This window comes from Oleidesulfovibrio sp., from assembly GCF_047973035.1.
In the GTDB taxonomy this organism is placed as follows: Bacteria; Desulfobacterota; Desulfovibrionia; order Desulfovibrionales; family Desulfovibrionaceae; genus Oleidesulfovibrio.
The window spans coordinates 57,672-115,342 of sequence record NZ_JBKEBF010000034.1 but is presented as its reverse complement, the minus strand read 5'-3'; the positions used below and the strand labels follow the sequence as shown (position 1 = coordinate 115,342).

Sequence of the window (57,671 nt, the reverse complement as noted above, 5' to 3'; positions counted from 1 at the left end):
GAAACCAGTGGCATTCCCGTGGTAGAAGACGATTACGCCGGCGACATCCGCTATGACGGACATTCTCAACCTGCCATAAAAAGCCTCTCTGCCGCCGGAACAACCATATATATAGGTACATTCTCAAAAATGCTCATGCCCGGGCTGCGCGTGGGGTATATTGTTGCCGAAGGGCCGGTGCGCGAACATCTTATCCGCTACAAACGCATGCTGGACCTTTCCACTTCCGGTATTGTGCAACGCACGCTGGAACGATTTGTCGATGTAGGCAGCTACCGGAATCACTTGAACCGCCTTTGCCGCACTTACCGGCTCCGGCGCGATACCCTGCTGACAGCAGCGGAGTTATACCTGCCGGACGATGTATTCATTACCCCGCCGGACGGAGGGCTTTTCGCATGGCTGCAGCTGCCGGACGATTTATCGGCCGAGAAAATAGACAAGGCCGCGCGTAAGCACGGAGTCTCCGTTGCAGATGGCAGGGCTTTTTTTCCAGATCCGGATGACGGTAACCATTACCTGCGTATCAACTTCTGCCAGCATTCCGCAGAAATACTTACAACGGCAATACAACGGCTCGGGGCTGCCATGCATTCATGCAGATAGCTGACAGACCATGTCTATTTCCGCTGGTGCAGTACATAATCACTCAAAATAAAGTAACTTCATGTGGCAGTGCCAAAAAAATCAAAAAAGATGGAATTGATGGTTGACAACGCCCCCCTCTGTCTATAGAACCACACCTCGTTACTGGGCTGTCGTTCAATTGGCAGGACGACGGGTTCTGGCTCCGTTAATCAAGGTTCGAGTCCTTGCAGCCCAGCCATTATTCTAGAGTGTCCCCATCGTCTAGCCTGGCCTAGGACACCTGCCTTTCACGCAGGCGACAGGGGTTCAAATCCCCTTGGGGACGCCACGGACGCTCAAGCCCGCATCTTGAAAAAGATGCGGGCTTTTTTGTTTCTGAACTATGCATCAAAGTACGCAGACCACCTCGTTTAGCCTCCGGCACGAACATTACACAGTCTTTTCTGGTACAAAAAGCGGTCGTCAACGCCTCTTCCAAAGCACTTTGTACACTTTTGCAAACACAGAACAGGCACATGACATAGAGATACCGGCGATTGCCCCTTCCTGTCATGTGTATATACGTCCATCAGCGCCGGCTCCCCTCTCCAAATACAGCAGCAGTGCATAATATCACCTCCAAGAGTACCCCATCACAACAAACCGAACAAACAAACAAAATATAATTTTGTACACCGCTGGGACTCCACAAAATTATTCTGCTGTTTTTCCATTTTTTCAACGCTCACCATCCATCGCCAAAAAACGCAACATGCTGTTTTTAAAACATTTTTATTTTCAATACCATTTTTGGCAATCTCAATAATATATTGTAATCTAAAGATAAAACTACACAAAATCCAAACTGTACCGTTACAGATTTGACAGATTTCACTCCTTCGTGGCACTTAACCAATGAACGCTGGATGTACCAAAAAGCAATTATCTCAGATTAATTTGCTCAAATTCGCTGTAACAGCGCATTTTAGACACGTTCACAATTTTGTTGTCTGTTTTTTAACGGAGGAGAAATCATCATGGGTAAAGGTTGGCTTAAATCTCTTGTTGCCGGCGTAGCCATCACTCTGCTGGCTGGCCCCGCATTTGCTGACACCATCAAGCTGGGTGTACCCGGCGCACACAGCGGTGATCTGGCTTCTTATGGCCTGCCCACCGTTAACGCTGCAAAAATTGTTGCAAAACTCTACAATGAAAAAGGTGGCATTCTGGGCATGCAGGTAGAAGTTCTGCCGCAGGACGACCAGTGCAAGCCTGAACTGGCAACAAACGCCGCAACAAAGCTTGTTTCTGACAAAGCTACCGTTGTTCTGGGCCATATCTGCTCCGGCGCAACCAAGGCTGCCCTGCCCATTTACAAGGAAGCCAACATCGTTGTCATGTCGCCTTCCGCAACCACTCCCGCTCTGACCCAGAGTAAAGAGTACCCCATTTTCTTCCGTACCATTGCCTCTGACGACCAGCAGGCGAAACTTGGTGTTTCCTACGCCATCGACAAGCTGGGCCTGAAGAAAATTGCAGTTCTGCACGACAAGGGTGACTACGGCAAAGGCTATGCCGAATTTGCAAAAACCTTCATCGAAGAAAGCGGCAAGGCTGAAGTTGTTCTGTTTGAAGGCGTTACCCCCGGTGCCATGGACTACTCCGCAGTTGTCCAGAAGCTTCGCCGGTCGAAGGCTGACGGCGTAATGTACGGCGGCTACCATCCTGAAGCTTCCAAGCTGGTTTCTCAGATGCGTAAAAAACGCATGGATATGCCTTTCATCGCTGCTGACGGTGTAAAAGATGACACCTTCATCAAAGTTGCCGGTGAAAACGCAGAAGGCGTTTACGCAACCAGCTCCAAAGACGTAAGCAAGCTGCCCATGTATCAGGAAGCCATTGCCCATCATAAGGCCGAGTTCGGCACCGATCCCGGCGCATTCTACAAAGAAGCCTACGCTGCCGCTACCGCGCTGCTGAATGCTGTTGAAAAAGCAGGCAGCACTGATTCCGACAAAATCAAGGAAGCGCTGCGCAACAACTATGCCGAGACCCCCATCGGCAGCATCAAGTTTGACAGCATCGGTGACGCCGAAGGCATCGGCTTCTCCATGTATCAGGTGCAGAACGGCCAGTACGTAGAACTGCAGTAATAACTGCACAACATAACGTAATCTGCAGGGGGCAGGCAGTCTATCAGCCTGTCCCCTATATTTTGCACACGATAAACCCTCACGGTTAACACCGGTTACTTCCCGTAGAAGAGCGCGGGATACCGTTAACGGAAGGCATTCATGGATTGGACTTATTTCTGGGAACTGTTTCTGGGCGGACTGACCCGTGGCAGCATCTACGCTCTGATCGCCATCGGCTACACCATGGTGTACGGCATCATCGAGCTTATCAACTTTGCGCACGGCGAAATTTACATGATCGGCGCTTTCACCGGTCTTATCACAGCCGGTGTGTTGGGAATTTACGGCTTTCCGCTGCTGGCGATTCTGGCCATTGCAGTTGTTGTAGCCATCATTTATTCGGCAGCGTACGGCCTGACTATCGAAAAAATAGCCTACAAGCCGTTACGTGGCTCCATGCGGCTGGCACCTCTCATCTCTGCCATCGGTATGTCGTTGTTTTTGCAGAACTACGTTATTCTTGCTCAGACTTCCGACTTTCTGCCGTTTCCGGCACTGGTACCTGACTTTGACTTCATGGAACCCATTGCGCACATCTTCGCATCTTCCGACCTGATGATCGTTGTTGCCAGCGCCCTTTCCATGGCCGGACTGACGCTGTTCATCCGGTACACCAAAATGGGCAAGGCCATGCGCGCCACTGCGCAGAACCGCAAGATGGCCATGTTGCTGGGCATTGATGCCGACAGGATTATTTCCATCACGTTTATCCTCGGCTCTTCTCTGGCGGCGCTCGGTGGTGTTCTGATTGCTTCGCATGTCGGGCAGGTCAGCTTTAACGTAGGCTTTATCGCCGGTATCAAGGCTTTTACAGCTGCAGTACTTGGCGGTATCGGTTCCATCCCCGGAGCCATGGCCGGCGGGCTGTTCCTTGGCCTGAGCGAAAGCTACGCAACAGGTTATATTTCCAGTGACTATGAAGACGTGTTCGCCTTTTTGCTGCTGGTGCTGTTCCTTATTTTCAGACCTTCCGGCATCATGGGTAAAGCTCCCGTTGAAAAGGTATAACCAGCCGAACACTTTCAGGATTGCATAGAATGGATAAAATAAAACAATCACTGATCATCAGCGTCTGGTTCATGTTTCTGACCTTTCCGCTGATGGTTGTCCGCGTGGATACCATCAATGATACGGTGGACTGGCGCTGGATGAATATGGTGTATGTGGGCATCGGCAGCTTTGTGCTGTCGTTTGTATGGCGCTGGGCAATGGCCCGTAAAGAGCTGCTCAAAGCCCAGAAAAACACCACGCCTTCCGCCGTGACCAAAATGTTTCAGCGGCTTGGACACGACAAGCGCTTTACTATTACAACCTACTCTGCTGTTCTGGGCTTCTGTGCGCTGCTGCCGTGGCTGGTTTCCACCTACCAGACCAACATTATGATTTCATTCCTGCTCTACGTTATTCTGGGCCTTGGCCTGAATATCGTCGTAGGGCTTTCCGGTCTGCTGTTTCTTGGCTACGCCGCATTTTACGCCATAGGTGCATACGCATATGCCCTGCTGAACCTGCACTTCGGGCTCGGCTTCTGGGCTGTGCTGCCTGTCGGCGGTATTCTGGCTGCCATGGCGGGTGTTGCGCTGGCTTTTCCTGTTCTTCGCCTGCGCGGCGACTACCTTGCCATCGTCACGCTTGGCTTTGGCGAAATAGTTCGTCTGGTGCTGGAAAACTGGAGCGATTTCACACACGGTCCCAGCGGTATTTCAAACATTCCCCGACCGTCATTTTTCGGTATGGAACTGGGAGTAACGGAAACCGGCGTCTACATTTACTACATCGTACTGGTAATGACCGTAGTCACCATAGCTGCGGTACAGCGCATCAAGGATTCACGAGTCGGGCGTGCTCTGCAGGCTCTGCGCGAAGATGAAATAGCCTGTCAGGCAATGGGCATTGACCGCGTGAACGTAAAACTGATGGCGTTCGGGGTGGGTACTGCATGGGCCGGTTTTGCCGGTGTTATCTTTGCTGCCAAGACCACGTTCATCAACCCCGCCAGCTTCACCTTCATGGAGTCGGCGATTATCCTGTCCATTGTTGTTCTGGGCGGAATGGGGTCGAACTTCGGTGTTATTCTGGGCGCTGCATTCCTTATTCTGTTGCCCGAATACCTGCGTGAATTTGCAGAATACCGCATGATCATGTTTGCATCCGCCATGGTTCTGATGATGGTATTCCGTCCGCAGGGGCTTATCACTCCCAAAAAACGCAAATACGAAATCAATGATCCGGAACTTGATGCCGGTAAGGGAGGGGACGCCTGATGCCGGTTCTTGACGTAAAAGCCCTTTCTAAAAACTTCGGCGGGCTGCGCGCTCTTAACGAAGTGGATATGACTATCGATGCGGGAGAAATCGTTGCACTTATCGGCCCTAACGGCGCCGGCAAGACCACGTTCTTCAACTGCATTACCAGTATCTATACCCCCACCGAGGGAACAGTTAACTTTACCCCGCTGGGTAAGGAGCGCACTCTGGTCAACGGCATGAAGCCGAACCTTGTAACCCAGCTGGGCATGGCGCGTACATTTCAGAACATCCGTCTGTTCAAAAACATGACCGTTCTGGAAAACGTTATGATCGCAAGGCACTGCCGCACAAAGGCCGGTATTCTGGGTGCACTGCTGAGGCCACCCAGCGTAGTGCAGGAAGAGCGTGAAATAGTGCAGCGAAGCTATGATCTGCTTAAATACATCGGCCTGCACAAATTATATGACGAGCAGGCAAGCAACCTTTCTTACGGTGCGCAGCGCAGACTTGAAATTGCCCGCGCTCTGGCCACAGAGCCCAGCCTGTTGCTGCTGGATGAACCTGCGGCCGGTATGAACCCGCAGGAAACTGCAGAACTGGTGGAACTGATTCTGCGCATCCGCAAAGAATTCAACGTGGCCATTCTGCTTATCGAGCATGACATGAGCCTTGTCATGAAGCTTTCCGAGCGCATCTACGTGATGGAATACGGCTGCCTCATTTCGCAGGGCACGCCTGAAGAAGTTCGTAAAGACCCTCGTGTCATCAAGGCTTACCTCGGAGAAGACGCTCATGCTTGAGTTGCGTAATATCGACACCCACTACGGCAATATTCAGGCACTGCGCGATGTTTCCCTTACCATTAACGAAGGGGAAATCGTTTCGCTTATCGGTGCAAATGGCGCAGGCAAATCCACCACGCTTATGTCTATCTGCGGCGGGGTTCTCGTAAGCAAGGGCGAAGTTACCTTTGAAGGCAAGCCCATACATACCATGAAGCCCAACCAGATAGTCCGGCTGGGCATCAATCAGGTTCCTGAAGGCCGTCTTATTTTCTCTGACATGACTGTCATGGAAAACCTCGACCTCGGCGCTTTTCTGCGTAACGACAAAGAAGGGATTAAGCGCGATCTGGACTATGTCTTTTCGCTGTTTCCCATCCTTGCCGAACGGCGTAAACAACAGGGCGGAACGCTTTCCGGCGGAGAGCAACAGATGCTTGCCATCTCTCGCGCACTGATGGGGCGTCCCAGACTGCTGCTGCTTGATGAGCCTTCGCTGGGACTTGCGCCCATTATCATCGCGCAGATTTTCCAGATTATCGAAAAAGTTAATCAGGACGGCGTAACCGTTTTTCTGGTGGAACAAAACGCTAATCAGGCACTGAAAATTGCACATCGCGCCTACGTTATGGAAACAGGCCGCATAACCATGAGCGACACCGGCGCCAACCTGCTGGCAAACGAGGACGTAAAAAAAGCGTACCTTGGCATGTAACAGCAGAGCCACGACACACATACACACAACTGGGAGGCGACCTTATGGTCGCCTTTCGGCTTCTGCAGCCGCACATCTTGCGTGAAAGACACTTTGTTGCCCCCGAAGCATACGCCCACAAGGTAGCCGAACAAAAACAACAGCCGCAGCACGGTAAGTGTTACCGACATTGCAGAGCGAACACAGGATTCACCGCAGTAAGCATGACAAAGACCTAAGGGTAAATCCGGCTGCTAACTGATGTTCAAACACCCGGTAGGTATGCCCAGAGCCTTGATGCCAGTTGCCACGCGTACTGCCCGACAACTGCTGCAAGCAAAAAGAGCACACCGTACGGCTGCGTTTCATCCCCCTTTGAACACAGCACAAAAAAATACCGCTCCCCGAAAGGGAAGCGGCATGATCTTTTCAGTATCATTCTCTGCTTACAGCATAATCATGGTCAGGCTACGCGTAAGCACAGAACAGCTGGTTGCGCTTATCCGCCAAAATAGCCGGGGCTGATAACGGACAATGCCTTGCTGTAATGCGTCCGTAACGAGTTGAGCATTCCGGCCATCTGTGCTTCGGGTCCGGTAAGACTCATAGGGCATTCGTTACGCATGGTTTCAACCAGCATTTCCATTTCACGAACGGTGGACTTGATGTGGTCCAGAGTATCAGCGAATTCCTGAGTGCTCTTATCCTTATCAACAGCCAGCACATCATATAGACGCGCCTTCCACGCATTCAGTTCCATTTCAAGGCCCTTGCAGTAATGATCAACAGCGGCTTGACGCTGATCGTCAGTCGCACAACCTTCAATTCCGGAACAACTCTGACAGGGACCGGGGTAATCCATATTTGCCATAGACATATCCTCCTGAGATGGAATGCGATTTACCTATGTAAGACAATAAATCAGATTTGCCCTGTGTACATGATTTTCCAGCAGAATCAGCATAACGTTTAGGGTATTAAAGCAGCAGCACAGAACTGGCGAGGGCTCCCGCTGTTATGCCGGATAAAAAATAACGCGGCATTGCGCGTGTACATCTAGCGCAAAAACAAACTCACCCGTCCGGCTCACCGTTTCCTTTTACCTCCGCAGGCGCATCCTCCGGCAGCAGGCAATCTGCCGACGCATTTTGCAGCAGACAATGAAATACCGTCTGCACATAGCGACCGGAGACAACATCAGGCAAAGGAAAACGCGGCAGTTCCCGCACGGGAAACTCACCCGCAAGAGCTACAAAAACGTGCTTGGAAAGTCTGCCCAGCGGGCCGGAAAGCACCTCTGCCCACAAGCGGAACGCCTCGTCTGCCGGCAGGTCGAACAAACGACATTTAAGGGGGCGGTACTCATACAGCATGCACTCGCCATCAAGCGATAAAGGACACAATAATGTTGCGGTTAAACAAGGGTCCTGCTGGTCAGGAAAGTCAGATGAGCCATAGTCCGCACGAAGACTGCTTTCCGCACGGGATGCAGCCACGGCCCGCTCGATGACTTCTTTGCGCTTGTCACTGGTCAGGGCTGTATTTATGCGCGTACCCAAGGTAAGCGCTTCAATCAGCGTCATGGCCACGGGCGAATTACAGCAGCGGGCATGGTCTTTGCCACAGCGGGGCAACTCACCCCTGTTCTGTACTGCCAGCTGTTCGACTTCCGCCTCCAGCAGCAGAAAATCTTCCATATACGGGGCAAGGTCTACTCCGCCGGTAAACTCCAGAGACGGAGACCTGACTGTCAGCGGGGCGTTGACAGACCCGTACCGCCTGACCAGACGCCACTGGTCGAAATTTGTAGGCTTTGCCCGAAGCCCCCGTAAAGTACGGGCTGCCAGTCTATGCCCCAGCCCCCGCCGCAGCAGGTAAGCATTAAGCACAGTTCCGGTGCGCCCGATGCCATGACGACAATGGATATACACACGCTTACCCAGATACAGGCACTCATCCACCCAGGCGAGAGCCTCTTCCAGCGCCTCCAGCGGGGGAGCCTCTTCGTCCACCACTGCCAGAAAAAAGGTATCAAAACCGTACTCGCGTTCCAGTTCTGCAAGCTTGGGCAGTTCGGCGCATAAATTCAGAATGCAGCTCACCTGCATCTCCCGCAGGGCACCCAGCTGCCTGCAGGACATAGGAGCCGCCCCCACGCCCAGCTTTGAGGTGACCCAGTAAACATGAAGGTCGGCATGCGGTTCCGGTGCTCCAGCCGGACGTTCCTGCTGCATAAAGTTCTGCAGCATAGTGCGTAAGCAGCCCAGCCCCTTACGAAGCAGCCCCGGAATGCCGCCTCCGGACTCCGACAAAGCTCCGCTGCTCATTCTGCCTCCAGCAGAGCTATAAAGTCTTCTACCAGCCCTTCTACCTGCACCGTGTCGAACAGCGACATATCCATCAGGCGGGTGCGTGCCAGTAAAAGCCCCAACATCGCCAACTGCTTCTGGATGGCGGTGTCATCATCATGCGGGTGGCGTGCATCCAAGAGGTCGCCGCGGATATCAATAAAAAAGCCGTTCCGCTGCAACACGCTGCTTATAAAATTCAGCCGCAGTGCGCGTTGTTCCGCTGTACCGCCGCCGCCTTTAAAGCGGAAATTAATATAGTTATTTTTGCCGCTCTGCTCGCACAGCGTGTCCACCACAGAAAGATGATACCCGAAGCGGGCCATAAAATGCAGGTAGGTATGCGAAACAACGGCATAGCTAGCCAGTTGTTGAGACTCCGCAGAAACACCGACTCCTGCGCTTACGCGGTCGAATGACTCCCAATCCATAGCGGGCAGACTGGTATTCCAGCGCACTTTGTCAGATGCAAGCCCGAACCACAGCGCCCACATGGGAACCGAACGCACATCATCAGGCGTAATCTCTTTTTTACCGGCTGCGCTGGGAAAAAGCCCGTCTTCCAGATTCAGCACATATAGCGAAACGGGCAAGGTGGACTTCAACTGTTTTGCTCCGGCAAGCCCTCTGCCGGACCGTCCCACAAGTGAAAACATTTCTGCCACGCCCTTTTCATGGGCAAAGCGGACAAAGTCATGCAACGACTTGCAGTAACGGGGAGCAAACGTTTCGGACTGGGCATCAAGCAGCGTAAGCCGCGAGATATGCTCCATGGCCTTTTTCATACGCTTGGTAACGCCGCTGACCCGCGAAACACTGACATGCGTTCCGGTCAGCCGCTCTTTACGCTCCAGTCCGCATACACCAGCGGGACAGCCGGAGTATGCAATACCGTGCGTGGCATCCACAGTAACATCCGTTCCTTCCGGCAGCAGGTCAAAGGCATTATCAACACCAACAATAACAGGCAGTCCGAACTCGCGCGCGACAGAGGCAAAGTGGCTGGCCCTGCTGCCCTGACGTGCGACAACAGCGCTCAGGCGGTCGATGACACGGGTCAGCGCGGGGCCGAGATTACGCGTAACCAGCACAGACCCTTCGGGCAGGTCATCCACTTCCGCACAATGCTCCACCTGACACACGGTGCCGCTGCCTATTCCCGGAGAAGCGCACTCGCCGCCCGTTAATACCGGAGACAGCCCCGCAAGCTTGGCGGCCCCCGCATCTTCATCTGCAGCGGCAGAGACCGGAACCGGCCTGCTCTGCACAATATGCAGCCTGTTGCGTGTATCCATGGCCCATTCCACATCCTGCGGAACACCAAAAAGTTTTTCCAGCTCAAGACACATGCCTGTAAGGCGCTTCATGGTAGATGCGGGAAGCCCTGCGGATTGCCGGACCTTTTCTGCACGGCGCATGGAGCCGCGCCTGAAGTATGCCGCTTCTGCCACGGCGGTGCCGCTGACCAGCGCCTCTCCGGCCCCCTGCACGGCAAATACGGATAGCACGCCGTCCGGTCCGCAGACATGCGAAGGCGGTGAAGGGTCGCGTGTGTAGACTACGCCGCTTGCCTGCGCATCGATCATGGGCATAATGATGGTTGCCATCGGGGTTTCCGGATCTGCCAGCCCGTGCATGATGCGATACGCCAGCGCACGGGGAGTATATTTACCCGCAATGACGCTCTTCCACGCATCAAGCACTCCCGATGCACGTACACCAAGCTCGGATGTGTACTGACCGGCAAAGGAAGCCTCTCCGTCTTCCGCCACGGCACTGCTGCGCACAGCCAGCAGCCTGCCTCCTCTGCCAAGTTCCAGCGCGGCAATCTCGATTTCGTCCGCCAGCCTGTCAGGCACTTCGGCGGTCATGATCATACCGCGCATCATGCCGGAAAGTTCTGCAATGTCGTCAGGCCTGTCCAGACGCAGGTTGCGCAGCTGTTCATCAAGCGGGCCGCGCAGGTCATTGGCTTCGATAAAATAATGATATGCTGAGGTCGAAACCACCACCCCTTCTGGCACAGAGATGTCGGTTTCGCGCAGAATACGGCCCAGGTTGCGGGCCTTGCCGCCGGAGCGGCCGCCATGAGTACCCGCCTCAGCCAGTGGAAAAACAAAAGGCGGAACAATTTCAGGGTCAGGCACGCTGACAGCCATGCGGGCGTAAAATTCTATTTTTGTCAGATACTCCGGCAGGTCCATATACCGGACGGGGCTCATCTGCTGCAACTGACCGATAAGCGCCCTTACCGTGCGGCCCAATTCTTCTGTAAGCCAGACCACCCTTGCCCAGTCTGCTTTTTCACGTCCATAATGAATTTCTTCCAGATCTGCGATCAGCTCAAGGCAGGCATCATCCAGCCGCAACAACTCCTTGAACGCGTTGTACTTGTTGCGCAACAGCGTACCGGGCGAAAACGCCTGATACGTCCAATGTCTGAATAATTCCTTTAATGCCATGTGGTGGTCCGCCGCTTACGGCACGGCTGATGTAATAGAGTATGTTGCAATCAGCTGCGCAGCACATCACTTACTTTGCTTTCCAGTTCGTCCTTATCTATGGGCTTTACGCAATATTCGTTTGCGCCCAGCTTCATCGACTCGCGCGCTGTTTCCAGAGTAGGGTAACCTGTCAGCATAATCACCCGCAACTCGGGCTGAATTTTCTTCAACTCTTCCAGCACTTCGACTCCGGTCATACGCCGCAGCTTGATATCAAGAATCGCAAGATCGACAGAATGCGAACGCGCATGGGCCAGCGCTTCCTCTTCTTCGGTAAAGGCCGTCACTTTATGGCCTTTACGCTCTAGAATACGTTTAATCAGCACTCCGGCATCAATAACATCATCAAGAACAAGAATACTTGCCATGTCATGCTCCGCTTATGAGATTCCACCTGTTCATCGTATGTTGTAACATCGGCATCAGCATAAACAGCCCGCTCAGCATACGCCTTCCATACCCGCCATCATTTCATCAGCCACAATTATGCACAACAGTATGGCTTAACAATACAGCGTAACAACGCCACATCATATAGTTTTGCCTGCGCAGAGTACACCTTCGAAGCAGCACGCCGCTAAAAGTCGCTTCATTTCCGCAGCATCAGGCTGCAACAAGCATTTTGCTATGTATTGCCGGCCTGCCCTTCCGCAGAACCGGACTGCGGCAGGGCGTCTTCGCCATCCTCGTCATCCAGCAACCAGTCCGGCGGTTCCAGAGGAAGCGATACCGTAAACATTGTTCCGGGGCCGTGCTCCCTGTCCCCCAGTTCTTCCGCAGGAATAATACCTTCCGGCAAGGGGCTGTTCACAGTGATGTCGCCGCCGTGGTCATGAATGATGCCGAAAGAGACAGAAAGGCCGAGTCCCGTGCCTTTGCCTACAGGCTTTGTGCTGAAAAACGGATCGAAAACGGATGCCATGTTTCCTTCACTGATACCGACTCCGGTATCTGCAAAAAGAGCACTTACCGTTAGATTATCAATATCGAGCATCGTGCGTACAACAACCACCCCGCCGCCTTCATTCGCCTGCATGGCGTTGGAAAGAAGGTTCATCCACACCTGCTTCAGCTTTGCCGGATCGCCATAGATAATCGGCAGTCGATCGTCCAGTATGGTGACAATACGTACGCTCTCCAGTGAAAAGGCATGACGGACAAGCTGCACCACTTCCATAATGGAATTGTTAAAGCACATCTCTTTCTTTTCACTTTGCGTGTGGCGCGAAAAGCCCAGCAGGTCCGCCACAATCTTCCGGCAGAACTTGGCCTGACGCTCGATTGTTTTCAAATCTTCGTGCGCCTGCGAACCTTCCGGCAGGTCTTCCTGCAATAGCTGCGCATAGCCAAGAATAATCCCGAGCGGTGTATTGATTTCGTGCGCTACACCACCCGCAAGATTACCGACGGATTCCATCTTTTGCGAATGAATAAGCTGGTCCTGATAGCTGCGGATTTCCGTAATATTACGGGCGGTTGATAATATGCCGGCAACATTGCCCGCTTCATCGGTAACAGGCACCTTGACCACGTGGAACCAGCCTTCTTTGCCGTCCGTCTTTCCTTTCAGGCGGGCCTCGCGGCTAATCCCCGAACGTGAAGACAGGATAAGCTCATGCTCCTGCATACGCTGCTGTGCAAGCTCCGGCGAAAAAATATCCATGTCCGTCTTTCCGGGAATGCTCTCTGCCGGATGTCCCACCCAATAGCCGAATGCCTTGTTTGCAGCCAGATACACTCCGTCTCTGCCCACCAGAGAAACAAGGTCGGGCGTGGACTCAATAATCGTCCGCAGTAACTTCTGCTGCCGCGAAAGGTCCTGTTCGGCGGCACTCAGCTCGGCCATGTGCTGCCGCAGCGAATGGGCCATTACGTCAAATGTTTCTGCTAGATCCTGCAACTCATCGCCTGCCAGCCTGCCGTGCACAGGGCAATCTCCGCATGAGGCAGCCATGTCATGCGCAAGTCCGTGCTCTCTGCATCGGGTATTCGCCACATGCCAGCAGCGCCGCGCGGTATCTCCGTGGGCTGGGCAATCTTCACAGCCACACTGCGTCAACTGCCAGCAGAAAGGCCCGCTATACGCCCCCACGGTGATGTCCATATTACCCCGTACAATCTGCTCGGCATATTCGCGCAGCATCCCAAGACGATGGGTAATCCTGCGCGCGAAATGAGTAGATGCAAGCACAGCCAGCAGCAGAGAGACTACGGTAAGGGTAGAAATAGTAGAGACAAGCCGCTGGACGACTTTTTGCGCTCTGGTACGTGAAAGGCCCATGCGCACGGTGCCGAGGTGTTCCTGCCCGATGCGCACAGCCACGGCAAAATCGTAAATGCGCTCCAACCCCGTATCCACCAGCCTGATACGCTTTGTAGCTCCGTGCGGCAGCAGATTAGCCGTACGCAGCTCAACCGGAAAGCCCTCTTCAAACGTATGCACCAGCACTTTGCTGTTTTCATCCAGCACAAAGGCGTAGCTTACGTCTTCGTCCACAGTGACCAGTTCATCCACCATGTTCTTCAGCCGCAACAGGTCAACGGATAGCATAGGGTCAGTTACGCGCAACGCCAGATTGCTGGCCAGCACCATACCGCGACGGCGGGATTCAGCCAGCAGTTCGGAAGTGGAAATCTGAATGGAGACCACAGCAAGCACAACGGAAACCGCCAGCACAATAAGCGTGATGCCGAGATTCAGCTTGTTGCGAAAACGCATACGCGAAAGCGGGCTCATTCACGCTCCTCCGAGTACAACCCCAGCTTGGCCATCAGTATACGGATAGGATCATAATCCTTATCTTCGGCAGGAATGATACCGCGGATACCGGCGTTTGCCAGAATCCGGCCCCCTTCAGGATCTTCCATGGACAGACGAAACATGGCCTGTTTTATCCGCGCCACAACCTGAGGGTCCAGCCCCTTGCGCGCGGCATACACCCAGCCCGGATAATCCCGCGTAGACACGACCACACGGATGCGCTCCGGCTCGATTTTGTCCCGCACCACTTCCAGTGTACCTTCACGGATGGAAGCAAAGTCATATTTTCCCGCATACACGGCCAACACGGCTTTTTCCTGCTTTCCTCCCGGACCGGGAGCAAAATCCACCGTGGCAAAGTCTCCGGTATCGAGGCCCATGTCGCGGAACATGCCCAGAGCAAACAGATAACCGCCAGCAGACAGCGGATCTACCGCTATCCACCGTTTCCCCTTACAGTCTTCCAGCCTTCTTATGCCGCTGTCGATACGGGCAATGATCTGCCCGCGGAAAAAAGGCAGACCGGAAGGTTCGATGACCCGGGCAAACGCAGTAGCACCTTTCTGGGCCAGCTTGACGTAGGTAAACGGGTTGGAAAACGAAATATCAATCTCGCCCCTTTCTACCATGCGGGTATGTTCTTCAAAGGTATCAGGAAAAACCTGACGCATGGTGATGCCGGAAACCCGTTCAAGATATTCCACAAGGGGGTTATGGCGGATATACGAAGTAGTGTGTGAATACTGCGGCAGATAGGCATAGGTCACAGCATCCGTATATTCCGGCACAATGACACGCTCGCGGCGGGACATATCCACATGCACAATCTCTTCTTCTTCGCTGCACCCGACAGCCGCAAAACAAAAAAACAGCATAACGGCAATAACCGCCAACTGCCGCATACGGAACCTGCTTACGCCTGCCTTCTTTTCTGCAGACCGTGAATCATAATAGGTCATATACACCCGCCCCGAGAGCCCCTTGCTCTGAATACCCGATGTCAGTTTCCGCCGGAATATCGTGTCGGAGGTTCAGGCACACAGGCCCGTACATTCGAGCATAACCATACCAACAATATGCACTGTCATCTGCTGCCACAGAAATATACGATTGGTGAGCGCGCTTCCCCGCACCTGCCGTGTAATGTCCGGCAACAGGTAACACCACCAGAAAGCAACGCTGGTGACTGTGTTGTCACAATATTTACAGCGGACAGCCTGCGTTGACACACAACGGCTCACTACCTGCCTGAAAGGTAGCCTGATCAGGCTTGCTTACTACCGTCCTGCCCGCTTTTGGCGGTCGAAGCATCACCTTGCGGATCAGCATGTTCCAGCCCGTCCGAGTTGCCACGAACATCAGCGTTACCGGCATCCTCGCCGCCAGAAGAAGAATCATCATCCGCAGCCAGTTCACTCCACGATGTTACGTCACCGATAGATGCTGCAGACTCTTTACGCAGTCTGGCAACACGCCTGAAAAACGGCATACGGTCACGTACCCGTGAAAAAAGAATACGCAAAGGAATGTAGGTGGCAAAAAACACAAAGGCGTAGCCCAGCGGCCAGCCGCCGAAGGGAACATGGTACAACTCAATCCCGCGGAAACGGCCATCAAGCCAGCCGAGCGCAAAAGGCACAGGCCACAGGCTGACAGCAAACAGCGCCGCCCCGCTGAAAAAAACCTTGCCGAAATACTCGTTCGCCCAGCGGTTGCTGGCCTTGTAGGTAGCCTTATCCTTGTGCCGGATGGCTTCCACCGAGAGGTTGTGCATCCGCACCATTTCACGCTGCTGATTATCGTAAAAGTCACGATTCCACAGATACACCAAGGCCCCGGAAAATTCGCCTGCCACTATGCACCACAGGCTCAGCACGGTTGTTCCCAGCCAGAACGCAGGTTCCGCCCACGGAAGCATTCTGTACGGAGTAATGCAAATGGTATCCAATAACAGCGTGAACGTGTTCCACAGCTCCATGCCATGTTCTCCTTTATACTCAACAATACCAGCCAGCGAGCTGTACGTCATCTCATTTGGCACGGACATGTGCAATTGCCCCGGCAACCTGTGACAACGGTCCTGTATATAAAAAGCACCGGCGACGAGAGGGGCGGGCTTCCGGGGCTGGAAACCGTCTCGCGCACCGGCGCTTAGCGTATGTACTACGAGGCGAGCAGTACAGGCTTCATAGCTATAATTCAAAAATGTTCTGCACACGGGCGGATTGCAGCGTGATCCGCCCGCGGCAGTTGGTAAGCGTACGAGTCGCGCTATCTGTTAGAAGGGGGGCAGCACTGCGTAACCGAGGAAGCCCTTGGTCACGTAGCGGATACCCACGTAGAATGCGAGCACGATAAAGATGCGCTTCAGCCATACATCGGGGATATACTTGGAGGTACGAGGGCCGATGAACGAACCGACCAGAATACCTACCAGTTCAACACCGATGAGCTGCCAGAATACCGGAGTACCACCGGCCAGCATGTAAGTGGCGATAGAGGTAACCATGCCGATGAGAACTGCCAGTGCGGAAGTGCCGGCAACCAGATACATGGGCAGACCTGCAACACTGGTAAGGAACGGCACCAGCAGGAAGCCGCCGCCCACGCCGAGGAACGAAGCCATACCAGCGATAAAGAAGCCACCGATGGCAGGAACCATGGGATTAAAGGAGAACTCTACACCGAAGAAGGTGAACACGACTTTGCGGGGAGAGAAGCTGACAACTTTAACGCCCTGTGCGGCGGTATCAACTTTCTTGCCTTCGCGCTCTGCCTTCATGGAAGCTTCAAAAGCTTTTGCGGCTTCTTTGGCAGCCTTTTTGCCGGCCTGCCCCTTGGGCGAAGTTTCATAAAGCAGGTAGCAACCAAGGAACAGAACAAACAGGCCGAAGTAACCGATGTAAGACTTCAGAGAAATTTTACCGGCAGTCAGCCAGGGAATAAGGGTGGAGCCCAGCACGGAACCAAGCCCCAGAGCAAGAGCAAGAGGCAGCACCAGACGGCCCATTTTCCAGTAGTTGAAAGAAGACATACCCGCGGAGGTACCAACCAGCCACTGGTTGGACACGCGGATGGAGTCGGTGATTACTTTGTTCAGCGCAGGAGAAGTTTCCTTAAAGCTGGAAGCATAGTTACCGAAGCCAAAAATGGTAATGTGACCGACACCGGCCATGATACCGCCGAAAGCGCCAACGGTGGAGAAAATCCAGCCTACCCAGCAGGCCCATGCAAAACCCAGCAGCAGGTTTACGTTGGGAGCACCGGGAATACCAAGGTAGCCTGTGGGAGCGTTAGGGTCGATCTGACCGGCACCGGTGCCGACAGGGGTTGCCGCAATGGCGTCAGTCAGGCGGTCTGCCAGTGCAGGTTGCACTGTTGCCAGAATCACCAGACCAAGCAGGCCGAGCATCATCAAATGTTTGTTCTTCATAATCTAATCCTCCTTTGCTGTGCAGCCTGCCAGCCCTGAGCAGAGCAGGCAGGCTAGCAAACCCGTTAGGTTAATCCTTTGCTTTTTTAAAAACGATAAGCGGACAGTTTTTGCATACATCCGCACCGGGGAAGCCGTCTCCGGGTTTGGTTATGGCAGAGCTGCCAAGTTTTTCTTTACGTTCCATCAGGCGGTCAAACACCAGCTGCATCTGTTCGCCGGGAATGATCACGTTAATTTCTCCGCGCTCTGTTTTACCGGCATTATAGCTGCCGGAACACGCAGGAAGCATGTTGAACTGCTTTTCAACCATGGAATACACGTTGCCGCCGCAGGCAGATGAATTCATAGTAATCTGCGGACGCAGAGGATGGGTATCAGTGGCAGCCATGTAGTCCACTGCAAGGTGGTATGCCTGCATGTTGTCACAGTAGAAATGGACTGTATCAGGCATGAACGTTGCGTCAGCAAGAGGAGCCACAGCAATGCCGATGAGTCCTTCGGGCAGACGGGACTTTGTCTCTACAAAGCGCTTTGCCTGATCAAGGTCTTTACAGTATTTGGCGTGGCTTTTTACTTCTGCCTCGTCCATTCCTTTCCACCCGAAGCTGAAAACAGCGTTGCTGCAGCCAAGGCCTTCACGTTCGGAGTAAACGGTTTGCCCTTTCATACGGGCAGCAATCTGCCACTGGCAAAACGTCATGGCCTTAAGCGGAGTATAATATTCCGCCTCTGCCTTGAATGCGTCTACCTCTGCCTGATCATAGAAAAATTTTACAGCGACAGGATAATGGTAAAGACGCAGTTCCTGCATCAGGGTGGCTTGCATTTCCTTAAAGTTCACAGCGGTCTCCTTTTACAGATGGAAGAACACCGGCACGAGGGCCTCTCCCGACTCATGCTTTTGCGGTGTTCAAGCGTCATTTCTCACTGTTGACGCTCCTACCAACGGGCACACCGCTGCTCAACTTTATTCGCAAATGAGAAAAAAAGGATTTTTTTTCACGAACAGAACATGATTTTTGACACAATACCTTGTCTTTTTTGTGATTATATTCACAATCAAGTCATATTAATATAATAAAATCAAAATATTAATGTCAAAAACATAGTTATTATTCATATGCTTTAGCATGCTACTTTTATGAAAATGTTCAAAAACTTCTCTTCCTTCTCTTTGCCAACCCCCTCCATAAAATCGGGTACAGTTATGGCACGCCCGAAGATACTGCGTAATGATATTTATCAGTACCGATAGGCCTATAAACAACTGCACCCACGCCTTTCATGCAGCGACTCTCGGAAAACACCAGCCCCCCTGTCAGCTTTCCTTACAAAAAGCTTTTTTTTAAGCCGTTATCATTCCTTTTTTGCCCGAAATACTTGCTCAGGAATTTGCGGAGTATTATTTCTATATACAAACACAGTAATTTCTCTGCCAACCAGATTATCTATATTTCACAGCACTAAAATATATTCGAGTGGTTGCAGAAAAGCGTATTAACAGCTTGTGACGATTCAACATTATGCAAATTTTCATTCTCCCGTCACACGCAAGCTAAGATGAGAAGGCGGCGCAACCCCAGCAGGGAGGCCGCAGGGAGGGACTCACCATGGCAACACCCAAAACAGCACAAAGCACAACGTCAGCGCAGGGAGCTATCACACTGGCCCGCCCGGGCGCAGGCCAGCAGCTTGTTATTGCTGCAGGATCGCAGTCTTTGCTCCTTGGCTTTGGTCTTGATGAAGCAACACTCCTTCAGGATGGAAATGATCTTATTTTCCAGTTTGACGATGGCAGCACCATAGTCCTGCAGGGATTTGTAGACAGCCTGTCAACAGGAGATGCCCCTTCGCTTACTCTGGAAGACGGAACCGTACTGGATGGTCAGGCATTTGCCACCATGCAGGGGTTGGAAATTGAAACTGCCGCAGGTCCCGGCACCACCAGCGGCGGCAGCGGCGAGTATTCTGACGACCCCGGCCTGTTATATGACGGTATAGACCCGCTGGATCCCATCGGGAATGTAGACTTCCTTAATCCCGTACCTGAAGGACCTCTGGATGAAGAAGGCTTAGACCCCGGCGACGGTGGCGCAACGCCTGTAACCGGCCCTGCCTCAACATTGATTGTAGGCAGTAACGGCAACGACAACACATCCGGTACAGATACTCATACCAGACAGGTTGATGACGGCGGGACACCAGTTACCCCCGGCAGCAGCACCATTACCGGTACCGGCGGTGACGACATCCTTATAGGTGATGCAGAAGGACGGCTGGAAAACGCCAACGTTCTTATCATGATAGACATGTCTACATCCATGCGGGATAACGGCGGTTATGATGCGGCTAAAGCGGCGCTCACAGACTTTATCACTAAATACAACGGGGATACCACACTCAATCTGGCAGCAGTAACCTTCGGGTATAACACACTGCAGCACCCTGTTTCTATTCAGCTGAATAATGGCGGTAACCCGCTGACCGCTGCAGAACTTTCTACACTCGTCGATGCGACTCTTGCAGCGCTTGCAATGGACCAGCAACCGTTAAGCCCGCAAGGCACAAACTACGATGCAGCCTTTACTACAGGTCATGAGTGGTTTGGCGATCAAGCTGCAGCAGGGTCTAACGTGGCTATTTTTGTTACAGATGGCTTGCCGACTGTGCACACCCCGGGATCGAATCCCTTAGATGCCTATGAAGCTAACGCCATGAGCAAAGGGGCCAGTAACAGCGGCAACCTGACGGATGTCAGCGATTATGAACACGCTCTGGCAAGCTATCAGGCGCTAGTAGATGACTTCGGCGTACAGGTGCATACGTTCGGCCTTGGTGACGGCAACCAGCCTATCAACCCATCGTGGGCTTTTGATGTCAAATATGGCACCCCGACTTCTGAGGAGCTGGCTGATCATTTTGACAATACCGGCGGTTCCGAATTCGTTCCTCCGCCGGACCTCTCTGAGGCCCTCAACAATCTGCATCCGCAGCTGGGTAACGACCTGATTCAAGGTGGCGACGGCAACGACCTGCTGTTTGGTGACGTGCTGAATACAGACGGAATCTCCTCTATCAGTGCCAACGCGGACATCGGTCCTCAGGCTCCCGGTCAGGGCTGGAGCATATTCGAAAAACTGGTCGCAGCCGGTGAAACGTGGGAAAATGTTATTGATTACATCAACACCCACCACGAACAACTTGCGTCCAACTCGTACAATGGCGGCAATGATACCCTGACAGGCGGTGCCGGTAACGACATCATTTACGGCCAAAGTGGTAATGATGCCCTAGATGGTGGGGCAGGCAACGACCTCATCAGCGGTGGAGCCGGTAACGATATTCTTGTCGGCGGAACCGGAGCGGATACCTTTGTATGGGCTGACGGAGATCAGGGAGAGGTTAGCGCACACGCAGAAGACCTTATTCAGGGCTACAGCGTTGCAGAAGGCGACAGCATCAACCTCAGTGACTTGCTGTCCGGTGTTTCCGCAGATGCAGACCTGAGCAACAATATCTCCATTTCCAGCAATACGTTAGAAACAGTAATCACAATCCACGCTGACGGTGCACCTGCAAGTATTGTACAGGAGATCACGTTGGATGGTGTCAGCATTGATACCTCGGCCACCCTTAATGACCAGCTCAATGAGTTGAACATTATCCTGTCCAACCCGTAGAGCCTGTTGCTATCGCTTCTACAAAAAAAGGTATAAAAAAAGGGCGGCCCACAAGCCGCCCTTTCTCATTTACAAACATTGAAGCATCACTGCGAACAACGGTTTTCGCTTTCAGTTAATTTGCAGCCAGCTCCTCGTATACCGCCTTCCACGCGGCAACATGGGCTGAATATCTGTAACGGTTTGCCACATCCAGCCCCGCTTCACGCATAGCATTCAGACGTTTTTCGTCCTGAAGCAGCCTGGTCAGTTCCTCTGCCCACATCTGCTGCTCAAGCGGCAGAACCACAGCGGCATCTTCTGTTACTTCTATAATGGGTACGGTATCTGCTACAACTAAAGGCACTCCACATGCCAGCGATTCGAGAGCAGCGTTAGGAAAGCCTTCCCATAACGAAGGCATAACAAAAATGCTCCGCCGCGATGAGAGAGCTTTCAATACGGCAGGAACGTCACTCCGCATTCCCATAAAGTGCACGTTTGCCCTCAAGTCCAAGGAGTCTGTCAACTGCTCAAGCTTTAAACGGTCACCACCGTCCCCCATCACTAAGAACTGCGCATCAGGAATGCTATCAACAACCTTCCTGAAGGCGTTCAAGAAAAAATCAATATTTTTAACACGCGTTAACCGGCAAGCTGCAACTAACACAGGTGCTGACTCAGACAACTCTATTTCATCAAGCTTTGCAGGTTCCGTTACGAAATGTTTTTCAGGGATACCGTTGTAGATGACTCTACTTGGCCTGCCGAACAAGTTGTGATCCAAGCGCACAACTTCAGCAACTGCTTTTGCGACAGACACAAACAACGTTGTCCGAACGGAAAGCAGCTTATTCATTATTCGACGTATAGTTTTTGTTTCACGCGTTACATTTCGCAAATTGGTAATAACAGGAAAATTCAATCCTAAAGCAGCAACACGCGCATGATAGTTTGCCGAAAAGTGCATACTCTGCACAACATCAGGTTTCAGCTGTTTAAAAAGCCGCCTTAGCTTTAACGCAGTATCCAGACGATGTGTTCCCGCAGGCTGACCTACTTTACCTACATTAAACACAGGAATACCAGCGTCCTTAAACAACGGCACAAGATCTCCCTTGCCCGTTACGTTAATAACAGCAACTTCGTAGCCATCCCGCATAAGGCACGTAGAAATATTCAACAACCAGTTTTCTATCCCGCCACGGTACAGGCCGCCTATTACGTATACAATTTTCATGGTCATTCCTTATAACATATCAATCGGACAACTATCTGCATTGCAGGCAACCATGCTTAGCACGGACACACCCGCGCGTTACCGCACACCGCATCAAAATAGGTAAGGGAGATTGTCAGCTACTTATCCGGCTTTCCAAACACGATGACGGCAAGCACCTGCCCGTAATCAACCACGTGAAATTAATCCAGCCAGAAGGCAATGCATACTTTTAGAACATCCGATGTACTAATCTTGCAGCAGATAATTAGCCGCGCACAGACTCTGCCAACGCCAGATACTGAGCAAACATGTCATGCTCGTCTATGGCAGTTTCTTCAATGCCTTCATGCGGTAATGACAACGCCTCTTCTATGGCTTTTGCAATAGCGGCATCATCAAGTTGCGGGCAAACAACGCCGGAAACACCGGCACGGATAATCTCTGCACTGCCAGCCTGCGCGGAAGCCACCACAGGGATTCCTGCAGCAACAGCCTCTGCAATAACCAGTCCGAAGGGGTCATATCGTGTAGGCAGGCAAAACGCATCAAGCGCATGAAAAAAAACAGGCATGTCACTGACACTGCCGGCAAAACGTATCCGACGGTCAACATTCAGCAAGCGGGCTTGTTGAAGATACGGTTCGGCATTATCCCCACCGGCAACTAACAGTACAACATCTTCCGGCAGCATGCGTAAGCTGCCTATGCAGTGGGCAAGCCCTTTGCGCATAAAAATATTACCGGCAAACCCCACTATGCGCTTGTCTGCCGCATCCGGCCAGAAGCGCTCCCGCGCTGATTTGCGCTGCTGCAATGTAGCAGGAGCAAAACGCTGTTTGTTCACACCGTTGTGGATCACTGCAACTTTGCTGCAATGTTCAGGATAACTTTCACATACTTCGTCACGGGTCATTTCAGACGGAACCAGAATACGTCTTAATGCCGGAGAGGAAAGTACGCGCCGCTCCTGTAACGGCACATAGGTGTTATACAAATTCCATGTTCTGCTTCGGGATTTGCGCCTCCTTACATCTTCAGGAAGTCCCTCAAGCGAACGTTGTAAAAACGTAGCATGCACACCTGTCTGCCGCACGATGGCAGCGCCACGCACGTATTCAAAAGAAAAAGGAAGTCCTTTGTGCTGCGCTATATACTGTTCCGCGCGATAGAAAAAGGAAGCGTATTTTAACAGCCTGGTAGGACGAAGCATACCCAGTGTAACAACATTCTCTGACAAAGGGCCTTGCGGATCTTTGTTCCGCCCGCACACCATGACAAAGGGCACATCATTCGCCTTCAGATACTGGCAAAAACGATACGCCACTCCTTCTCCGCCAGTGGAAGGGTCGCAGTATTTTACAATCACCTGAATGGGAAGCTTCATCGTCAGCTCCTGTAGTCAAATCACATAGCACAATCAGCCGGCTACAGAGTGGTACACTTTGGGGACGCAACGGGCAAGGCGGCAATACTGCAAAGCGCATAAATCCAGACAGACCTGCCATTTAACAGCTTAGCTTTGCGCCATATATCATAAAGTCACCCCTGCGAAACAAAGACGGCATTACTCAGCTGAAGGCTCAAAAAAAAGCCTGCGGATTTCCACAGGCCTCTTGTCTTGAATAAATATGTGCGCCCTACGCGGCCTTTTCGTCCGGCAGAGTAAGCGCCGCAAGTCGCGGATCAAGGGGAAACAGACAATGATCTTCCGTAAGCCGCGCTTCAACCTGCTTGCCCCGCAGTGAACGGGCAAGTGTTCCGAACAGAATACGAGGAGAAGTTTTACGCCTGCTTTGCTTGCGTACGGTCGCAAGATTGTGTTCCCCGATAGGGTCAATGGCAGTGACAACAGACCCGAACGGAGCCCAGAACACATCGACGATTGCCTTGAGCGAAACATTGAGCATCTCACCAAAGTAAATGGCATCAACGTTTGAAGGCAGCACTTTGTCCACCAGTTTGACAGAACGCCGCCACTGGCTGTTGCCGGCAAGAGCGACACTGCCCATAAAAATCTGCTTTTTCAGAAAAAAAGGAACACGCTGCGGTGTAACGGCAGCTTGCAGCACACTGTCTGCGTCTTTTGTACCCAGACGGTACAGTGCAGCTGCTGTCCCTCTGCTGGAAGGTAACAGGCTGTCTGCCAGCATCTCTACATACACGTGGCTCAACTTGCTGCCGCCCGTAACATGCATACAATTAGGCACATAATGGTTATGGGCAACCGTATCAGCAGCAAGGTGCGACATGTACCCATATGCGTACGCCTGCAGCCGCGGACTGTCCGCCTTTTTCAGCAGAGTATGCGCTGTTTCCCAGTTGTGACTGTGTCCCGGTGTAACCGCACAGCCTTTACCGATGAAAATATCGGCACTCAGCGCACCATAACGGAAGGCAGCCTCGTATGTGCTGATAGCTGCAGCCACAGTAGAAGGCAAAAGCGAAAGGTTGCCAAACAGCCAGTCAGAACAGGCCATATGCACACCCGGTCCCCACGCCAGTGCATCTTCAGGCAACAGCATGACAACCAGAAGACTGGCGCAGGCGGCAAGCAATGAACACAAACGGCTGACCGACATGCGTCGGCGCCCGGTATGCGAGAAAAAAGAAAATATCTGATGCATAAGGCTGTGTGTGGCAGCGAATATTTCGGGTCGTCACAATTAAGAAAAACTATTGATAAGCCCCGCTAAAGGTTTGATGTAATCCCTCCACCGCCTTTGTCAACAACGGATTTGAACCGAATTTCGCAACACCCTGCAAATGCGACATTTCATTTTCAGGTGTTATAAATATGGCGTAAACAACCAGCACATTGCGTCACGCATCCGAACCGGCAGCGACCTCCGGTCAAGTTCCTCTCTGGTAACTACATACGAACAACGGCGCGCCGCATCAAAGTGGCGTGTAAGCTGGCGTACGACTGAAGTATCAAAAATCTCCATATTAAGCTCAAAGTTAAGCCGCAGACTGCGCGGATCAATATTAGCCGAGCCTATCTGCGCATAACTTCCGTCGATCAGCAACATTTTGGTATGGGCAAATGGCGGGGGCTGATAATGAATGTGAATGCCGAAGCGCAAAAGCTGCCACAGCAGATTACGCGTAGCCCAGTGGACCGCAGGCAGGTTGTTTTTTTCCGGCAGAATCACATCTACGCGAACCCCGCGGAGTGCAGCAGCCTGCAACGCACTGACAAGGTCGCTTGAAGGAAGAAAGTACGGAGTCATAATCCGCACAGTTCTGCCGGCACTGCTGATAACACCCATCATCAGGGCGGACAGCCTGTCAATATCCTGTCCGGGACCGCCTTTTACCACACGGCACAACGTATCTCCGCACGGTTCTTCTGTGACTCTGCGAGGCAATGTGTATTCGCCGGTGGTAAAGCCCCAGTCATCCAGAAAGGCCTCCTGCAGCTGAGCAACCACCGGACCGGAAAAACCGAAGTGCATGTCTGCGGTTCTTCGCTTGTTTTGCAGATTTTGCACCATATGGCGACGGCCGATATTCATACCGCCGGTAAATCCTATCTGCCCGTCAGCAACCAGCACTTTACGGTGGTTACGCAGGTTTACGCTGAGCTGAGGCGGCAGAAGGCGCGGCGGCAGAAAGCGTGCGACACGCACTCCGCGTTTTTTAAGTAAACTACTTGCCCGCGGAAAAGCATACAGTTCTCCCACGCCGTCGATCAGCACCCGCACGTCCACACCCCGTGCAGCCGCGGCAGCAAGAGCATCAATAAACTGACGGCCAATTGCGCCGGTCTCAAATATATACGTTGTAAGAAACAACGAATCTTCCGCACTTTCTATGGCTTCCAGCATTCTCGGGTACGCTTGTTCGCCATTATGCAGTATCAGCACGTCATTGCCGCCAACCAGCGGCATACCGGATACAGCCAGCCCGGGCCGCTGCAGTTCTCTGTAAATGGGTGCGATCAGGTAGTCATCCATGGACCCCGGTGGCAGAAAAGGATGCGTGCCGCCATGCAACTTGCCACGGGTTGCAGCTTCGTCTGTTTTTTTTTCTTCATGAAGCTGCTCAGCCTTGCTGCGAACACGATTAATGCCAAAAACAAAATACAGAATCGGCCCCGCTATGGGAAAAGTCAGGCAAACAGCCACCCATCCTAATGCAGCACGAGGGTCACGCTTATTCAACAGGGCGTGACCTGCCGCAACCAGCGAAACACACAAGTTCAAAAAAACAAGCAAGCCGCTCAGTAGCATGATGTCCATCAATCAACTCCAGACGTTCTCAGCAGGCATCTCCGAAAAAATAATAAATTCACGCTCTCAAGTCCAAGATAAGGAAAAATCAGAAGCATCATACCGTGACCTTGGGGAAGTATGAGACTATCCCTACGTATCGGCTAGAAAAAAGAAAGTCCACAGTCGCAGAAATAAAAAACGGCCCCGTGGGGCCGTGAAAAAGTACAAAGCAATGCCAACTACCTCGAAATAAGCACCGGCACACCGGACATGGAAAGGACGCGGTGCGCAACACTGCCCAGCAGCATACCGGCAAGGTCACTCAGCCCACGTGACCCCATCACAATGACGTCGCACTTCTCGTTTTCTGATGCTTCAATCACGCAATCACTGGGTTTGCCGTGCATCAGGCATTCAGTAAACGCGATACCCTCGCGATTCAGCTCTTCGCGATAGACTTCCAGAATTTCGTCTGCGTTTTTCTTCAGTACGTCAGTAATTTCGTTACGTGCGTGACCGCCTATCAAAGTAGGCACTTCGCCATAGCAATGCATCAGAACAATACTGCCACCGCTGCAACGAGCCAGGCTTATGGCATGCCGCATGGCAAAGCGGGAATTACTGGAACCGTCCACAGCCAGAAGGATTTTTTTAAAGGCCATACTAACCTCCCTGCAATGACTGACATTACAGCTTTGTGATTCAGTACCGGCGTGCTGGCAATTAGACATATTACGATAACAGCCGGATATCAGTATTCATAAATCACATTCAACATAGCACAGCATGCAATCCGCTACAACACACCTTATGTACAATCATGCTGTCTGCATAAATACAAAAATCCCAGCCCCCCTGAGTTCAGCAACAGCATACTCAAAAAGCCTGCCCGAGGAACACAACGGACACCCTTTTCACCTAAAATCCGAAAGGTATCCCCGTGCCCTCCATCTGGACATTGCAGCTTTTCAGTTTTGCCACCCTTACCGCTGGCACCCAAGCCTTCCCGACCAGCCATCACATCTTTCGGCACACCATTTTTCAGTGTCTGTACAGACGTTGAGTTTTTCAGCCTGCTCTGCCTGTAGCAACTAAGCCGGTCAGCCAATTCTATGTAATACTGCCCACAAAAAAAGCCCGACCACAAAAGCGGCCGGGCCGAATTTTACCGTAGAGTTGACGTTATCTGCCCATGAAGGCGGCAAACGTTGTCAACCGCTGCGTTTTACGCTTTGCCCCAATGGCGCGAAGCGTATGCGGCACCGTTACGTCCCAGCACAAGGCATTCACGATTGGTCAGGCTGTCGATAAACTGCAAGCCTTTGCGGGCCTGCATAATGTATACGGCAGTAGCCAGAGTGTCAGCCTCCATCACCGTAGGAGCGGTCACAGAAACACTCAACACGCTATGGGGGCTGTTGCCTGTCTGCGGGCTGACAAGATGACTATACATACGCTGACGATCGTAAAAGACTTCATATCCGCCGGATGTGGCAATGGCTCCATCGTACATGGAGATGGTTGCAGGATAATTCCGCTTTTTAGCAGGGTCCTGAATCGCCACAACCCACGGTTTGCCTTCAGCCTTGCCACCGCTGGTACGGATGTCGCCACCGGCATTGATCATATGTCTGTTCACACCATGCGCACTGAGCACTGCGGATGCTTTATCCACAATGTAGCCCTTCGCAATGCCGTCCAACGTTACGCCCATGCCTTCACGCTGCAGGCGGATGCTGTCACGACCAAGGGCTACCCCCTTCGCGTCAACAAGGTTGATTGCCTGATGGAACTCATCTTCCGAAAGGCGCATTTCGCCTTTCAGGTTCTGCTTCTGACGGAACAAATCAACAACAGGCTTTACTGTAATGTTGAATGCATCATCCGTCAGACTGCCGAAGCGCAAAGCGCGGTTCATAACTTCTGCCAGCTCGGGATTGATACCCGAAACGCGACCGTCACGGTTCAGCACCGAGACAGGTGTCGAGCTGTCGTAACGGCTGAAGATCAGGCTGAGCCTGTCGATTTCTTCAAACGCACGGCCAAGGGCTTCTTCAGCCTTTGCGCGGGACGGGTGCACCGCGGTCAGTGTCACCAGAGTGCCCATCTGCAGGCGGGTCTGCGTAATGCTATGTTCTTTTCCGTCAAAACGTGCAGCCTCTGCCACTGCGGGCAGAACGCCTCCTGCTGCCACGGAAAGGCCAAGCAGACCGCATGTCTGGAGAAACTGTCTTCTGGATGCGGTATTATTTTCCATGGATTGACTCCAAGTATCTCACACGCCCGTAGGCGCGGTTTCGAACCTGTTGCCGCTGTTACGCGGAGGCCTCTTCCTGCACAGGCTCTGCCGCCTTTATTTCGGCCAGCTTTACCTTAGCTGTGGCGCAGGTGTGCCGCAGAATGTTACGCGGGCAAGCCTCTACGCAGGCTTCGCCGCATTCCGGACCGTATGCAAGACAGGCTTTCTGATCGATCATGATCTTGCCGCCTTCCTGCGTAATGGCGTTTGCAGGGCATTTTTTCACGCATTTTGCGCAGTTGATGCAGCCTGCTTCGCACACGTTCATGACGGCTTTCATCTTGTCCTGCGTAGAGCAGTACACCATCACACGGGCACGACGCGGTATAAGTTCCAGAATATCACGCGGGCAAAGACGGATACACGCGCCGCAGCTTGTGCATTTCTCTTCGTCAATCTGCACGAGACCATTTTCAATATACATGGCGTCAAAGGGGCATCCACGCACGCAGTCACCAAAGCCGATACACGAAAAACGACACGCATCCGGGCCGTCTTCCAGCATATGGGCCGCGGCACAGGAAGCAAAACCCTGATACCCGTAGCGCTCAGCCACTTTGCCTTCATCTTTTACACACCGACGGAAAGATACCGTCGGCTCGGCATCTCCGGCAGATTTGCCGGAAAGCTCACCAACCTTAACCGAAATTTCAGGTCCGCCTGCACAACACAAACCGGCACTTACGGAGGGGTCTGCCAGCACCGCCTGAGCGTATGCTTCGCAGCCCGCAAAACCGCAGCCGCCGCAGTTGGCGCCCGGCAGAGCATCCATAACGGCTTCGACTCTCGGATCTTCCTCTACATAAAATACCCGGGAAGCGGCTGCCAGCACGCATGCTGCGACAAACCCGAGTGCCAGCAGGGAAAGCACGGATGTTACGACCATATTGCTGTCCTTGTCTGTTATCCTTTCCGTTTCAGGCTACGCCACGGAAAGGGCTTGTCCTTGTTCCGGTACTTCCCTAGGAGATCATGCCCTGGAACGCCATGAACGCCAGAGACATGAGTCCTGCCATAACCAGACCTACCGGAACTCCGGCAAGTGCACGTGGTACGCGGGTAATCTCCATGCGCTCGCGCAGCCCTGCAAGCAGAACCAGCGCCAGCATAAAGCCAAGACCCGCTGCAAACGAATAGAAGACCGACGTGCCGAGGTCGAATTCCTTGCGCTGAACAAGGATTGCAACACCAAGCACGGCGCAGTTGGTTGTAATGAGCGGCAAAAAGATACCCAGCGAGCTGTAAAGCGGGGGTACCATTTTCTTCAAAAACATTTCAACCAGCTGCACAAGGGATGCAATAACCAGAATGAACATGATCGTCTGCAGGTAGTTGAGATCAAGCGGGTTGAGCACATACTTCTGCAGCAGCCATGTAATGGGGGTAGCCAGCATCATAACAAAGATAACTGCGCCGCCCATACCAAGGCTGACGCCCTTTTCCTTGGAGCAGCCCAGATAAGGGCACTGCCCAAGGTACTGGGCAAGAACGATGTTGTTAACAAATATCGCCGAGATCAGAAGCAGGAAATAATCCATTGTAAGCCTCCCTTACCTGTGACCTGCGGCGCAGCCGCGACAAGATTCGCAGCCGGGGGTCGGGTTCTCGGGTGCGGGTTCACCCTTGCGTCTGGCCTGAACGATGTTCAGCAGGTTCATGGCGCCAAGCACCAGCCCCAGCGAAAGGAACGCACCCGGCGCTTCAATCATGAATGTAAGCGGCTTGAAGCCTTCCCACATCACCTGATGGCCGAAGATGGTACCTGTTCCCAGCATTTCACGCAGAGAGCCGAGGAACGTAAGCGACAGGCAGAAACCTATGCCGATACCCAGACCGTCTGCAGCGGCCAGATGCACGGGGTTTTTCCCTGCAAATGCTTCTGCACGGCCCAGAATAATGCAGTTAACAACAATAAGCGGAACAAAGATGCCCAGCTGTTGATACAGCGGATAGGCATACGCCTGCATCAGCAGCTCGATGGATACAACCAGCGAAGCCGCGATGGCGATATAACACGCGATTCGCACCTTTTTAGGAATCAGATGACGAACCGAAGAGATAATTACGTTGGACAAAAAGAGCACGAAGATAACCGCCATGCCCATACCAAAGCCGTTGTTAGCCGACTTGGTAACCGCAAGCACCGGACACAGCCCCAGAAGCAGCCTGAATGGCGGTATCTCCCTCCACAGGCCTTTGCTGAACTCTTTCCACATGCTGGCCATTGTTTTCTCCTTAATCGCGCTGCGCAACATGTGCGGCAGCGCAAATTGCGTCGGGTTGATCTCGCCTAGTTAAAGCCGGTCACTATGTCGTTTTTCAACGACTTGTACACGGCAGAGGCTTTCTGCACCGCAACGATGCAACCAAGGCTTGAGAACGTGGCACCGGAAATCACATCAATCTCGCCGCCCTGGTTCTTGGGCCCCAGATCAAGGCCCTGCCCCACGAACTTCGAGGTGTAGGAATCTTCGGCAATGACAGTGCCAAGGCCGGGGGTTTCCTTCATTGTGGTAACGCCGATGCCGGTAAGAACATCGTTCTCTATGTCAAAGCCCACCATTACGCCGATATCGCCGCCGTAACCAGCCCCGAAATTTTCAAGGGCAACGGCAAACAGCTTGCCGCCCTTTTTGGCAGGAAACACGTTGATTTCCGCGCCGGTTTCAGGGTCGGTAAACTTCTTGCGGTCGGCAATGGGGTCATTGTCGTAGCCGGTCAGTACATCTTTGATGGCCGGTCCCTGAACATAGGTAAGAACCTGCAGTTCGATCTGGGGGGCCGTCATGTTTTTAAGAGAAGACAGGGCAAAGCCTGAGATAATGCATATTGTGGAAAGCACCACGATCATTTTGATGATTTCACGCATGGCTTACCTCGCTCCGAAGGGCTTGGGACGAATCATGTCCAGAAGCGGCATGGTCATGTTTGCCAGCAGAATGGCAAAAGGCACACCGTCGGGATACATGCCGTACACCCTGATGATAACCACCATGCCACCGGCCAGCAGGCCGAAGATGATCATGGAGACCTTACCCACCGGAGATGAAGAGGTGTCCGTGGCAAGGAAGAATGCGCCGAACACAACACTACCGGTAAGCAGGTGGAACAAAGGCGACGCGTACAGGGTGCTGTCGATGGCATAGAAGATGCCGGAAACAAGCAGCACACCGGCAAGGAAGCCTGCCGGAATCTGCCAGCGCACGGTGCGCCTTACCAGCAGGTAGATAGCGCCCAGAAGCAGTGCACCTACCTGAGAGGAACCGAGAGCGCCCAGCTGCTGACCGGCAAGCAAGCTGCCGTAATCGATATCTGCAATCTTCCAGACACCGAAGTACTTAAGCTGGGTAAGCGGGTTGACCAGCATGGTGTTGAGCATGGTGGCATCGATATCCATATCGATCTTCCACGAAACGGCCAGAATGGCCCAGCCCACAACCGGCGCGCATACGGGGTTTGCACCCAGCCCGCCGAACACCAGACGGCCAAGCAGAATAGTGAACGAGCTGCCCATGATAACCAGCCACCACGGGGCGGCTGCCGGCAGCAAAAACGCAAACAACAGGCCCTGCAACAAGGCGCTGTGATCGTCTACCGTCACTTCGCGTTCCATGGCTTTCAGGCTGAGAGCCTCTACAACCACGGCGGTAACGCATGAAAGTGCCATCACCCGCAGAGCATCAAGGCCGTATATGTATACAGCCATCAGCACCGCAGGTATCAAGGCGATCAGATAGTCGCGCATCATGCCGTGGATGGTGCGGCCGCAATGCCAGTGCGGCGCGGCCCCTACGGCAAGAAACGGGGCTTTGGCCAATGCTTCTTTTGCCATTTGCTGTACCCCCTATCTAGGATTCGCCCTGCAGGGAGCAGGCAGTCACCTGCTGTTCCTGAAGCACGATTTGATGTTTTGCCAGCTGGATAAGCTGGAGGACGGGACGTCTTGCCACGCACCAGTAAGCACACAGGCCGCATTCGACACAGGAGTCGATGTATTCGTCCTTGCACTTGTCGTACATGCGGAACTCGCTGTAGCGGCCCAGCATGTTGGGTCTGATGCGCGCGGGGCACCGCAGAATACATTCGCCGCAGTTGATGCAGGCAGCATCCGCTACTGGCGGAAATGCGGAATCGGGCACCACAAACAGCGCCGTATCCTGTTTACCGATACCGCAATCAAGGCGGCTTACGCTTTTTCCGCGCATGGGCCCGCCAAGGACCACACGGTCGTTATCACCCACGGCAACACCGGCATGCTCAAGCATATCTTTAATGGTGGTGCCTACTTTGACCACGTAGTTTTTGCCCTGCACGGTCATTACAGTTTCGGTAACAGGCAGTCCGGTTTCACCGGTACGTCCTAGAATAAAGAGATCATGCAGCCCCACCACGTGCACGCCTTTTGCATTTTCGCTGCCGGTAACGGCGGCGATGAGCAGGCGGTCAACGCTGTTGGGGTACACCGGCGCAACGGCCGTGGTACTGGCACCCGCAAGGCTTATGCCCGCATTGTGCGCTGCAAGAATAACTTTGCCGGCCGGAGAAAGCACCTTTAAAAGCTCAAGTCCTTTTTCAAGTGTGGACTTGTGATTTTCCAGCATCCCTTCAGCCCAGAATATTCCGGGTTCAGGGTTCAGGCCGTTGATTATAAGGGTTTCAGCCCTGCGCAGATAGGTTCGCAGGTCCAGTCCGAGGCTTTTCAGGGCTGCTTTCAGCCCGTCTTTTTCAAGCGAGGATAATTCCAGCGCTTCAGCTTGCGTCTTGGCAGGCTCTTCGCCTTCGGCCGGCTCTGCGGGGGCCTGTGCGGCAATAACCACACAGTCTGCGTTCACCTCGGCAACAACTCCGCAGATGGGGCTGTGCGCCTCACCGCGTTTGTCGTTGGGGTGGTCTGCCACCAGCATTCCGGGATGGACTTGGGCTTTTTTCTTCACGGTTTTAAGACCGTGACCACTAAGGGGTACGCGCACTTCAGCAGGCTCAGGGCCTTGAAGGAATGCGTTCCTGTCGCCACAGGTAAGAGCAAAGGGAGTAGTACTCATAAGCATCACCGGAAATGGCACTGGTTGCATTGACTCTTTTCAAAGGGGCCAGCTTTGACCTCTTCATGACATCCCATGCACTGTCCGTGGTACGCGCCCATTCTGTTAGGAATAAGCTCATCCACTTTTTCCTCGTAATGACACGAGGCACAGTCGCTGAAGGACTTGTCCAGGGTTCCGCTTTTCAAGGCTTGGCGCTGATCAACACTGGTATGGCAGCTACCGCAACCTTCCAGCTTTTCCTCGAACATGTCGGCATGACAGGACTGACAGCGCAGGTGAACGGAATCACGCAGACCGGGCATAGCTTCGTCACCTTCTGCCTGATGACAGTTGGAGCAAGCCATCGGCTCGGGCTCGATATCCGGAGTGTGGTGGCACGCGGTGCAGTCATCATACTCGGTGTGTTCTTCGTGGCTCCAGTCTGTGCCACTGAACTCAACATGGTGACAAGTCACACATGCTTCATCCGAGTAAGATTTCACGTGCTCTGTGCGGAACTCTTCCGTGATGGCCACACCATGGCAGTCCCCGCATGCCATGGGGTCAGGCTTGGCCGTCTCGCTTTCGTGGTGGCAGGTCTGGCATTCAATGCCGTAATTTTCCGCATGCGTTTTGTGGTCAAAAATCACCTTTCCGCCCGAGTTGTCGAAAAGGATACGCATGGGTTCGGCCTGCGACTGCGTAGGGCTAAGATAGCCAAAAGCCGCAATTGCCGCCAAAATTCCAACAACCACCACTGTGGGAACGTATCTCCTTGGCAATGGACACCTTCCTCAACATGTAAGTTGAACCATTAACTATACGATTCTGCGAACGATATTAGCCGGCTGAATTTGCTTAGACCATTTTACCGCTTTTGGAAAGTACCCGCCGAGACTAAGCCTGCAACTTAGCAATCAGGCACTTTACCCTGTCTTACCGGCATGTTAACTGCTGTGTGTTCGCTCAACCACATGATATCACAGAACTAATTAAATTTTTCACATAGTCTCAGTATTTTTTGCGGGTTAGCACCCAGTATTATACGTAAAATACACGCATCAGGCTGCACAGTACGGCATGCCATAAACTGAAACACCTGCATCAACGTGCTCAAGCAGCGCACTTTCCTCAACATACAAAATAAAAGTAAATTCTGGCGTCCTGTACAGCTTTTCTGCTATCACAAAGCCCGACTTTAATGGCGTTAGCCTGCGCTTTTTCCGCCAGAGACTACATCGGTGACAGGCCGCGTGCCTCCGGCATACCAAGTATATAAAAGTATTACCAATGCATTACGGAGCAACTAACATGTATTTTTTTATAGGAATTGCAGCTGTCGCAGCGTTGCTGCTGCTTTGGGCCATCATGCTGTACAATCGGTTTGTCCGGTTCAAAGCCATGATTGAAGAAGCATGGAGCGGCATTGATGTTCAACTCAAGCGCCGCCATGACCTTATCCCCAACCTTGTGTCCACGGTTCAGGGATACGCAAGCCACGAAAAGCAAACGCTGACGCAGGTGACCGAAGCAAGAAGCAGATGCATGGAAGCAGGTGGGCCACAGGAAGCAGCCATGGCGGAAAGCTTTCTCGGGCAGGCTCTGGGTAAGTTGTTTGCTCTTTCTGAAAGTTACCCCGAACTGAAGGCGGATGCTGGGTTCAGACAGCTACAGGACCAGCTTGCCACGCTGGAAAACGACATCCAGAATGCGCGCCGCTACTACAACGGCACAGTACGCCAGATGAACGTTGCAGTGGACAGCTTTCCTTCCAACATTATTGCGGGAATGTTCAACTTTACCCGTGCAGAGTACTTTGAGCTGGAAGATGCCGCAGAACGTGCCGTGCCTGAGGTGAAGTTCTAACTGCTGCTCAGGTACGGTAAGAGAACGGATGTGCGGTCCGGCCTTTTCCGTCAGCAACGGCTTAGCCGAAAAGGAATACAGCTTTGTACGCTGTTTTTTCTATTCTCCCAAAATAACGACTACCGTTTGTAACCATTTATTATACTGCCCACAGGTATAAATATACTTACCCGGATTTATTAATGTCTCACACTCTCAAGCCACAGAGCGGCTTTGCGCTTTGTCTGCGCGGCATAGCCATACTGCTTCTGCTTTGCGGTCTGCTGCATATGTATGGTGCCCCTGCCCATGCTCTGCAGCCGACAAAAAACACCGAACGCATTCTGCTTTTCGATTCCACTGTCAATATTCAGCCGGACGGGCTTTTATCCGTGCGTGAAACCATCAAGGTCAACGTACTTGGAGAAAAAATCCGGCGCGGGATATTCCGTGATATTCCTGTACGCTACAAGCTTGGTATGGGGCTGCGGCGTTATCATACCCTTACAGTGCAAAGCGTCCTGCGCGATGGCAAGCCGGAACCGTATTCAGTCCAGCAGCAAAAGCACATCATGCGCATACGCATCGGCTCCGGTGATAGATTGCTTGCCCACGGGATTCACACCTACCAGATCACATACACTCTGGATAAGCAGATCGGGGTGCCGGAGGGAGAAAAGGATGCGTTGCTGGCATGGAATGTGACCGGCAACTACTGGGATTTCATCATTGATAAAGCCACCTGCACCATCGTTGCCCCCGCAGGTGTCAGTGTCCTTTCCGCCGAAGGTGCTACAGGCGGTCTGGGCGAACACGGCAAAATGTTTACCAGTTCGTTCGATGCCTCAAAAGCGAGCTTTGCCACTACCCGCTCACTGGCCCCCAGAGAAGGATTTACGGTATTCACCCGTCTGGCTCCCCCTGACGGCCTTACCGGACCGCAAGGATTTGCCGCCATCTGGGCTGACAACAAGTTCTTCTTTGCCGGAATCGCCCTGCAGCTGTTGCCGCTGCTGGTCTTTTTATGGTTCTGGCACACCTCCGGACGCGACCCCCGCGGGCCGGTAGTCATCCCCCGCTATGAACCACCTGCGGGAATGGATGCCGCATCCGCCGGTAATCTGCTGCAGACTGCGCCCATGTCCCGTACACGTTCGCTCATGCTCAGCATTGTGCATCTTGCGGCAGAAGGTTGCCTGACCATTGAGAGCGAAAAGAAGAAACATGTTCTACACGCAACCGGCAAACCTTCAAAGATCGCAGCAAATCAGCCGGTGCTGGAAACGCTGTTCAAAACAGGCAATACCCTGCGGCTGAGCAGCCATAACCAGTCTACCCTTTCTGCCGCGGCAACGGCATTGCTTGAAGCGATAAAAGAGCACTTCGACGGCCCTGAAATACGCGTTCGCAATACCTCAAAGCTTGCGGTAGGTGTACTGACAAGCCTCATCGCCATGGCAGGCAGCGTGCCGCTGATTTTCAGAGGAGAAGCAGAAGGCTTTATGATGGGTCTAGCTTCCTGCGTAGCCTTACTAATGGCAGTTGTGGTTCCCTACAAAATCCTCAGCAAACGCTTCAGCATCCCCGGCTTAGTGTTTTCACTGATCTTTTTCAGCATCGCGCTGGTCTTTTTCAGTTCGTTCAATCTCCACCCCGAAGCAAACATCGGGATGGCTCTTGTACTGTGGAACGCCGTGTTGCTCACGGTTTTCCGCAAACTGATGCCTGCGTTCACAGAAAAAGGAATCACGTTGGTTAACGAGTTGAAAGGATTCAAGCAGTTTCTGTCACTTACCGAACAGCAGCGACTGGAAATGGAAGATCAACCGGAAATAACGAAAGAACGTTTTGAGGCCTATCTGCCTTTTGCCATGGCCTTCGGCGTGGAACGCGAATGGGAAAACAGCTTTAAAGCTGCCATGCAACTACGCGGCGAAGACAGCACCAACTATGGTGTGCACTGGTACGACAGAGGCTTTTCCGAACGGGGTATGCATGAAGTCGGACTGGGTGCAGCGCTTGGCAGCAGCATCGGTGCATCTGTTGCCAGCAGCATGCCGGAGTCCACGGCCTCCGGTTCTTCCGGCGGCTTCCGCAGCGGTTCCGGTGGCGGCAGCGGCGGAGGCAGCGGCTCCGGCGGCGGCGGCGGGGGCGGCGGGGGCTGGTAATCAGCCTCTTGCACCCGCATGAGAAGTGCGGCATCATTGCAGAAAGCAGACTGTAACAGGGAGTGCGCACACTTGGTGCAACATGGCCACACCCTGCAATAACAACACAGGACACCTCCATGACTGAAGACACCACTGCCCTGCAATCCAACCAGTACTTTACCTTTGTGCTGGATGATGAACTGTTTGCACTGACTATCGATTCCATCCGCGAAGTTCTGGAACTGCCGCACATCACGCGCATTCCTAGAACTCCCGACTTCATGCGTGGCGTCATCAACCTGCGCGGCCACGCCGTACCGGTAATAGACCTGCGCCGCAAGTTCGGCATGGCTGCGGTACAAGATACCGTGGATACGTGCATCATCATTGTCGAAGTACAATTCGACGATGAGCTGGCTATCGTCGGCGCACTGGCAGATGGTGTGCGCGAAGTGGTAGACATCATGCCCGACCATATCGAACCGGCTCCGCGCATGGGAACAGCCATACGACCGGAATACATCAAAGGCATCGCCCGCCACGACAATGCTTTTGTCATGTTGCTGGATGCAGAACGCTTATTCTCTCTGGCAGAGCTTGGTGCCGAAGTGGAAGAGGCCGTATAGCCCGCTGGTGAACCTGCCCAAAGAGTCTGAGCCGGAAAATCTGGCCTGAGATTCTGCCAACTAGCCGGAATAACGCTGTCCCCCTGATACACGTAGCGGCAAAGGGAAAAGCGGCCCTGCGCAGACGGACAATCCTGAAGGCTGCATCCCGACATGGTATTCAGACACAACACAAAAAACGCCCCCGCTCTGCATTGCAGAGCGGGGGCGTTATATTTTTCGACGGGTAGCTTTTCAATCGCCTGTCGCCGGATTGTTACACCAGACTATTTTTACCACGTTATTTGGCAAGCCGTTGCACCATACCCATCATGTTGTACACAAGCTGGGCTGCGGCAAAGTCCGACGCAATATCGCCAAGGTCAGGCGCAAGCTCCACAACATCCATGCCCAACACACGACGGCCCCGCATGGCCTGCTCCAGCATATGCTGAGCATCCCACCAGCTGGTACCGCCCGGCACAGGGGTTCCCGTGGCACGGATAACCGAAGGATCAAGGCCGTCCACGTCAAACGTCACATAGACATTTTCTGGGAAGTCCGGCGGCAGAATGCTCTGCGGCAAACCGTTGCGGGCAAGATCGCGCGCATCCCAGTGGATCACGCCGTATTTACCGCGTACGGCCACTTCAGCCTCGCAACAGGCGCGCACGCCCACCTGAACCAGAGGAAGCCCCAGGTCAAGAGCCCGGTGCATAACGCTGGCATGGCTGTAGGGCGAGCCTTCATACTCGTCACGCAGGTCCGCGTGTGCGTCAAACTGCACCACGCCGAATTTGCCGAACCGCTTATGCAAGGCCCGCAAAGCCCCCAGCGTGACCGTATGTTCACCACCCAGCAGCACAGGGACAGGCGGATTTTCGGCAGAAACATCCAGCGCAGCCTGAACTGCCACCTCGATACGTTCCAGCACAATCGTTGCGTCTTCATCACAATCCACAGGGCAATGTGTGAACAGCCCCAGTCGCGAAGAGTTGGAAAGGCCGTCCCATACTTCCAGCTGCTGAGATGCCTTCAGGATTCCGGCAGGCCCGCGGCGCGTACCACCGCCATACGAAACAGAGGCCTCGAATCCGGCGGGTATGATATGAAACCGCGCATCCTGCGGGGCCACAGGCTCCAGCTCGGATTCCAAAAAACGCTCATCGTGTTCGCACAACGTCATGTAAACTCCGCAACAATAGGTTAAGACAGCCGGTTCCTGAAGTCTTCGTACCCGAAGGTACGTTCTACGATTATTTCACCTGTATCGGGCAGATACCGTGCAATGGCAGGCAGCTGCAATCCGTTAAAGGTATTTGTTTTCACCATGGAATAAATGGCCATGTCCGTAAACGCCACACGGTCGCCCGCCTTCAGAGGCGCATCAAACGAGTATTCGCCGATAACATCGCCTGCCAGACAGGACTTGCCTGCAAAACGGTACGAATGTGCTTTTTCCCCGCGCAGGCCGGAGCCAATGACATGCGGCCTGTAAGGCATTTCCAGCACGTCCGGCATATGGCAGGCAGCAGAAGCATCCAGAATGGCAACGGGCATGTCGGCCTGGACCACATCCAGCACCGAAGCCACCAGAATGCCCGTATCCAGAGCCACGGCTTCACCGGGCTCCAGATACACCTGCACACCGTATGTATCACGCACATGCACAGCACACCGACACAGCGTATCCACGTCATAATCCTTGCGGGTTATGTGATGGCCACCGCCCATGTTGATCCACTTCATGCCGTGCATCCACTTACCGAAACGCTTTTCCACCTCGGCAAGGGTGCGTGCCAACGCATCAGCATTATGCTGGCACAGCGTATGAAAATGCAAGCCTTCCACATCATCAAGCGCGTGGGGGTCATCTGCCAGTGCAGCCTCAAACTCGCGCAGGCGTACACCAAGGCGCGAGCCTGCGGAACACGGGTCATAAATGGGGACCGCCCCTTCCGAATGTTCGGGGTTAACGCGGATTCCCATACTTACATGACGAGGACAGGCTTTTACCATCGGCCTGAAGCGGGCCAACTGTGCAAACGAATTGAACACAACATGATCTGCATACTGCAGAATGTCCTGCATGTCCTCATCTGAATATGCAGCAGCAAAGGCATGCACCTCACGCCCGAACTCTTCACGCGCAAGGCGCGCTTCATGCGGCGAACTGGCGCAGGCACCGTGCAGTACAGTGCGCAGCAGCGGAAACACGCTGAACATGGCAAAGCCTTTCAACGCCAGCAGCACCTTGGCTCCGGTACGCTGCTGAACCTCGTCCAGAACAGCAAGGTTGCGGCCGAGAAGGCCCTCATCCACTACAAAGCAGGGCGAGGGCACTTTCTCAATGCCTAACCTTTCAAGATAACCTCTTTCCACGGCAAACCACGCTTGTTGAGCTCTTCCATGAACGGATCAGGATCAAGCTGTTCCATGTTGAACACGCCCTTGCCCTGCCACTTGCCGGTCACCATCATCATGGCACCGATCATGGCGGGTACGCCGGTGGTGTACGAAATAGCCTGAGAGCCTACCTCGCGGTAGCATTCTTCGTGATCGCACACGTTGTATACGTACAGGCTCTTTTCCTTACCGTCCTTGATGCCGTGCATCACGTTGCCGATGCAGGTTTTGCCCTTGGTACGGGGCCCCAGCGAAGCCGGATCGGGCAGCAGTTCTTTAAGGAACTGCAGCGGCACGATGTCCTGCCCGTTGTACTGCACAGGATCAATGCGGGTCATGCCGACATTCTCAAGCACCTTCAGGTGATTGAGGTAGTTGTCGGAGAACGTCATCCAGAAGCGGGCACGCTTGATGCCGGGAATGTTAAGCACCAGCGACTCAAGCTCTTCGTGATACATAAGGAAGCATTTTTTCTTTCCAATGCCCTCGGGGAAGTCGTAATTCATGCTCCACGAAAGAGGATCAGTTTCCACCCATTCGCCGCGCTCCCAGTAACGGCCCTTGGCGGTTACTTCGCGGATATTGATTTCAGGGTTAAAGTTGGTGGCAAAAGGATAGCCGTGGTCGCCTGCGTTGCAGTCGATAATGTCGAGAACATGAATCTCGTCAAAATGATGCTTTACAGCATGAGCGGCAAACACGTTGGTCACACCGGGGTCAAAGCCGCTGCCGAGAAGAGCCAGCAGCCCTTTTTCTTTAAAACGGTCCTGATACTCCCACTGCCATTTGTACTCAAACTTGGCGGTGTCCAGCGGTTCGTAGTTGGCGGTGTCCAGATAGTTGACGCCGGTTTCAAGGCAGGCGTCCATAATGGGCAGGTCCTGATACGGCAGAGCAAGGTTCACTACCAGATCAGGCTTTACGCTGTTAATCAGCTGCACCATTTCGGGCACGTTATCCGCGTCCACCTGAGCAGTTTCGATGGTGCGGCCGGTACGCTGCCGGATGGAATCGGCAATGGCGTCGCACTTGGAAACAGTACGGCTGGCCAGCACGATTTCAGAAAAAACCTCAGGAGCCTGAGCGCACTTGTGCGCAGCAACGGAGCCAACGCCCCCTGCGCCGATAATAAGCACTTTTGCCATAAGACATCTCCTTTCCCCTGCAGACTGTATAAAAAGCTCAAATTACAACAAAACAGCAAAAATCAGACTGTGCATGCATGTTGAATACACTGCACAGTATACTTTTTCAGCAGTTTTGTATCTTGCGCTTTTTATACAGTCTGCAAGAAAATTTTATAGCACGCTGTTAGCGTTCGAAATAGGTATATCCGCGCAGGCCGTTTTCGTAAGCCTGCAAAATGCTGTACCGCTCAGAAGGCGTAATACGCCCTTCGCGGACAGCTTGTTCCGCCGTATCGCGCAACTGTTCCATAATGCGACGCGGGTCGTATTCCACATTGGAAAGCACGTCAGCCACCGAATCGCCCAACAGTTCACGCCGGTATTCAATGTTGCCGTCTTCTTCCACGCGGATGCTGACCACGTTGGTGTCGCCCAGAAGGTTGTGCAGGTCGCCCAGAGTTTCCTGATATGCTCCCACCAGAAACGCCCCGAGGTAGTATTCCTCACCGTTCAACGGATGCAGGTCGATGGTGTTGCGCACACCCTGCGGGTCGATGAAGCGGTCGATGCGTCCGTCGCTGTCGCACGTGATGTCAGACAGAATGGCCGGACGGTCGGGAAACTCCTTGAGCCTATGTACAGGCATAATGGGAAACAGCTGCTCAATAGCCCATGAATCGGGCAGCGACTGAAACACGCTGAAGTTGCCGTAGTAAACGTCCGCCAGAACGCGGTCGATCTCAGCAAGTTCTTTAGGAACATGGCGCAGCTTGTCTTTCTGCTCTGCCACACGCCGCATAAGCGCCCAGAAAATCCGTTCACCCAGAGTGCGCTGACGCAAGCTGATCCGCCCGTCCAGAAATCCGCGGCGGATTTCATCACGGTAGAACAGTGCATCGTTGTAGGCCTCCTGCAGATTACGCAGGTTCAGGCCTTTGAACGCCTCAAAAAGATTACGGATCATTTCCGGTTCGCTCTCATCAAGCGATTCGGGCAGACCGTCAGGAAAAGCCTCCGCACCGCTGACATCAAGGATGTTGAACAGCAGCATGGAATAGTACGCCACAGTAGCACGGCCCGACTCCGTAACAATATGCGGATGCGGGACGCCGGTCTCATCCAGAATGGACATTACGGCTTCCACGATGTCGGTGCAGTACTCATCCTGCGTATAGTTACGACTGGATACAAAGTTGGTGTGCGAGCCGTCATAATCGACAGCAAGGCCGCCACCAAGATCAAGATATCCCATAGCCGCGCCTTCGGAAACCAGACCGGCGTATACGCGGGTAGCTTCGACAACGGCACTTCGGATATCGCGGATATTGGGGACCTGCGAACCTAAGTGATAGTGCAGCAGCTGGAAGCAGTCGAGCATGTCTTCGCTTTTCAGTCTGTCCAGTACGTTCATTATCTGAGCTGTGGTCAGGCCAAAGGTGGAAAGCTCGCCGCCGGAATCGCTCCAGTGTCCGCCTGCCTTGCTGGCAAGCTTCACACGGGTACCGATAAGCGGCCGTACGCCCATCACGTTGGAACGTTGCAGGATAAGGTCAAGTTCGCGCGGCATTTCAAGCACAAAAAAGCACTTGAACCCCATGCGTACAGCATTCAGGCCCAGATCAATGAACTCTTCGTCTTTGTAGCCGTTGCAGACGATGCAGGCCTCTTTGTCCTGCGCCTGCGAAATGGCAGCGATAAGCTCTGCTTTTGAACCTACTTCCAGACCATGGTGGTACATGGAGCCGTAGGTGGCGATCTTTTCGATAACCTGTTGCTGCTGGTTAACCTTAATTGGAAACACGCCACGGTATTCGCCCTTGTAGCCGAGCGACTCGATAGCGTTGCGAAAGGATTTGTGGAGAAGGGAGATGCGGGATTCGAGAATATTCTCGATACGAAGCAGCACAGGCATATCAAGCCCGCGCTCTTTCATGCCCCGGATGATATCCGGAACGCTTACATTCAGGTTATGCGACCTCCCGAAAGGGTACACGACAACATCTCCGTCAGAGGAGACATCGAAATACCCAGCACCCCAGTTGCGGATGCCGTAGAGCTCGGCAGAGTCTTCAGCACTCCACCGCTGCAAAGTATGCTTACGTGCCAATCTTCAATCCTCATAAAGACCCCGTTTAATTGTTACTGAAACAGGTCGCCCCATACAGGCGTACCCCAGCCACCACCAATGCAGTCATAGCATTTTTTTGCACAGCAAAAAACACCCCGGACCGCCACCCTGTTCAGGCAGGGTGCACTTATTAGAGCCACTGAGCTTCCTTGTCAATGGAAAAAAGCCACATGCAACATGAAATAACGTAAACAACCCGTTGTGCAAAAAAAGAAGTATCAGCATAACGTCACCAGCAATAGTATACGCAAGCAGACGCAGGCGCCCATACTGTTGAAATTATAGAACAACACAAGCCATGATCTATCATACCCCGATGTCTGCTTTGCCTTGCTGCAATGTCTTCTTTGTTTTTTACTATAACGTTAGATTGCCCTATAGCCACCACTCATTTTATGTGCTAACAGATCTGCGCTTAATACAGCACGCGTATATTACGCACCTTGTGCGCCATTTTGACACGCAACACACGCTTACGGAAAAGGCTTTGAAAAACCAGTTACGTACATTACTCCACAAAACACTGCACAGCGGCACTGCCGTGAACAGTGATCCTGAAGTAATTCGCCGCACATATATGCTTAACGGTTTTTTGCTGCTCAGCACTTTTATCAGTGCGCTAATGGCAGTACTAAAACAGTCTGAGCATATGGAAATAATGTACGTAACTCTATGGTGCGCATCTGCATTATACTGCACGTTATATTTCTTTCTGAACGCTACAGGCAATCTCAAGACTGTAAGTAACATCACACTGCTGTTTACTGTGGTCATGGGGATGGTACTTATATGGCATATGGGAGATCAGATAACCTATGCGTTATGGTTGTTCGCTCTTCCTCCGGCCGTATTTTTTACATTCGGCATGAAACGGTCTTTAATTACCATCAGCATTCTCTTCACAGCGCTACTCCTCTGGATGCCCTTCACAGGAGCAACTACGTCAGAAGGAGCTGTCAGCTTTTCCTACATGCTTCGTGTGTCAACTGCATTTCTGGCACTTTGTCTGTTTTCCGCGCTGGGAGAGTATTCCCGCGCACGGACGCAAAAGTTGCTTGTGCACCTTACTAAAGAAATGGAGCAATGTGCCTGCACAGATCCTCTCACAGGATTGCTGAACAGGCGCGGCATATACGACCGCCTTAACGAAGAACGAGCCCGCGCCACACGTTCCGGAAAGCCGTTTTCAGTAATCATATGCGACGTAGATCACTTTAAATCGGTAAACGACTGTTTCGGACATCAGTGCGGTGACCATGTGTTGCACAACCTTGCCGAAATGTTCCGGAACACCATGCGCGGGCAAGACATCATCTGTCGTTGGGGCGGTGAAGAGTTTCTGTTTATTCTTCCGGAAACCGATGAACAAGGTGCGCAGAATCTTGCCGAAAAGTTACGCGCCACTGCTGAAAGTTCACCGGTGAACTATTACGGCATGCCCATAGACCTCACCCTGAGCCTTGGCGTACAGGAATGCACACTCACGGAAAGCCCCGAATTTCATATCCGCATGGCAGACCAGAAGCTGTACATTGCAAAGGAACAGGGACGCAACAAAGTCATCAGCGGTAATATTGAAGACCTCATACCGCAGGTTCTTATTGCCTGATAGCATCCCGCGCACCGTCATTAGAAACGCGCCTTGCAGCACTCCGACACGGGTACAGCGATTCTTTGTTCCCGACCATTTTCCAACACACGTAAAAAAAGGGCAGCCATAAGGCTGCCCTTTCATATTATAACCATTGTCCGGCAGACTATTTCACGTCTTCCACACCGTTCAAGGCCAGCTGCAGTAAGGTGCGCACTGCAAATCCGGTTGCCCCGAAGGGAGACAACGGGCTCTTTTTGCTGCGGAACGTAGGTCCGGCAATATCAAGATGCGCCCAGCGGCGGCCTTCATCCACAAACTGTTTAAGGAACAGTGCGGCGTTGATGGTGCCACCTTCGCGTCCGCCCACGTTCTTCATGTCGGCGACATCGCTCTTCAGATCTTCAAAGTACCTGTCCCACAACGGCAAAGGCCAATAAAGATCGCCTACGGTTTCGCCTTCTTTGCGGATGGTATCGGAAAGCACTTCGTCGGTGGCAAACACCGCGGCAACATCATTACCAAGCGCAATCAGGCAGGCACCTGTCAGAGTGGCAAGGTCCACCATCAGAGCGGGGTCGTATTCACGCTGTGCCCAGGTCATGGCATCGCACAGAATCAGACGGCCTTCGGCATCAGTGTTGATAATTTCAATTGTCTGGCCTGAAAGCGACTTAACCACGTCACCGGGACGGGTTGCCTGACCATCGGGCATATTTTCGGTGCAGGGCATCACGCCGATAATCCTGCGGTCGACGGCTGCCTGTCCACCCATCTGACCGATGGCTTCAAATAAGCCGAAAATTGCGCCTGCGCCGCCCATGTCGCTTTTCATATCGCCCATATTGGCAGAGGGCTTCAAGCTGATGCCGCCGGTATCAAAGGTAACACCTTTACCGACAAACACCACGGGCTTATCGCCGCTTCTGCCTTTGGGGCAATGTTCAATGGCGATAAGACGCGCATCTTCCACAGCACCCTTAAAAACAGACTCGAAAGCGCCCATACCTTCACGTGCGATTTCTTCGCGGTTCAGCACCCGTACGGTAAAGCCGTATCTGGCTGCCAGCTTGCCAGCCTGCTCTTCAAGAAAAGAAGGAGTCACAAGGTTTGCAGGGCCGTTAACAAGGTCACGGGTCAGGTAGATACCTGCTGCGGCAGATTCGCCCCTGCGGGCGGCATCCCGCAGCTCGCTGTCGATATCACCTGCAAAGAACAGGCTGATCCACGACGGGGTGAACAGCGGCTCCTTGCGGGTGGTACGGAAGCGTTCATACGTATACATAGGCAGAATAGCAGCCACAACAGCTTCTTCCACGTTGCGGGCAGCTTCGCCGGGCAGGCCGGAGAGTGTTTCCACATCAATGCCTATGTTTTCCAGCTTCAGTTCGCGGCACTTCTGCATAGCGGCAGAAACGCTCTTGCGCAGAGTGTCCACGGTGTACGAATCGCGCCCGCCAAGGCCGCACAAAATAATGCGGGGAATGGCAATCTTGGGATGTCCGTACAAAAGGCCGATTTCACCGGCTTCGCCCTTGAAATCGTTCAGTGCCGGAGCAATATCCAGCCATGGGGCTACGTCAATAAGAGCCTTGGCCTGCGTGCGTATATCTTCTCCCTTAAAGGCAAAAGCAAGAACCACATTGGCCTTCCATTCGCCGGAGGGACCTCTTTGAAATCTTACATCCATTGCAAATCCTCCACTGACTGCGGCGCGCTTTTACCCGCCGTGATATGTGCAGCCTGCATCTGAATTGTGTCAGGCTAATCCGCTAACAACCTGTCCGCTCCATAAAAAGACTGCGGACCGCTGTAAAAGGTAGTGCACCATGCAGCCGAAAGCAAGAAGATGCATGAAATCATTCCGCTTCAATACACGATTGAAATTCTCACAGCCCCCCGCAGGCTGCCTCCGGCGGCAATTGCAGCACGCTGTTCTCCCGCACGAACTATAGTATTGTTGCCTGCACATACTTACACTTGCCGTAACCCATCTGCAGGCGTATATGCCGAAACATGCGTCAAAAATTTCTGTCTCCGTTCTGGCTACCGGTATACGCATTCGGCCTTGTCATTCTGGCCGGTGCTTTACTGCTGAGGCTGGAACCCAGCCTGAACGGCGTTTCTTTAAGTTTTGTGGACGCCCTGTTCACCGCGACATCCGCAGTGTGCGTCACGGGGCTTGCGGTTGTAGATACCCCCTCCACCTTTTCCACCTTGGGCCGGACAGTGCTGGTCAGCCTTATCCAGTTGGGCGGGCTCGGCATCATGACGTATTCAAGCCTGATATTTTTTTTGCTGCGCCGCCGCGTATCCCTGACAGACAAAACCGCAGTGGGGCAGGTCTTGCTGCACGATCCGTCCTTTGATCTCGGCCGTTTTCTGCTGCACATGATTATCTTCACGCTGTGTATCGAGCTTGCCGGAGCGGCGGCTCTCATGGTGCTGCTGCCGCACGATATGCCGTTTTTCTATGCGGTGTTTCACTCCATCTCAGCGTTCTGCAATGCAGGTTTTGCCCTCTTTTCAGACAGCCTGATGCGCTGGCACAACAATGCCGGTGTCAACGTTGTCTTCATGCTGCTTATCATTCTGGGGGGGCTGGGCTTTTCCGTGCTGGAAGAATGTCTGCTGCGCCTGCGGGGCGAAATCAAATCACTCAGCCGCCACACCCGCATCGTACTGCGGACAAGTTTCTGGCTTATCTTCGGCGGTGCGGCGTGTCTGCTTCTGACAGAATTGCACAGCGGCGGCTCTGCTGACATCTTCACCCGCACACTGCATGCCCTATTTCAATCAGTCACAGCACGGACAGCAGGATTCAACACCGTGGACATAGGCAGTATGGCAAACGTGTCGCTGCTTATCATGCTGTTTCTCATGTTTGTGGGCGGCTCTCCGGGGTCGTGCGCAGGCGGTATAAAAACAACCACGCTGCGTGCGCTGGGCGCGTTTGTCACTGCGCAGCTCATGGGCCGCAGACAGGTTGTTCTGCGCGGCAGAGCTCTGGACGACGCCACCATGAACAAAGCGCTGACGCTTTTTATTTTTGCCGTACTCACGGTTGCCGGAGCCACGCTGGCTCTTTCAATTACGGAATCTTCAGGCGGAGCGCTGGCAAAAGACAAAGGGATGTTCCTTGAACTGCTGTTCGAAGCAATCTCGGCTTTTGCAACTGTAGGACTAAGTACCGGCTTAACGGCAGACCTGACCCCTGCCGGCAAACTTATCATCACCTTTCTGATGTTTGTCGGGCGTATCGGCCCCATCTGGCTACTTACGGCCTTACAACGATTCCAAAACGAACCCAAATACCGCTGGCCGGAAACCCAGCTGCCCATAGGTTAGGAGGCTCTTATCATGCAGAACAAGCTGGAAATCGGCATCATAGGATTGGGCAAATTCGGCCTGCCTCTGGCCCAGACCCTTACAAAACTCGGGCACGGGGTGGTAGCTCTGGACCGGTCTGAATCACGCGTACGACAGGTGCAGGATTCGCTGAGCCACGTATACACAGCCGAAGCCACGGACATCGGCGTATTGCAACAGCTCCGCTTTCAAGACCTTGACGCCGTTGTTGTCAGCGTAGGCGGCTCCATGGAATCTTCCATTCTGGTTACTCTGAACCTTCAGGAAGTCGGCGCCAAAAAGATATATGTTAAGGCCGTAAGCAATGAGCACCGCAAGGTGCTGACAAGGCTTGGCGTTGACCACGTGATTCAACCGGAGAACGACGTGGCGACCCAGCTAGCGCACAGGCTTTCAAACCCGGGCATGCTTGACCTGCTGCCGCTGGGTGGCGGCGTGTTGCTGCAGGAGCTTGTTGTGGACCAGTGGGCCGGTAAAACTCTGCTCGATCTTAAGCTCAGCAACGAATCCGGCGTTATGGTTGTTGCCATACGGTATGCAGGCCAGCGGGAATACACATTTGTTCCCCCCGCGGACAGGCAGCTGGCAACAGGCGACATCATGGTTGTCATCGGCAAAGTGGATGATGTGAACAAGCTGAAACCATGATCGCGGGAATCAATCCCTGATACCTGACGTTTTTCAACCGATACAGCAGGCAGGCGCATAGTGCGGCTGCCTGTTTCTTGTTTGCCTTTTGCACCAGCATCTGCCCCGCAAACAACATACAGGCACTCTTCTGGCTGCAGCCTGTTGGCACGAAATGCGCATCCCTGGCAGCAGTACCCGAATCCTGACAGGAAACCGACATGAACACGCTGCTTATAAATCTTACCCGCTTCGGGGATCTTCTGCAGACGCAACCCGTCATCTCCGGACTTGCGGCACAGGGACACCGTGTCAGTATGGTGTGTCTGGAGAATTTCGCCCCTGCCACAACCATGCTGCGTCATGTGGATGCCGTATACCCGCTGCCCGGTGCCCGCCTGCTCTCGCAGCTGGACCACAACTGGTACAACGGGCTTGGCGAGCTGTGGCAATGGTCGCAGGAAGTGCGCAATACTGTTGCGCCTACATCTGTAATCAACCTCACGGCATCACTCAGCGTGCGGCTTCTTTCACGGCATATCACACCCCCTGCAGCCACGCTGAACGGCTTTGCCCTTGATGAAGACGGCTTCGGGTACAACACGGATTCGTGGACGACATTTCTGCAGGCTTCCACACGCATGCGCGGATGCAGCCCGTTTAACCTGATTGATCTTTTCCGCATGTCCACGGGGCTGGGCAACGTGGACTGCCCTTATGATCTGCAGCAACCTGATGCAGCAATCCGCACTGCAATGGACAATGTTCTGCGCGCACAGGTGGAAGCATTGCAGGCACAGGGAAAGATGACAGAAGCTCCGGCAAGCTTTGTAACGCTGCAACTGGGAGCCAGCGAAAACCGCAGGCGCTGGCCTGTTGAACACTTTGCCAGCCTTGGTGACCTGCTGTGGCAGACGCACAGACTGTGCCCTGTACTGCTGGGCGCAAAAGGCGAAGCCGAACTGGGCGAACGGTATGCCCAGCGCACCACCGCACCGCATATCAATCTTATCGGAAGAACCGACATTCCCTCGTTGGGGGCGGCCCTTCTGGCATCGCGGCTGCTGGTCAGCAATGATACCGGCACAATGCACCTTGCCGCGGGGCTCAACGTGCCCGTGCTGGCCATATTTCTTGCCACAGCTCAGCCGTGGGATACGGGCCCGTACAAGGAAGGCATGTGCAGTCTTGAACCGGACATGCCCTGCCATCCCTGCGCATTTAACAAGCCTTGCGCGCAAGAAAACGCCTGCCGCTGGCGTATCCGGCCCCGAACGATACACGCCATGGTCTCGCGCTGGCTGGAAAACGGCGCATGGTCAAGCCTGCCGGAAGAAACTGACGCCCGGGTATGGGTGTCCCGTAAGGGTGAAAACGGTTTTATGAATCTTGAGTCCCTTTCAGGGCACGCCGCAAGTGACCGTACGGCATGGGTACGAATGCAGCGTCATTTTTACAGTCAATTTCTTGACCGACCAGCCGCCGCACATTTTACCGCAACAGATGTACGCAGCGTGAACATGCCGCAACTACAATATAAAATGAGTAAAGATACCCGCAACAAAGCTCTTGCAGAGCTGGAACAGACAGACGCCCTGTTGCACCTGCTGCAGGAGCAAGGCAATGCACTGCGACATCGTTCTGTTGACGTGCTGAAAAAACGCTTTCTCAGCACATGGCAACGGGTACAGACGCTCTGGGACGCCAGCCCAGAGTTCAATGTTCTCGGATTCTTATGGCTTAGCGAAACGCAGGAAGCCGGAAGCAATCTGGATACTACGCTCGCTCTTGCCAGTCAGTATCGGGCGCTTACCAGCGCATGGCATCAGTACCTTGCAGAGCAAGAATAAACATTTCGGCACGGGTTTTGAATAGAAATTCATACCCCAGATAATTGTTCCTATCAGAGTTTTTGAGGAGGGAGAATCCCATGATCATTATCGACGGACAAGATACCGGCATCAAGGTGAATAACTTCACCAATCTTGAAGAATTGCTGGTCAACGTAATGGAACAGAATTTCCTTGAAAACAGAGTCGTTACCGACGTTCTGGTAAACGACGAAGCCTTTTCGGAAATTTACCCCCATCAGGCAGAAGACATTGAAACTGACGAGATTTCCAGCGTGGAAATCCGCAGTGTGCCTATTGCTGAAATGGCCATGAACATCTCGCGCGAGCTGTACAAGGTTGTTCAGATCATGAACGAAGGCAGCCGCCGTGTGGCTGAGCTGTTCCGTCAGGCTGACGACAGCGAAGCACTGGAAACATATCAGGATCTGCTGGAAGTCATCCGCGATTTCCTTGGTATGATCGGCGTGCTGCGCAGTGAATTTTCGTTGCAGGACCATCAGGCCTTCAACGAAGCAGTGGAAGAAATTTCCGCCCTGCTTGGCGAGATGACTGAAGTCATGGAAAATGAGGACTGGATTCTGCTGGCAGACCTGCTTGAATACGAATTTCAACCTGCAGTGGAAAAGTGGAAGCAAGTTATCCATCTCATCAGGGAAGACATCAAAAAGTCCAAGGGGTAACCACCATGGTAGACAGCCTTGCATTACTTGATCAGGCCCTGACTCTGGGCGAAGGCGAACTGAACGCTCTTGCAGAAGGCGACGTTGATACCGCCGATACTTCTGCACAAGAGCGCGGCAGGCTTATCGCCTTGGCGTGGGAAAAGCGCGATAGCGTACGGGAAGATGAGTTGCGCGAAAAATTGCTGCAACTGCAAACCCTTCAGGGCAGGCTGACCAGCGAAGCACGCAAACTGCATCAGTCATTGCGTGAAGAGCTGCAGCGCAGCCGCAAGGAGTCTACCCGCCTTTCAGGCTACAGACGCGCCGTGTCCGTCAGGCCGTTACAAAGCCACTATATCAGCAAACACGGGTAACCGTGGCTGAACTCTGATATCATACGGCACCGTTATTTTGACGGTGTCGTTTTTTGTTTGACCTTCCCCTGAACTCTTGATCCGTCTTGTCCAATAGCTTATTTCTTAGTCAATCATCTAAATTAGCAACAAATATATTTTTACTTCAAGATTGAAGCCGCACATCTACATACGCAATGCGAGGCGCTCTCAATGTATCGAATCGATTCTACTGCCAACGAAATTACACCACTTAACAAGGCAACTTTTTCAAGTTTAGATATTAAAGAGCGTGAGCATTTACAAGAATGGATTGCAAAACACCCTAAGTCTCTTGGTGAAGATCTGTTGATTATTCAAAAAGAATTTAATGGGTTTGACGAGACCATGGAGCGTCTTGATTTACTGGCATTAGATAAGAACGGCGACTTGGTTGTTATAGAAAACAAGCTTGATGATTCAGGACGTGACGTAGTGTGGCAGGGGCTAAAGTATGCTGGATACTGCGCAAACATGACATCGCTACAAGTTATTGAAGTATACGAACAGTACCTTTCTAAACATCCACCGCAACTTGAACAAAGCGCTAAAGAGCGCATTGCAGAGTTTTTATATCAAGAAAATGAAGGTGATAACGAACTTACTTTAAACAAAAAACAACGTATTATTTTTGTTGCTGCTAATTTCAGAAAGGAGGTTACAAATACTGTTTTATGGCTTGCCCAGTACGGTGTTGCCTGTAAGTGCATTAAGGTGACACCATATATTCATGGTAAAGAGAAATTCCTTAATGTTGAGCAGATCATCCCAACTCCTGAATCTGAAGATTTTATGATCGGCATTCAGGAGAAGAAGGCGGAAGAACAGCGACAGGAGAGCGGAAAGGCACGGCGCCGTCGAATTCGTCAAAACTTTTGGGCATATGTTTTGCCTAGATTGGGGCAGAAAAATATCGCTTTTTTTAAAGACAGAACACCACAAAAAGACAACTGGATGAGTACATCATTTGTCATGTCCGATATGTACTTACAACTTGTATTTGGCCAAAAGTTTGCTCGGATTGAACTGCAGATTTATGCGAGTGATAAAGCCCGTAACAAAGAGATTTATACTCTGATGCATAAAATCGTAAGAATGAAATAGAAACAGCATTTGGTGAAGGTCTTGATTGGCAAGAGAGGCCGGAACGGATATCGTCCAAGGTGTCCATTGAACTGAAATTAGAGGCTGACGGATTTGTATCCGATTCTTGGGCAGAAATGACTGAATGGTTTACTGTGACATTGCCTCGATTTGCTCAAGCGTTAGAAAAACCGCTAAGCCAAATAAAAGCAAGTCAAGCTTCTGTACAGAAAGGCGTTGAATAATGAGTGCCTGGATACCAGCCGTTTTATGTCACTACCGAATACACGAAGAAAGATCGAAAATAAGCGCATTGAGTATATGAATTTCGGCCTCACTCTTCATTAAGAGGTATGACGCCGAACGATTTTGCCCTTGCTCATAATCAGTACCCTCGAAAGCCAAACTCCTTTACTTTTCACCGATACAGATGAGAGCAAGAGGTCATTCGCTTCCAAAACAAAAAGCCGGAAAAAGCAACGCTTCCTCCGGCTTAATGTACATGATGGGACAAATATATAGTTAGTCAGAACCCAGCAGAGCCTGAGCAAAATCCTTACCGTCAAAGGGCCGCATGTCTTCCATGCCTTCACCAAGCCCCACAAAGGTAATGGGAATGCCGAACTGCATGGCCACTGCCACCACGATACCGCCTTTGGCGGTACCATCCAGCTTGGTCAGCACAATTTCATCCAGTTTGCAGGATTCATTAAACAGCTTGGTCTGCGAAAGCGCATTCTGACCTGTGGTCGCGTCGATAACCAGAATGGAACGGTGCGGCGCTCCGGGGTGTTTTTTACCCAGCACGTTACGGATTTTCTGCAGCTCTTCCATCAGGTTCACTTTTGTATGAATACGTCCTGCGGTATCCACAAAAAGGATATCGTAACCGTCTCTTACCGCAATATCCATTGCCTCAAATGCCACGGCTGCGGGGTCGGAGTTTGCGCCTTTTGCATGGAAACCGGCACCTACTCTGTCGGCCCACACCTTGAGCTGTTCGATTGCAGCCGCACGGAAAGTATCACCCGCTGCGATGAGTACCTTTTTACCCTGCAAGCGGGCACGGTAAGCCAGTTTTGCAATGGTCGTGGTTTTACCGACACCGTTCACCCCTACCATAAGTACAACTTCAGGCGGGTTAACAGCAGCAATACGGCGTGGAGTCTTGAAAATCTCTTCCAGCTCTTCGCGCATCAACTCTTTAAACTTCGCGGGATCGTTGGTTCCTGCAATGCGAACACGCTCGCGCAGGCGGCCTACAAGCTTCATCGCAGGCTCGTAGCCCACATCCGCCATGATGAGAATTTCTTCCAGTTCTTCCCAGAAGGCTTCGTTGATTTCGCTATGAGTTGTCAGCAGCCCGTCAATCCGGCGGGTTATCTGTTCTTTCGTTTTGCTGAGGCCTTCGGAAAGCTTCAGGAACAGACGGTTGCGTTCGTCTTCTTCGTCTTCCAGTTCCAGAGCAAGGGCAAGGCGGTACTGCAATTCCGACCGGAAGTCTTCGACATATTCATATTCCATGTCGTCCAGCCATTTGCGGAAGTTATCCACAAATGCCCTGGCTTCATCGGCGGGTGCACCCAGCGCCTTGAAGAAAAACTCCAGACGTTCCCACAGTTCGTCACCGGCGGATTCGATTCCCTGCAGCACATGCCCGAGCCACACACTCAGACGAGGCTCGGCACCGCGCAAAGCAAGAGTAAGTTCAGTTTGCCATGCGGGAACATCCGCGGCAGCTGCTTCTGCCTGTGCAACCGGTGCGGCAGCTACAGGGGAAGGAGCCTGAACAACTTCTGCAACCCTATGCGGCTGTCCTGCGGGCTGTCCTGCCGGATGTTCTGCGGGTTCTTCCGCAACAACGCTCTCCGGTTCAGTTTCACCTTCATCCGCGTCAGTAGCGACAGAGGCGCCATCGGGTTGCGATTCTGCCTGCGCAGGTTCTTCTTTATGGTCCTGCGGTGTTACGCCGGAGTCACCTGCATCCGAGTCACTGTCTCCGGTCGCATCCGCTTTTGTATCATCCGCGTCCTTTGTGGTGTCGTCAGCCTGTTCAGCGCCGGATTCAGCAGTCTGCTCATCCTGCGCTTGTTTGTTAACTTCAGGCTCTTCTGCCCCACCCCAAAAACGCTTCAGCTTACTGAAAAAGCCCATTGTAGCTCCTCAAAAACAAAAAAATAAATAATACGCAAAAATGAACCGATTCGTTAAGTGCGCCCGCACACGAACCGAATTATTACCCGAGACGCATTTCTTTGCGCATTAGCCAAGGCTAGTCAAGCCGAAGAAGTACACATGCGCTCAACCAATAACGGCTTTCACCTTTCTTTTTCATACATGTTACGATAAAAAATGTAATACACATCCTACAAGAACCGTGGAGAAGTCGTCTGATGCCGTCGAAAAATATTCTTGCGAAAGCCCCGGGGCAATTTATGGGGCGCAGCATTTCACGCGACCTGACCATCAGCTTGCTCATGATGCTTCTCATCGTTGTGGGCACAATGGCCTCGCTGCAATACATCAGCCATTCTCGCACGACGCTTGAAGAACTGGATAACAAAGCAGACGAATACATCACCAGGCTTGCCGACATATTATCTGTTCCCATCTGGAACTTTGACACACGCACAATCGAACAGATCGGTACCGTTTTCACTCAGTATGATCTGGTGAACGAAGTTGTCATTGTCGACCCCGCAGGCCACACTCTTTTTTCTGTCTTAAAAGCACCCGACCCCAGTGCAACTCTGGTACGTGAACGCGATATTTTTTATGACGGAGAAGTTATCGGCAACGTGCGGGTTGTACTCTCCCTTCGTGAATATAAACGCAGTTTGAGCAGGCTGCTGACCACCACTGCGCTGACCATAGGCGGTATGGCGCTGGCTATCGTACTATGCACCGGCGTACTTTTGCGTATTTACCTGCGCCGCCCGCTGGACGTGCTCATGCGCAGTATCGACAAAGTTTCCAAAGGCGATTTTAATCATGATTTCAGCTCGATCCAGCAGGCAGAGCTAGCCGCCATCGCCCGCAGCTTTGCCAGTATGAGCGCCAAAGTTGAAGCCCGTGAAAAAGCCCTGCACCGCATGAACAGCCAATTGCAGGAAGAAGTGACCGAGCGTGAACGTGCAGAAAAAGCCCTGCGCGGCAGCGAAGAACGTTATTCTCTGGTTGTGGGCGGCACAAACGACGGCATATGGGACTGGGATCTTATTTCCAACAAAGTATACTTCTCACCGCGCTGGAAGGAAATTATCGGCTATCAGGACCATGAAATAGCCAATGAAATTCCGGAATGGACGGGCAGAGTCCACCCCGATGATCTGCCTATAGTTCTGCGCACCCATGAAAAATACCTGTCGCGCGAACTGCCCTATTTTGAAGTGGAATACCGTCTGCGCCATAAAGACGGCACCTACCGCTGGATTCTGGGGCGCGGCCTTGCCCTGTGGAGTGACTCTGACCAGCCTTACCGTATGGCTGGCGCACACACGGACATCACAGACCGCAAAGAATCCGAACGCGAACTGCTGTCGACCAAGAACAGGCTGGACAATATTCTCAACTCCATGCCGTCGCTCATCGTGGGCGTCAGCGACATAGGCACCATCCTGCAGTGGAACCACACCGCAGAAGAAGAGACAGGCATCAGCACGGGCAGAGCTGTCGGCACTGCATTTGAGGATACGCTGCCCGCGTTCTCGTTCATGATGGACAAAGTGCATCAGTCGCTGAACTCCGGCGAAACAATTTCGCTTGAGCGCCGTTCCATCATACTTGGTGAACGTAACCGCATGTTCGACATCATCATTTACCCCGTGACTGAGCGCGGTGAAAAAAGTGCCGTTATCCGTATTGATGACGTGACAGACC

The 57,671-nt window shown here is 52.8% G+C and carries 47 protein-coding genes and 2 tRNA genes (2 of these 49 cut by a window edge); 21 read left to right on the top strand and 28 right to left on the bottom strand.

Features of this window, described 5'->3' with window-relative positions; translation table 11 throughout:
- From ACK5LI_RS11240 to ACK5LI_RS11205, 8 genes are all read left to right on the top strand, one after another.
- A protein-coding gene (locus ACK5LI_RS11240) for a PLP-dependent aminotransferase family protein (RefSeq protein WP_416949304.1) crosses the window boundary here: on the top strand, nt 1-606 show its 3' portion. The gene continues 864 nt to the left of window position 1, outside the view; only the last 606 of its 1,470 coding nucleotides appear in the window; the start codon falls outside the window, past its left edge; it ends in the stop codon at nt 604-606.
- A 145-nt stretch (nt 607-751) separates the two neighbouring features.
- Nucleotides 752-826: transfer RNA gene (locus ACK5LI_RS11235), tRNA-Gln, on the top strand.
- Nucleotides 827-838: 12 nt separating this feature from the next.
- Nucleotides 839-916, top strand: a tRNA-Glu gene (locus ACK5LI_RS11230).
- A gap of 688 nt (nt 917-1,604) precedes the next feature.
- Nucleotides 1,605-2,720 carry a branched-chain amino acid ABC transporter substrate-binding protein gene (locus tag ACK5LI_RS11225; protein ID WP_416949302.1) on the top strand — a complete coding sequence of 372 codons (1,116 nt, stop codon included), beginning with the start codon at nt 1,605-1,607 and terminating at the stop codon, nt 2,718-2,720.
- A gap of 141 nt (nt 2,721-2,861) precedes the next feature.
- Nucleotides 2,862-3,770, top strand: coding sequence for a branched-chain amino acid ABC transporter permease (locus ACK5LI_RS11220; protein WP_416949300.1), 909 nt, complete (start codon nt 2,862-2,864; stop codon nt 3,768-3,770).
- A gap of 29 nt (nt 3,771-3,799) precedes the next feature.
- The gene (locus ACK5LI_RS11215; protein ID WP_416949297.1) at nt 3,800-5,026 is read left to right on the top strand and encodes an ABC transporter permease subunit; all 1,227 of its coding nucleotides are present in this window, start codon (nt 3,800-3,802) and stop codon (nt 5,024-5,026) included.
- On the top strand, nt 5,023-5,811 hold the full coding sequence (locus ACK5LI_RS11210) for an ABC transporter ATP-binding protein (RefSeq protein ID WP_416949314.1): 789 nt from the start codon (nt 5,023-5,025) through the stop codon (nt 5,809-5,811). Before ACK5LI_RS11215 ends, ACK5LI_RS11210 begins: the two co-directional genes overlap by 4 nt.
- Complete coding sequence (locus ACK5LI_RS11205; RefSeq protein WP_416949295.1) at nt 5,804-6,508, top strand: ABC transporter ATP-binding protein; 705 nt, start codon at nt 5,804-5,806, stop codon at nt 6,506-6,508. The genes ACK5LI_RS11210 and ACK5LI_RS11205 overlap by 8 nt, the downstream gene beginning before the upstream one ends.
- Nucleotides 6,509-6,986: 478 nt before the next feature.
- Here ACK5LI_RS11205 and ACK5LI_RS11200 read toward each other — a convergent pair whose 3' ends face one another.
- The 9 genes from ACK5LI_RS11200 to ACK5LI_RS11160 form a co-directional block, all read right to left on the bottom strand.
- Nucleotides 6,987-7,358: a hypothetical protein gene (locus ACK5LI_RS11200; RefSeq protein WP_416949293.1), complete on the bottom strand. Its 372-nt coding sequence runs from the start codon at nt 7,356-7,358 to the stop codon at nt 6,987-6,989.
- 202 nt (nt 7,359-7,560) lie between these two features.
- Nucleotides 7,561-8,814: a protein-tyrosine phosphatase family protein gene (locus ACK5LI_RS11195; RefSeq protein WP_416949291.1), complete on the bottom strand. Its 1,254-nt coding sequence runs from the start codon at nt 8,812-8,814 to the stop codon at nt 7,561-7,563.
- A complete protein-coding gene (locus ACK5LI_RS11190) occupies nt 8,811-11,297 on the bottom strand; it encodes a PEP/pyruvate-binding domain-containing protein (RefSeq protein ID WP_416949289.1) in 2,487 nt (828 codons plus the stop codon). Before ACK5LI_RS11190 ends, ACK5LI_RS11195 begins: the two co-directional genes overlap by 4 nt.
- A 50-nt stretch (nt 11,298-11,347) precedes the next feature.
- Nucleotides 11,348-11,707, bottom strand: a complete 360-nt coding sequence (locus tag ACK5LI_RS11185; protein ID WP_416949287.1) for a response regulator — start codon at nt 11,705-11,707, stop codon at nt 11,348-11,350.
- A 257-nt stretch (nt 11,708-11,964) separates the two neighbouring features.
- A complete protein-coding gene (locus tag ACK5LI_RS11180; protein WP_416949284.1) occupies nt 11,965-14,076 on the bottom strand; it encodes a two-component system sensor histidine kinase NtrB in 2,112 nt (703 codons plus the stop codon).
- Nucleotides 14,073-15,059, bottom strand: coding sequence for a phosphate/phosphite/phosphonate ABC transporter substrate-binding protein (locus ACK5LI_RS11175; RefSeq protein ID WP_416949281.1), 987 nt, complete (start codon nt 15,057-15,059; stop codon nt 14,073-14,075). Before ACK5LI_RS11175 ends, ACK5LI_RS11180 begins: the two co-directional genes overlap by 4 nt.
- A 305-nt stretch (nt 15,060-15,364) precedes the next feature.
- Nucleotides 15,365-16,147, bottom strand: a complete 783-nt coding sequence (locus ACK5LI_RS11170) for a hypothetical protein (RefSeq protein ID WP_416949278.1) — start codon at nt 16,145-16,147, stop codon at nt 15,365-15,367.
- A gap of 231 nt (nt 16,148-16,378) precedes the next feature.
- Nucleotides 16,379-17,533, bottom strand: coding sequence for a sulfite exporter TauE/SafE family protein (locus tag ACK5LI_RS11165; protein WP_416949275.1), 1,155 nt, complete (start codon nt 17,531-17,533; stop codon nt 16,379-16,381).
- Between the two features lie 70 nt (nt 17,534-17,603).
- Nucleotides 17,604-18,377, bottom strand: coding sequence for a DUF169 domain-containing protein (locus ACK5LI_RS11160; protein WP_416949273.1), 774 nt, complete (start codon nt 18,375-18,377; stop codon nt 17,604-17,606).
- A gap of 769 nt (nt 18,378-19,146) precedes the next feature.
- Here ACK5LI_RS11160 and ACK5LI_RS11155 point away from each other — a divergent pair.
- A complete protein-coding gene (locus ACK5LI_RS11155; protein ID WP_416949271.1) occupies nt 19,147-21,216 on the top strand; it encodes a type I secretion C-terminal target domain-containing protein in 2,070 nt (689 codons plus the stop codon).
- Nucleotides 21,217-21,331: 115 nt separating this feature from the next.
- Here the strand turns inward: ACK5LI_RS11155 and ACK5LI_RS11150 are convergent, their stop codons facing one another.
- From ACK5LI_RS11150 to ACK5LI_RS11090, 13 genes are all read right to left on the bottom strand, one after another.
- The gene (locus tag ACK5LI_RS11150) at nt 21,332-22,435 is read right to left on the bottom strand and encodes a glycosyltransferase (protein WP_416949269.1); all 1,104 of its coding nucleotides are present in this window, start codon (nt 22,433-22,435) and stop codon (nt 21,332-21,334) included.
- Nucleotides 22,436-22,682: 247 nt separating this feature from the next.
- Nucleotides 22,683-23,801, bottom strand: a complete 1,119-nt coding sequence (locus ACK5LI_RS11145) for a glycosyltransferase (RefSeq protein ID WP_416949267.1) — start codon at nt 23,799-23,801, stop codon at nt 22,683-22,685.
- Between the two features lie 253 nt (nt 23,802-24,054).
- Entirely contained in the window at nt 24,055-24,996 is a 942-nt protein-coding gene (locus ACK5LI_RS11140) for a zinc dependent phospholipase C family protein (RefSeq protein WP_416949265.1), read from the bottom strand.
- A 207-nt stretch (nt 24,997-25,203) separates the two neighbouring features.
- Nucleotides 25,204-26,658 (bottom strand): cardiolipin synthase, encoded by a 1,455-nt coding sequence (cls, locus tag ACK5LI_RS11135; protein ID WP_416949262.1) that lies wholly within the window; start codon nt 26,656-26,658, stop codon nt 25,204-25,206.
- Nucleotides 26,659-26,870: 212 nt separating this feature from the next.
- The gene (locus ACK5LI_RS11130) at nt 26,871-27,293 is read right to left on the bottom strand and encodes a universal stress protein (protein ID WP_416949260.1); all 423 of its coding nucleotides are present in this window, start codon (nt 27,291-27,293) and stop codon (nt 26,871-26,873) included.
- A gap of 563 nt (nt 27,294-27,856) precedes the next feature.
- Nucleotides 27,857-28,888: an FAD:protein FMN transferase gene (locus tag ACK5LI_RS11125; protein WP_416949258.1), complete on the bottom strand. Its 1,032-nt coding sequence runs from the start codon at nt 28,886-28,888 to the stop codon at nt 27,857-27,859.
- A gap of 58 nt (nt 28,889-28,946) precedes the next feature.
- Nucleotides 28,947-29,816 carry an RnfABCDGE type electron transport complex subunit B gene (gene rnfB, locus ACK5LI_RS11120; RefSeq protein WP_416949256.1) on the bottom strand — a complete coding sequence of 290 codons (870 nt, stop codon included), beginning with the start codon at nt 29,814-29,816 and terminating at the stop codon, nt 28,947-28,949.
- Nucleotides 29,817-29,892: 76 nt separating this feature from the next.
- Complete coding sequence (locus tag ACK5LI_RS11115; protein ID WP_416949254.1) at nt 29,893-30,468, bottom strand: electron transport complex protein RnfA; 576 nt, start codon at nt 30,466-30,468, stop codon at nt 29,893-29,895.
- Between the two features lie 12 nt (nt 30,469-30,480).
- Nucleotides 30,481-31,155 (bottom strand): electron transport complex subunit RsxE, encoded by a 675-nt coding sequence (gene rsxE, locus ACK5LI_RS11110; protein WP_416949252.1) that lies wholly within the window; start codon nt 31,153-31,155, stop codon nt 30,481-30,483.
- A 65-nt stretch (nt 31,156-31,220) separates the two neighbouring features.
- Nucleotides 31,221-31,799: an RnfABCDGE type electron transport complex subunit G gene (rnfG, locus tag ACK5LI_RS11105; protein ID WP_416949249.1), complete on the bottom strand. Its 579-nt coding sequence runs from the start codon at nt 31,797-31,799 to the stop codon at nt 31,221-31,223.
- Between the two features lie 3 nt (nt 31,800-31,802).
- Nucleotides 31,803-32,762 carry an RnfABCDGE type electron transport complex subunit D gene (locus tag ACK5LI_RS11100; protein ID WP_416949247.1) on the bottom strand — a complete coding sequence of 320 codons (960 nt, stop codon included), beginning with the start codon at nt 32,760-32,762 and terminating at the stop codon, nt 31,803-31,805.
- Nucleotides 32,763-32,778: 16 nt separating this feature from the next.
- Nucleotides 32,779-33,972, bottom strand: coding sequence for an NADH:quinone oxidoreductase subunit RnfC (locus ACK5LI_RS11095; RefSeq protein WP_416949245.1), 1,194 nt, complete (start codon nt 33,970-33,972; stop codon nt 32,779-32,781).
- Nucleotides 33,973-33,977: 5 nt separating this feature from the next.
- Complete coding sequence (locus ACK5LI_RS11090; protein ID WP_416949243.1) at nt 33,978-34,736, bottom strand: cytochrome c3 family protein; 759 nt, start codon at nt 34,734-34,736, stop codon at nt 33,978-33,980.
- 529 nt (nt 34,737-35,265) lie between these two features.
- Here ACK5LI_RS11090 and ACK5LI_RS11085 point away from each other — a divergent pair.
- From ACK5LI_RS11085 to ACK5LI_RS11075, 3 genes are all read left to right on the top strand, one after another.
- Nucleotides 35,266-35,820, top strand: a complete 555-nt coding sequence (locus ACK5LI_RS11085) for a LemA family protein (protein WP_416949241.1) — start codon at nt 35,266-35,268, stop codon at nt 35,818-35,820.
- A gap of 182 nt (nt 35,821-36,002) precedes the next feature.
- Entirely contained in the window at nt 36,003-37,967 is a 1,965-nt protein-coding gene (locus ACK5LI_RS11080; protein WP_416949239.1) for a DUF2207 domain-containing protein, read from the top strand.
- Between the two features lie 119 nt (nt 37,968-38,086).
- Nucleotides 38,087-38,575: a chemotaxis protein CheW gene (locus ACK5LI_RS11075; protein WP_416949237.1), complete on the top strand. Its 489-nt coding sequence runs from the start codon at nt 38,087-38,089 to the stop codon at nt 38,573-38,575.
- 280 nt (nt 38,576-38,855) lie between these two features.
- Here ACK5LI_RS11075 and speB read toward each other — a convergent pair whose 3' ends face one another.
- The 4 genes from speB to speA form a co-directional block, all read right to left on the bottom strand.
- Nucleotides 38,856-39,740: an agmatinase gene (speB, locus tag ACK5LI_RS11070; protein WP_416949235.1), complete on the bottom strand. Its 885-nt coding sequence runs from the start codon at nt 39,738-39,740 to the stop codon at nt 38,856-38,858.
- Between the two features lie 20 nt (nt 39,741-39,760).
- Complete coding sequence (gene nspC, locus ACK5LI_RS11065) at nt 39,761-40,936, bottom strand: carboxynorspermidine decarboxylase (RefSeq protein ID WP_416949233.1); 1,176 nt, start codon at nt 40,934-40,936, stop codon at nt 39,761-39,763.
- Complete coding sequence (locus tag ACK5LI_RS11060) at nt 40,909-42,105, bottom strand: saccharopine dehydrogenase C-terminal domain-containing protein (protein ID WP_416949231.1); 1,197 nt, start codon at nt 42,103-42,105, stop codon at nt 40,909-40,911. Before ACK5LI_RS11060 ends, nspC begins: the two co-directional genes overlap by 28 nt.
- Nucleotides 42,106-42,271: 166 nt before the next feature.
- Nucleotides 42,272-44,194, bottom strand: coding sequence for a biosynthetic arginine decarboxylase (gene speA, locus ACK5LI_RS11055; protein WP_416949229.1), 1,923 nt, complete (start codon nt 44,192-44,194; stop codon nt 42,272-42,274).
- Between the two features lie 508 nt (nt 44,195-44,702).
- On the opposite strand from speA, the gene ACK5LI_RS11050 reads away from it, so the two are divergent.
- Nucleotides 44,703-45,824 (top strand): GGDEF domain-containing protein, encoded by a 1,122-nt coding sequence (locus ACK5LI_RS11050; RefSeq protein WP_416949227.1) that lies wholly within the window; start codon nt 44,703-44,705, stop codon nt 45,822-45,824.
- Between the two features lie 148 nt (nt 45,825-45,972).
- Here ACK5LI_RS11050 and ACK5LI_RS11045 read toward each other — a convergent pair whose 3' ends face one another.
- Entirely contained in the window at nt 45,973-47,496 is a 1,524-nt protein-coding gene (locus tag ACK5LI_RS11045) for a leucyl aminopeptidase (protein WP_416949225.1), read from the bottom strand.
- 326 nt (nt 47,497-47,822) lie between these two features.
- On the opposite strand from ACK5LI_RS11045, the gene ACK5LI_RS11040 reads away from it, so the two are divergent.
- The 7 genes from ACK5LI_RS11040 (at nt 47,823) to ACK5LI_RS11010 (ending at nt 54,037) form a co-directional block, all read left to right on the top strand.
- Entirely contained in the window at nt 47,823-49,154 is a 1,332-nt protein-coding gene (locus ACK5LI_RS11040; protein ID WP_416949223.1) for a TrkH family potassium uptake protein, read from the top strand.
- 12 nt (nt 49,155-49,166) lie between these two features.
- A complete protein-coding gene (locus ACK5LI_RS11035; protein WP_416949221.1) occupies nt 49,167-49,823 on the top strand; it encodes a potassium channel family protein in 657 nt (218 codons plus the stop codon).
- A 200-nt stretch (nt 49,824-50,023) separates the two neighbouring features.
- Nucleotides 50,024-51,652, top strand: a complete 1,629-nt coding sequence (locus ACK5LI_RS11030; protein WP_416949219.1) for a glycosyltransferase family 9 protein — start codon at nt 50,024-50,026, stop codon at nt 51,650-51,652.
- A gap of 80 nt (nt 51,653-51,732) precedes the next feature.
- Nucleotides 51,733-52,335: a hypothetical protein gene (locus tag ACK5LI_RS11025; RefSeq protein WP_416949217.1), complete on the top strand. Its 603-nt coding sequence runs from the start codon at nt 51,733-51,735 to the stop codon at nt 52,333-52,335.
- 5 nt (nt 52,336-52,340) lie between these two features.
- Complete coding sequence (locus ACK5LI_RS11020; protein ID WP_416949215.1) at nt 52,341-52,691, top strand: hypothetical protein; 351 nt, start codon at nt 52,341-52,343, stop codon at nt 52,689-52,691.
- A 192-nt stretch (nt 52,692-52,883) separates the two neighbouring features.
- Complete coding sequence (locus tag ACK5LI_RS11015) at nt 52,884-53,813, top strand: DUF4268 domain-containing protein (protein WP_416949212.1); 930 nt, start codon at nt 52,884-52,886, stop codon at nt 53,811-53,813.
- Complete coding sequence (locus ACK5LI_RS11010; protein WP_416949312.1) at nt 53,810-54,037, top strand: hypothetical protein; 228 nt, start codon at nt 53,810-53,812, stop codon at nt 54,035-54,037. Before ACK5LI_RS11015 ends, ACK5LI_RS11010 begins: the two co-directional genes overlap by 4 nt.
- Before the next feature lie 277 nt (nt 54,038-54,314).
- On the opposite strand, the gene ftsY is transcribed toward ACK5LI_RS11010, so the two are convergent.
- A complete protein-coding gene (ftsY, locus tag ACK5LI_RS11005) occupies nt 54,315-55,946 on the bottom strand; it encodes a signal recognition particle-docking protein FtsY (RefSeq protein WP_416949210.1) in 1,632 nt (543 codons plus the stop codon).
- Nucleotides 55,947-56,185: 239 nt separating this feature from the next.
- On the opposite strand from ftsY, the gene ACK5LI_RS11000 reads away from it, so the two are divergent.
- A protein-coding gene (locus ACK5LI_RS11000) for an ATP-binding protein (protein WP_416949208.1) crosses the window boundary here: on the top strand, nt 56,186-57,671 show its 5' portion. The gene runs 806 nt beyond the window's last position; the window shows 1,486 of its 2,292 coding nt (coding positions 1-1,486); the start codon lies at nt 56,186-56,188; the stop codon falls past the right edge of the window.

Excerpts from the sequence above, each read along its gene's own strand:
- ACK5LI_RS11225 (WP_416949302.1), top strand. The coding sequence starts at position 1,605 with ATGGGTAAAGGTTGGCTTAAATCTCTTGTTGCCGGCGTAGCCATCACT.
- ACK5LI_RS11220 (WP_416949300.1), top strand. The coding sequence starts at position 2,862 with ATGGATTGGACTTATTTCTGGGAACTGTTTCTGGGCGGACTGACCCGT.
- ACK5LI_RS11215 (WP_416949297.1), top strand. The coding sequence starts at position 3,800 with ATGGATAAAATAAAACAATCACTGATCATCAGCGTCTGGTTCATGTTT.
- ACK5LI_RS11205 (WP_416949295.1), top strand. The coding sequence starts at position 5,804 with ATGCTTGAGTTGCGTAATATCGACACCCACTACGGCAATATTCAGGCA.
- ACK5LI_RS11200 (WP_416949293.1), bottom strand. The coding sequence starts at position 7,358 with ATGGCAAATATGGATTACCCCGGTCCCTGTCAGAGTTGTTCCGGAATT.
- ACK5LI_RS11195 (WP_416949291.1), bottom strand. The coding sequence starts at position 8,814 with ATGAGCAGCGGAGCTTTGTCGGAGTCCGGAGGCGGCATTCCGGGGCTG.
- ACK5LI_RS11190 (WP_416949289.1), bottom strand. The coding sequence starts at position 11,297 with ATGGCATTAAAGGAATTATTCAGACATTGGACGTATCAGGCGTTTTCG.
- ACK5LI_RS11185 (WP_416949287.1), bottom strand. The coding sequence starts at position 11,707 with ATGGCAAGTATTCTTGTTCTTGATGATGTTATTGATGCCGGAGTGCTG.
- ACK5LI_RS11180 (WP_416949284.1), bottom strand. The coding sequence starts at position 14,076 with ATGAGCCCGCTTTCGCGTATGCGTTTTCGCAACAAGCTGAATCTCGGC.
- ACK5LI_RS11175 (WP_416949281.1), bottom strand. The coding sequence starts at position 15,059 with ATGACCTATTATGATTCACGGTCTGCAGAAAAGAAGGCAGGCGTAAGC.
- ACK5LI_RS11170 (WP_416949278.1), bottom strand. The coding sequence starts at position 16,147 with ATGTCCGTGCCAAATGAGATGACGTACAGCTCGCTGGCTGGTATTGTT.
- ACK5LI_RS11165 (WP_416949275.1), bottom strand. The coding sequence starts at position 17,533 with ATGAAGAACAAACATTTGATGATGCTCGGCCTGCTTGGTCTGGTGATT.
- ACK5LI_RS11155 (WP_416949271.1), top strand. The coding sequence starts at position 19,147 with ATGGCAACACCCAAAACAGCACAAAGCACAACGTCAGCGCAGGGAGCT.
- ACK5LI_RS11150 (WP_416949269.1), bottom strand. The coding sequence starts at position 22,435 with ATGAAAATTGTATACGTAATAGGCGGCCTGTACCGTGGCGGGATAGAA.
- ACK5LI_RS11145 (WP_416949267.1), bottom strand. The coding sequence starts at position 23,801 with ATGAAGCTTCCCATTCAGGTGATTGTAAAATACTGCGACCCTTCCACT.
- ACK5LI_RS11140 (WP_416949265.1), bottom strand. The coding sequence starts at position 24,996 with ATGTCGGTCAGCCGTTTGTGTTCATTGCTTGCCGCCTGCGCCAGTCTT.
- cls (WP_416949262.1), bottom strand. The coding sequence starts at position 26,658 with ATGGACATCATGCTACTGAGCGGCTTGCTTGTTTTTTTGAACTTGTGT.
- ACK5LI_RS11130 (WP_416949260.1), bottom strand. The coding sequence starts at position 27,293 with ATGGCCTTTAAAAAAATCCTTCTGGCTGTGGACGGTTCCAGTAATTCC.
- ACK5LI_RS11125 (WP_416949258.1), bottom strand. The coding sequence starts at position 28,888 with ATGGAAAATAATACCGCATCCAGAAGACAGTTTCTCCAGACATGCGGT.
- rnfB (WP_416949256.1), bottom strand. The coding sequence starts at position 29,816 with ATGGTCGTAACATCCGTGCTTTCCCTGCTGGCACTCGGGTTTGTCGCA.
- ACK5LI_RS11115 (WP_416949254.1), bottom strand. The coding sequence starts at position 30,468 with ATGGATTATTTCCTGCTTCTGATCTCGGCGATATTTGTTAACAACATC.
- rsxE (WP_416949252.1), bottom strand. The coding sequence starts at position 31,155 with ATGGCCAGCATGTGGAAAGAGTTCAGCAAAGGCCTGTGGAGGGAGATA.
- rnfG (WP_416949249.1), bottom strand. The coding sequence starts at position 31,799 with ATGCGTGAAATCATCAAAATGATCGTGGTGCTTTCCACAATATGCATT.
- ACK5LI_RS11100 (WP_416949247.1), bottom strand. The coding sequence starts at position 32,762 with ATGGCAAAAGAAGCATTGGCCAAAGCCCCGTTTCTTGCCGTAGGGGCC.
- ACK5LI_RS11095 (WP_416949245.1), bottom strand. The coding sequence starts at position 33,972 with ATGAGTACTACTCCCTTTGCTCTTACCTGTGGCGACAGGAACGCATTC.
- ACK5LI_RS11085 (WP_416949241.1), top strand. The coding sequence starts at position 35,266 with ATGTATTTTTTTATAGGAATTGCAGCTGTCGCAGCGTTGCTGCTGCTT.
- ACK5LI_RS11080 (WP_416949239.1), top strand. The coding sequence starts at position 36,003 with ATGTCTCACACTCTCAAGCCACAGAGCGGCTTTGCGCTTTGTCTGCGC.
- ACK5LI_RS11075 (WP_416949237.1), top strand. The coding sequence starts at position 38,087 with ATGACTGAAGACACCACTGCCCTGCAATCCAACCAGTACTTTACCTTT.
- speB (WP_416949235.1), bottom strand. The coding sequence starts at position 39,740 with ATGACGTTGTGCGAACACGATGAGCGTTTTTTGGAATCCGAGCTGGAG.
- ACK5LI_RS11060 (WP_416949231.1), bottom strand. The coding sequence starts at position 42,105 with ATGGCAAAAGTGCTTATTATCGGCGCAGGGGGCGTTGGCTCCGTTGCT.
- ACK5LI_RS11045 (WP_416949225.1), bottom strand. The coding sequence starts at position 47,496 with ATGGATGTAAGATTTCAAAGAGGTCCCTCCGGCGAATGGAAGGCCAAT.
- ACK5LI_RS11040 (WP_416949223.1), top strand. The coding sequence starts at position 47,823 with ATGCGTCAAAAATTTCTGTCTCCGTTCTGGCTACCGGTATACGCATTC.
- ACK5LI_RS11035 (WP_416949221.1), top strand. The coding sequence starts at position 49,167 with ATGCAGAACAAGCTGGAAATCGGCATCATAGGATTGGGCAAATTCGGC.
- ACK5LI_RS11030 (WP_416949219.1), top strand. The coding sequence starts at position 50,024 with ATGAACACGCTGCTTATAAATCTTACCCGCTTCGGGGATCTTCTGCAG.
- ACK5LI_RS11025 (WP_416949217.1), top strand. The coding sequence starts at position 51,733 with ATGATCATTATCGACGGACAAGATACCGGCATCAAGGTGAATAACTTC.
- ACK5LI_RS11020 (WP_416949215.1), top strand. The coding sequence starts at position 52,341 with ATGGTAGACAGCCTTGCATTACTTGATCAGGCCCTGACTCTGGGCGAA.
- ACK5LI_RS11015 (WP_416949212.1), top strand. The coding sequence starts at position 52,884 with ATGTATCGAATCGATTCTACTGCCAACGAAATTACACCACTTAACAAG.
- ftsY (WP_416949210.1), bottom strand. The coding sequence starts at position 55,946 with ATGGGCTTTTTCAGTAAGCTGAAGCGTTTTTGGGGTGGGGCAGAAGAG.